Source organism: Weizmannia acidilactici (genome assembly GCF_008974225.1).
Taxonomy (GTDB): Bacteria; Bacillota; Bacilli; order Bacillales; family Bacillaceae_C; genus Weizmannia; species Weizmannia acidilactici.
The window spans coordinates 57672-115342 of record NZ_BKZR01000002.1 but is presented as its reverse complement, the minus strand read 5'-3'; the positions used below and the strand labels follow the sequence as shown (position 1 = coordinate 115342).

The window sequence follows — 57671 nt, the reverse complement described above, 5'->3', positions numbered from 1 at the left end:
CGCTCACTTTGAGCAGGACATCGCCCTCCATCATTTGCAGGTACTGGGCTAATTGTGCTTTAATTTCTTCATCTAATATCATATGATCAAGCTCCTCAAATCTTGCCAACAAGATCAAGGCTTGGTTTCAGTGTTTCAGCACCTTCCTGCCATTTTGCCGGGCAAACTTCGCCAGGATGTTGACGGACATATTGTGCCGCTTTCACTTTATTGATCCATGTGCTGGCATCGCGGCCGATACCGTCAGCATTAATTTCAACCGCTTGAACAACGCCGTCCGGATCGATGAGGAAAGTACCGCGGTCGGCAAGGCCGGCTTCTTCATTTAATATATCGAAAATGCGGCAAATTTTTTGCGAAGGGTCGCCGATCATAAAGTATTCAATTTTACCGACTGCTTCTGAATGGTCATGCCATGCTTTGTGTACATAATGAGTATCTGTTGAAACAGAATATACTTCAACACCAAGGTCTTTCAGAGCCGGATATTGTTCTTGGAGGTCTTCAAGTTCGGTTGGGCAAACAAATGAGAAGTCTGCAGGATAGAAGCATACGATGCTCCATTTACCTTTAAAGTTTTGTTCGGTAACTTCTACAAACTCACCGTTATGAAATGCTTGTGCTGTGAATGGTTCAACTTGTTTTCCGATAAGAGACATGTTTCATTCCTCCTATTAATGTTTTGATATATGATTTGCTTGCTTAGTATTCACATTAAAGTTTCTAAGCAAACAATAATCATTTTAATTCTATATAAATTATTATATGGAATTAATTTTTTGTCAAGCAATAACACCCGGTTTTCTCTTGAGCAATTTTATCGTTTCCGGAATCCGGCTGAAATAGTCATAAACCAACGATTTTTATATTTGTAATATTGCATTTTGGGCATTTTTGCTGACGTCTACTCTGTTGAATTGAAAAATAAGCCTGGTAATTGAAATTCTGGAAAAATGACCGCTTGTCTATCATTCTCCAATTGAAAATATTTTTCAATTGATAAACCATCATGTATTTGCTTTTTCCGCAATCATTGCAACTATCGGGATCCTTCCCTATAAAAAAGAGGCCCGGTAATTTCCCCAAATCCTTCAAGGCTGCTGCAATTTGCTTACAACTTTTTTGATGAATCCATCCGCTGAAAAACTTTCTGCATCAATGATTGGACAGGGTTCAGACGCATTTTCTATTCCCACTACATTGTCGTTTCCGCCGGTTCCGACATAACAGTCACACCTTGCGCATTTTCCTCATTCTGAAATGCTTTCTCGTCATAACCTTTTTCGTAGAGCTCATCCATTGCATTTGTTAGAGATTCTTCGACACCGATCAGAGACATTCTTTCCACCACCCTTGAAACGCTCCCTTTTTTTGTATGCTTTAAATACAATACGGCTTTTCCCTGCATATTTAGAAAAAGCTGATGGCCAAGGCCATCAGCTTTTCTTTTTCCGCCAGTGGAAAACGGCGGTGAAGATGAAAATGTGCAAAAACATTCCGCCACCCCCTGCAAATAGATTTAGCTAGGTGGAGTCTTTCTCTATCAAGATAAAGTGCAAGCGTTTTGTATACCAGGGCATGATTGCTGGAATCATAGGATCTTTCTCCTTTCTTGTGGAAGTTTTTCCATCCATTAGAAATTCCTGATTTGAAATTCGGCGCGTTTTGCACTTATTTCCTCGTACAGCCTGAAAACTTCTTCATCATGTTGCCTTTGTTCCCGAGTCTTTTTTATCCGCTTGATCGTGACAGTGACAAATATTAAATTCAACGTCAATTTCCCCACCTCCTTTAAGGCGCAAAAAAACCGCAGGAAGAAACGCGCCTGCGGTTTTCCGAAAAAAGCAAAAAGCCGCAGGAATCGTCAACATTGCTTCCTGCGGTTACGCGGCCGAGATTCAAATCATGTGCAAACCTAAACCGTTAAGGAGCGAATGTTGAACATGTTCAGCTGTAAAATAAGACATCAGCACTGGATAAATCATGTTCTACAACCTCCTTAAGAAATGAATTTGCTTACATAGGAAAGTATATCCAATTCCTGCCGGTTTGTAAACCGTATATTTGCAATAAAATAAAAAAGGCTGAAACCCTTGTATACAGGACGGCAATGTGCGATTTTTCACTTATAATGAGGGTAAATAGAAGAAAACTAGGAGGGGATGTACGGTGAAAAAGTTGCTCTTGTACACAGTGTACGTACCGACAATATCCGTCCAAATACAAAGGCACGGCCTTCTCCAACTTATTTGCGGTTGTATTTCCGATGGAGTAGTTGCATGCCTTCTTCGCTTTTCATCAGGCGCTGGTAATACATGCGCGAGATGGTGAAAAACAATGCAGAGATGGCAACGAGAGCGGCGGATGCGACCAATAAAATTTTTGTCCCGAGTTCGGATTTCCCTTCGATCGGCATCACGGCGCCCAAATATAAAAAGCCTGTCACAGCAAGCAGAATAATCCCAAACAACTTAAAATCCACCATTTTTCCGTACAAGGCCTTCGCTTTCTCCACTCGTCTTCATCCTTTCTATTAATCTGCTATACCTACTTTATCACAGATTAAACTTAAAAAAGACAAGTAATTGAAGGAAGGGAAGAAAAAACATGGATAATTACAGTTTCTCCACAATGCCCATGACAAGGTTTGCCGAGTTCACAGCCGCGGTTTCAAGATATTCTTCAAAAGAAATATTGGACTCCTGTCCGGCAATATCAGAAAGTGAACGGATGATAACAAAAGGCGTATTAAATTGATAGGCAACCTGCCCGACCGCAACGGCTTCCATCTCAACCGCCTGCACGTCTGGAAAAGCTTTTTTGACAGCTGCGACTTTTTCCGGGTCATCCATAAACGAATCGCCTGTTGCGATTAGCCCTGTTACGACTTGAATGCCGGAAAGTTTCTCCGCACACGCTTCCGCAACCTTTACCAAATTCCTGTCTGCCAAAAATGCAGGCGGCATTTGCGGCACCTGCCCGTATTCATACCCGAAAACGGTCGCATCCACATCATGGTGGCGCACTTCCGTCGAAATGACGACATCTCCGACACGCAGGGAAGGGTTGGAACCGCCCGCAGAGCCCGTGTTAATCACCACATCCGGCGCATACTTTTGCAGCAGGATGCCGGTGGACAGCGCGGCATTCACTTTTCCGATTCCTGAGCGGAGCAGGACGACATCTTTTCCTTTCATTTTCCCTGTTGTATATTCATAGCCGGCGATGGTTTCGGCGTGGCGCCCTTTAATCTGCCCCCTTAAAAGCGCCACTTCTTCTTCCATTGCCCCGATAATCCCAATCTTCATATGCCTACCTCTTTCGCAAAAATTTTCACTTCCCATTATAAAGCAAAAATCGGGATGTTTGTATGTGTAAAATTTTTCTCGGGGATTAAAGTGTGGGAAAAAATAGGGAAACACTTTATCATTGAAATGTACGCTGGTAGGCGAGTACATCTAGAGACAGGCCTTTCCATGGAAAATATTAACAGGGTATACAGCAGAGAGGTTCCAAACAGCTTTTCACAGTCGGAGTTTCCGGTACTCAACCAACTGGATGCATACCATGTCGCACAAGCCTTAGTGAGGACATTCAGGGGCGGAAAAAGTGAAATATAAAAGACCACGATTTAGAGAAGTTCACACTGTATTTAGACACCTATGAAAGCACATTGGTGGATGAGAAGCATCTCAAAAAAGTCAAGGAGTTCCGTACTTATATCCCAAAGAACTGGGACCGCATTTTTGACTGGAGAGAGAAAGTGGAAAATGTGCCGGTCGGTGCCAGAGGGCTGGGGGCGATAGAATCCAACCAAAGGCACATCTCATTCCGGATGAAAAAACGGGGGATGCATTGGAGCAAAGTAGGCGGAGAAGCCATGGTAAAAATTAAACAAGGAATGCTCAACCGGACATTAAGAAATGCTTATCTGAAACACCAAACAAGAAAGCAGCGTGAAATGAAACAAACTGTAAGATACGCCCAACTATTAAAACAGCCAACACGCCCATCAATCGGGGCAAAACAGGGATCTATAAGCCTGTATATGAGCATTCAATCAACAATAGGGAATTTAAGCAAGATTTTTAGGTTGTCATATCTTCACCTGGATAAGGGGCAGTCCTAACATCCTATAAAAAGCTGAGGATATATAATGATCGCTAATTTCTGAGACTCCTGCGGGAAAAGCGAGCAAGAAGAGACCCAGTGTGCTTGAGGAACGAGCAAGGAGGCTCGCGACGCTTGCGGAAAGCGAGTAAATTTCGCGATCATCAAAAAGGGGTACCCCATATGCACGGTTTAAAGGCTTTTTGGATTGCCCTTATCCAGGGAAACAAGCAAAGTGCGGTAGCCAAAAGCGTACAAAAAGTGTTCACCGGAGGAACAGCCTACGGGTTAGAAGGTCGGGCAAAAACCTGAGGACGCAGACTTTTTAAGTAGTCAAAGCTACAGAGTGTTCTCAACGTTAAACCAAATGATCCTAAGACCATTATCTAGGAACATCACGAAACGCCCAAGTCCCAAATTGATGTTTTCGGGGCTCGCCCCGAAAACATCAAAGATTCACTTGTCAAAGAACAATCATTCAATTGGAAATTGACTCATTTAATAGGATCGAAACTTATTATACGAGTGTGTCTGGAAATTACTGATTTTTAAACGATGTCGAGAAAAGCTTGACACATAGGGATGTTAATACGGGTTGCTAAAAAATTTCGTTCTGGTACGATGGATTTGGTGAAAGGAGTGTATTGAATATGGAATTCCAACTTGATATCATTGAGGATAAAATAGAATTTTTCGAATCGGACAGCCTCCGGGACCTGGAGAAAAAAGTAAATGAAAAAATCGAAGCCAATAAAGCTTTGATGCTGCGCGTATCATCCGCCTCGCACCAAATGCAGTTCGATGCGAACGGCAGGCCCCATTATTCGGCCGTTGTCCATTTTGCGCTGAAAAAATAAGCGGTGACAGATCCCGCTTATTTTTTATCATTCTCAATCAGTTCATATATTTTTACCGGTTTCCAGCCTTTGCCGTCCACCCATGTTAAATAAACGCGGTAGGTAGTCGGGCTGTTTTTCGCGGAAACAGTCCCGATCGCTTCATCCGTTGTCGCCCCGTGTTCCAAAAACCAGACCGTCATATTATCTTCCGGAATACCGGTTGCGTAAGACAATGCCTTTAATTTTTCTTTCCAATCAATCGAAGACGAGCTGCTTGAATAAACATGCCCGCCCGTTTGTTCCGTCCCGACCGGTTTCCAGCTTGAATCGGTAATGACTTCTTTTACATTCGGTTCACTGCTTTTTACCACTTTCCGGGTTGACTGTTTTTTATCTGATTTTTCCGCTGTTTTTTTCTTGGAAGAATCAGTTGATGATGTTTGTTTATGAGCCGAAGCAGCATTCGTTGTGGCCGCCTTTTTTTGATCGTTTGCCGGTTTGCTGTTGTCGCTCCCGGCGAAAAAAATGGAGTAGGCGACAATACAAATCAGCGCGATCACGATCACAATTAATGTGTTTAAAATCATATTGGTTTTGCGCCGCTTTGACTTTTGCATGGCAAGTTTCCGTTCTTCACGGCTGTAATATTCAGGCAAAGTCATCCCTCCATTTCATGACCTTATCATACCATGTCTTTTTGGAATCGAAAAGATTCACCTATTGAAAAACGGCGAAGCAATGCCCCGCCGCATAAAAATCCTTTATTTAATGGAAATGATTTTTACTCTCATATCCCCGCCGGGCGTCTGGACGGTGACTTCTTCCCCGACGCTTTTCCCGATTAAGCTTTTCGCAATTGGGGAATCATTTGAAATTTTTCCTTCAAACGGGTCGGCTTCCGCGCTCCCGACAATCGTATACGTTTCCTCTTCCCCGTCCGGCAGTTCCACAAATGTGACAGATTTTCCGAGAGATACGGTATCTGTGCCGTCATCTTCAATAATTTTTGCGTTGCGGATCATATTTTCGATCGTCGTGATACGGCCTTCCACAAAAGCCTGTTCTTCTTTTGCGGAATCGTACTCAGAGTTTTCAGAAAGGTCTCCGAAACTTCTTGCAATTTTAATCCGCTCCACGACTTCTTTCCGTTTTACCGTTTTCAAATATTCCAATTCCTGCTCTAATTTTTCTTTCCCAGCCTGTGTCATTGGATAAACTTTTTCCTGAGCCAAATCCCTTCACTCCTATATGTCTTATTTATCAATATGTGTATGCACGCGGCGATTCGCACAAAGCCCCGTCCTTTTCCATGTGGTTTAGCGCGCCGAAACCATTCCGGCGCGCTAAACTTGTATTCTAAATCATCGTATTACAAAAAAGACTTTTGTTCAAGAATGGATTGCAATTTTGTCACCACCAAATCGATTGCGACGCGGTTCTGTCCGCCTTCCGGGATGATGACATCCGCATACCTTTTTGTCGGCTCAATGAACTGGTTGTGCATCGGCCTGACAACGGTGATATACTGCTCAATAACAGATTGCAGCGTCCGCCCCCGCTCTTCGATATCGCGCTGCAGCCGCCGGATAATCCGCAAATCGGCGTCGGTATCGACATACAATTTGATATCCATTAAGTTGCGCAATCTTTCGTCTTCCAATACCAAAATGCCTTCCAAAATGATGACATCTTTTGGTTCGACATGGATCGTGCGGTTTGAACGCGTGTGCCTCGAATAATCATAAACAGGTTTTTCGATCGGCTCGTAGCGGAGCAGCTTATGCAAATGTTCGATCAACAAGTCATTGTCGAACGCAAACGGATGGTCATAATTCGTTTTCAATCTTTCTTCGAACGGGAGATGGCTTTGGTCCTTGTAGTAATAATCCTGTTCAAGCACCAAGATCGAATGTTCTTTTAAGCTTTCGTAAATCGCGCGGGTGACGCTCGTCTTTCCCGAACCGGAGCCCCCGGCAACACCGATCACGGCCGGTTTGCGTTCCATGCTTCCTTCACCTCTTTACACTGACTGCCAATCCATCTCCAACGGGGAAAATCGTGGTGATAAATTGTTCATGTTGCATTAACCATTCGTTGTACTGCCTGATTTTCCGGACAAGATTGTTAACCTGTTTCTTTTCGATGAACGTTTCCGCAACGAGGCCCTTAAAAAGCACATTATCGGTGTAAACACATCCGTTTTCGCGTAAGAACGGGGTGTACGTATCAAAAAATTTCCGGTACTGCCCTTTGGCCGCATCAATAAAAATGGCGCCATACGGACCGAGCGCCCGGACTTGTTCAATGATCTCCCCGTCAAGCGCATCCCCATTTAATAGGCGGATTCGCCCGGATAAAGGCGTACGGGAAAAATAATCAGAAGCTTGATCATACCGCCCTTTCTCCCGTTCAATCGTAATGATTTCCGCATCCGGCAGCGCATCCGCCATCCTGAGTGCCGAATATCCGATCGCCGTTCCGATTTCAAGGATTTTTCGCGGCTGCTGGATTCTTAACACTTGGCAAAGCGTTTCGATGCCAAGCGGCTCCATAATCGGAATATGCTGTTCTTTCGCGAATCGTTCCATTTCTTCAAAGAGTGCATTTTTTTTACGAAAAAGCGATTGAATGTATGCTTCGACCGGGCTGTTCATCCCTTGAACCCCCGGAAAAAATTCGTTCCTTCCATATCGTTCTCCTAACTGCCATGCAAAATTCCGCTTATTATCGTAGCATATTTTCCCTGGGAAAGCGAACCTTTTATGGTTTTGCCTTCGCAATATATTTTTCTTTCAAAGCATTATGTTCTTTGAGCGTTTTTGCAAAATAGACCTTTCCTGTTTTGATATTTGCCAAGAAATAGAGGTAATCGGTTTTTTCAGGATTCAACGCAGCTTTAATCGATTGTTCCCCGGGGCTTGCAATAGGGCCTGGCGGCAGCCCTTTATGCCTGTAAGTGTTATATGGTGAATTTACCCGCAAATCTTTATACGTAACTTTTTCTTTATGCCGGTTGAGCGCATACAACACAGTCGGATCCGTCTGAAGCGGCATGTTTTACTTTAATCGGTTGTAAAAAACGCTTGAAATTTTCTCCCTGTCCGCTTTTTCGGTCGCTTCTTCCTCGATGAGTGATGCCATGGTAAGAAGCCTGTGCGGGGTTAAATGCTTTTTTGCCGTTTGTTCCGCGTACTTGGCAAGAACTTCATTCGTTTTCGCCACCATGCTTTCCAATACCGCGTCAAGTGTCACATCTTGATTATAAAAAGAATAGGTTGCCGGAAAAAAATACCCTTCAAGCGGATGTTTGATTTGCTTGTTTAAAATATCCTTTGTCAAAAGACCCGGATATTTTTTCATCAATCTCTGGATAAATTTCGGGTCATCCGCTTTTTGTAAAACGGTTTTGGAACTGAAAGAACTATGTTTGCTGATGATGCCGGCAATCTGGTTCAGGTTGGCCCCCTCTGGCACTGTAAACCGGATTGCAGCGATCCCGCCTTTTTGCAGGCTGCGGATAATTTCATCCATCCCCATCGACGGGGCCATTTTGTATGTGCCCGCCTTGAAACCGGACTGATTATGGGATTTGGCATATATCGCGAACACATAGCCGTTTTGAATAATGCCGTGTTTTTTTAAGATTTGCCCGATATCTTTTACGTTAGAGCCCGGCGGGATGGTAACCAGCTTTGTTTTATGGTTTTGGGGATCTGCCGGTTTCAAAGCTGACTGGTAATAAAGGCCCGTCCCGCCGAACAAAAGAACGGCAATCAGCACAATACCTGCTGTAATGGATATTTTCGGTTTTTGCCTGATCTTTTGGATCAGCCATTGAAACGGATTTTTGTTTCCGTCCAAAACAGAACCTTCCTCTCATAAAGAAAAATCTGAAGTTTAGGTAGTCATTTTCGACTTTTTTCTTGTCCATTATACTACATTTTTCGTCAAGTTTTATTTCATTTTCTTTTCAAATGGCCGTTTCCAACTGCACGGGTTCACCCATTACAAACCAAAAAATGCACAGTGCATTATAATGGAAAAGGCGGTTTTTTTGCATTTTCTCTGTATATGACTCGTTGATGATCGCGAAATTCACGAGACTCCTGCGGGAAAAGCGAGCAAGAAGAGACCCAGTGTGCTTGAGGGACGAGCGAGGAGGCTCGCGACGCGTGCGGAAAGCGAGTGAATTTTTCGATCATCAACATTCTTGGATAACGGGATAACATTACCTTACATAAAAAAAGGGGGTGCCCCCTGGTCAATCTACCGACTTTTGGGACACCCCCATTTTTCAATCCAAATATTATTCTTCCTCTTCTTCGGCGAGGAAAGTATTAAGCATTTCCTCGATCATATCCCATTCTTCTTCGGTTTCGATTGGCTGGAGGTCGCCTTCCGTGCCGTCTTCCCTTTCAACATAAGCAGATGCGTGGATCTCGATGCTTTCGTCCTCATCTTCTTCCGCCCCGACTGGATAATACAGGACGTAAGATTTTCCGAACTCTTCGGATTCAAATGTGAAAAGTACCTCGTACAATTGCTCATTGCCGTCATCATCTACAACCGTAATATGCTGATGTCCTTCATGATCATGTTCATGGTTATGCGCCATTTCGTCACCTCATTATATTTTGGCTGTCAAGGAATCCTTGCAGAATTACGCTTGCTGCCATTTTATCGATTACTTTTTTCCTTTTCTTTCTGCTGACATCGGCTTCCAGTAATATTCTTTCCGCCGCCATTGTGCTTAAACGTTCGTCCCACAAAATAACAGGCAGGTTCAGCCGCTTTTTTAATTCTTCGGCATATGCTTTTGACGCCTCTGCCCTCGGGCCGATCGTATTGTTCATATTTTTCGGGAATCCGACGACAATTTTTTCAACGCCGTGGATGTTGGCCAGTTCCGCAACCCTGTCGAAACCAAACTTCCCTTTTTCTTCGTCAATGGTGATCGTCTCAATGCCCTGGGCCGTCCATCCCAGTTCATCGCTGACCGCCACACCGACAGTTTTGGAACCAACGTCAAGGCCCATGATTTTCAATTCGATCCCCCGCGATGCTGTTTCAAATAAGATTTCACCAATTCCTCAATAATTTCGTCCCGCTCCAGTTTACGGATCATATTGCGGGCATCCTGATGGCGCGGGATATAAGCCGGATCGCCTGACAATAAGTAGCCGACAATCTGGTTGATCGGGTTGTAGCCTTTTTCCTGCAATGCGTTGTATACATGCAGCAAAACTTCCTTTACCTCATGTTCCATCGGTTCTTCCGGGAAATTAAATCTCATCGTTTTATCGAATGAGCTCATCAAGCAGCACCTCTCTTATAGAGCTTGGCTTTGTTTGCATGAAAAAATGCGGTTTACACTAGTTTCGAAGGTGCATTTCCGTTTTCCGTCCAAAAACTTTTTTCGTGTAAACAACAGGCTTTTTTCCATTGTACACTACTTTTCGCGCGAATCAAACGGATTTTACCCATTCGTCTACAAATTGTAATGCAGCATCGATTTTTTCCGGCTGTTTTCCGCCCGCTTGCGCCATATCCGGACGGCCGCCGCCGCCCCCGCCGCAACGCGATGCCATTTCTTTGACAAGTTTCCCGGCATGGTAACCTTTCTCTACGAGATCTTTTGTCACGCCCGCAATGATATTCACTTTGCCTTCGTGGGCGGCAGCGAGAACGATAATGCCGCTTCCCAGCTTCTGTTTCAAATCATCGGCCATGTTCCGCAATTGGTTCATATCCCCATCCTGGACTTTCGCAGCCAGCACTTTGACTCCGTCCACTTCTTTCGCGCGATCCACCAGCGAACCCGCTTCAATGTTGGCGAGTTTTGTGGACAGAGATTCATTTTCACGCTGCAGTTCTTTCAGTTCATGCAGGAGCGTATCAATGCGTCCGCCCAGCTCAGCCGGTTTTACTTTCAATTTACCGCTTACTTCTTTTAAAAGATGGATCTGGCCCTGCATCAGCTCGTATGCAGCCTTCCCGGTGACCGCTTCAATCCGCCTTGTGCCGGCGCCGATCCCGGATTCGGACACGATTTTGAACAACCCGATTTGGGCTGTGTTGGAAACGTGGCAGCCGCCGCAAAGTTCAAGGCTGTAGCCGCCCATCGCAACAACGCGGACAATATCGCCGTATTTCTCGCCGAACAATGCCATTGCGCCCATTGCCTTTGCTTCGTCCAGCTTTTTCAATTCAGTTGTCACCGGCAGGCTTGCCCAAATTTTTTCATTCACAATTGTTTCGATTTTTTCCAGTTCTTCTTCCGTCACCTGGCCGAAATGTGAGAAGTCAAAACGCAGGCGCCCCGGTTCAACGAGCGATCCGGCCTGGTTGACATGCTTGCCGAGCACATCTTTTAATGCCTGGTGCAAAAGGTGCGTTGCGGAATGGTTCTTTTCCGTATTGCGCCGTTCCGCTTCATTTACTTGCGCAAATACTTCCTGGCCGGCTGTGATCGTTCCGGAGATGACAACACCTTGGTGCAGATTTTGCCCGTTCGGAGCTTTTTGCACATTTTTAACTTGGACTTCCAAGTCTTCAGCCGTTAAAATTCCTTCATCCGCAATCTGGCCCCCGCTTTCGGCATAAAACGGCGTTTTGTCCAAAATAAACTGGATTTCATCGCCTGCCTGTGCAGATTCAACGATTTCTCCGCCTTTCAGGAGCACAGCCACATGCGCCGTTCCCTGCAATTGGCCGTAACCGATAAATTCGCTTTCTACCTTGATATCGCCGAGCACGCCTCCCTGCACGGACATCGACTCTGCTTGTGAGCGGGCATTTCGTGCACGTTCGCGTTGCCGTTCCATTTCTCTTTCAAAACCTTCATGGTCGACTTCAAGGCCCTGATCCTGCGCATATTCTTCTGTCAGCTCAACCGGGAATCCATATGTGTCGTACAGGCGGAAAATGTCTTCGCCCGGAAGTTGTTTTAAGCCGTTTTTCTTCGCTTCCGCAAGGCGTTCTTCTAAAATAGCCAGGCCTTCGTTCAGCGTTTCCTGGAAGCGTTCTTCTTCGGAGCGGACCACCTTTTGCACAAAGTCGGCGTTTTTCTCGACTTCCGGATAATAGGAGTTCATGATGCGGCCGACCGTCGGCACAAGCTTGTACATAAATGCCCCGTGGATATCCAATTGGATAGCATAACGGACCGCCCGGCGCAAAAGCCTTCGCAACACATACCCGCGGCCTTCATTCGACGGCAGCGCCCCGTCCGCAACCGCAAACGCAACCGTGCGGATATGGTCGGCGATCACTTTAAAGGCCGTATCGTCCTGCTTGTTGCCGGCCCGGTATTTTTTGCCTGAAATTTTTTCGACTTTTTCGATAATCGGCATAAACAAGTCACTGTCATAGTTCGTGTCGACACCCTGAAGCACGCAAGCCATACGCTCAAGCCCCATACCGGTATCAATGTTTTTCTTCGGCAGTTCAGGATACTCGCTGCGCGGAATCCCAGGAATTGCATTGAACTGGGAAAGCACGATATTCCAAATTTCGATATACCGGTCATTCTCTATGTCTTCCTGCAGCAACCTGATGCCTACGTTTTCAGGATCGTATTTTTCCCCGCGGTCAAAGAAAATTTCCGTGTCCGGTCCGGATGGGCCTTCGCCGATTTCCCAGAAATTTCCTTCCAACGGAATAATATGGTCCGGAGATACCCCAACTTTGATCCAGCAGTCATACGAATCCTTGTCGTCCGGATATACGGTCACATACAGCTTTTCTTTCGGCATACCAAACCATTTTTCCGAGGTTAAAAGTTCCCACGCCCAGGTAATGGCTTCTTCTCGGAAATAATCCCCGATCGAAAAATTCCCGAGCATTTCAAAAAACGTATGGTGGCGCGCCGTTTTCCCGACATTTTCAATATCGTTTGTGCGGATTGCTTTTTGCGCGTTCACAATACGTGGATTTTCCGGGATGATCGTCCCGTCAAAATATTTTTTTAAGGTCGCCACGCCGCTGTTGATCCAAAGCAGTGACGGGTCATTGACAGGGATCAGGGAAGCGCTTGGTTCCACTTTATGCCCTTTTCCTTTAAAAAACTCCAAAAACATGCTGCGGATTTCAGCACTTGATCTTTTTTTCATGCAAAAACCTCCTTACAATGATGAAAACCGAAAACCGCCCGGACGCAAAAAAGCCCCCATCCCGGACAGGGACGAGAGGCTTGCTCGCGGTACCACCCTGATTAAAGGCAATAAACGCCTTTCTCTTTGGGTGCCGGTAACGGGGCAAAACGGCAGGGTTTGGCTGCACTCCAGATTAGCCTTCTGTTATCCTTCATTTGGAATTTCTTTCAGCCGCGGAAATTCCTCTCTGGGCCGCAAATAGCGGTTTAAAATGGACTATAACATACTCGATCTTTCTTCGATTTTCGATATTCAGCTATATCCGCATTATAAAAAAGATCATTCCAATTTGTCAACTTCGTTTGCGCTTTCGACCATAAGCAAATGTTTGCGGGCGTGGATGACGGCCACTTTCATGATCGCAAGCGCCGGCACCGCAAGGATCAGGCCGGCTATCCCGCCAATTTCTTCGCCGACGATTAAAGCAATAATGATAAAAAGCGGATGGAGGTGCAGCGATTTTCCGACGATAAAAGGCGACAAAATATTGCTTTCAATAAATTGAAGGACAAATACGATTACCAGCACATAGACCACATATTTCAGTGAAATGGTCGCTGCGATCACTGAAACGGGGATGGCGCCTAAAATCGGCCCGAAGTACGGAATCACATTTGTAACTCCGATGATGATGCCGAGTAAAATCGGATACTTAATCCCAAGGATGGCAAAGGCCACAAAAGAAAGAAAGCCGATGATCAGGCAGTCAAGCAGCTGCCCGCGGATATAGCCGCCGATCGACCGGTCGACATCGCGAAGAAAGCTGAGGGCGGATTGCCGCCATTTTTTCGGCGTCAAGGCCAACGCCGCTTTTTTCACATGTTCAAAATCTTTCAGCAGATAAAAGGAAATAAAAGGGATCACCGCAAGCGCGATCGCATAATTCAACAGTTTCATCAGCACATTGATGGCGTTGGAGACGTTTTCCGTAAGCCATAATTCAAACCGCTCGATCCGTTCGTCGATCTGGTCCTGGAGCCCGTCCGGCCAGTGTTTCATCGAAGTTTGCAAGTAAGCGACCCCGTCCCTGTACTGGTCGGCAAACTGTGGGATATGTTCGGACAGGTCGTTCATTTGCGCGATGACAAGCGGCAGCCCCCTGTAGACGCCGTAAGCGATGCCGCCGAAAAAAAGCAGATAAATGATCAAAATCGCCAACCCTCTTGGCAACCCGTTTTGATGCAGAAATTCGACGAGCGGATGGAGGATGTAGGCGATAAAACTGCCGATCAATAACGGCACGCATACGGTCGCGGCCACATGCAATACGGGCGCCCAGAAAGGCTTGAGCAAAAGCAGTACATACAAAATGATCAAGATCAATAACAGCCACAACAATTTATAAAGCCATTCCCTGCGGATCCGGTGCATAAAAAAACCTCCCTCTTTCAAGTTTTTGCGAAAGCGGGAAGTTTATGAACGCTTTTTCAGGAAAAGGCCGCCGGTTGATCAGCCGGCGGCCCAAAATTTTAGCGGAAAGCCTTGCGCATCCTTCTTGCTATTTTCCGCATTTGCCTGCCGTTCATCATGCCTCTTTTGGCCATCGAAGCGGTGGCTATGCCTGCGCCAAACCCGAGTACAGTCATCATCATTCTGTTCAATCTTTCCACACCCCTTCTGTTCAGCTTAGCTTGCGCGTTTCATCGTCAAACAAATCGTCCAAAGAACTCAAAGTGCCGTCTTCTTCCACCTGATGGGTATGAATCATGTTTTTCGCAACCGATAACTCTATAAAGCAGTTCCAGCAATAATACTGGTTGATGCCGATCTTTCCGATGTCTTTGCTTTGGCAATTCGGGCATTTCATGGTAAGCACCTCGCTTTTTCCATGGCGGCTTTAATCCGCCCTTTTTGCCTACCAATATGCCCATTTTTTCCAAAAAACATACATGCCGATTGTCACGGCATTTATAGTTTGCTTGTTCTGCCTTTAAACATGCGGGAAAACAATTTCCATCTGTTTTAGTATGCATATCTTTTCCGGCCGCACAAAAAATAGAAGAAACAAAAGCAGGAAGTGAAATACATGAAAAATGCAAAACCACTTGCCATTAAAATCGCCGGACATTTTATCCTTTTATATTTGGTGCTCGGCCTTGCATTCAGCATTTCCTTTGCCGGCGTACTGTGCACCGCGCTCATTCTTGGTTTGATTTCCTATTTTCTGGCCGACTTGGGCCTGCTTCCGCAAACCAATGAATGGTTTACACTTCTTAGCGACTTCGGCCTTGCTTTTTCTGTCATTTGGGGGCTGAGCCGGTTTTTTGCCCATAACAGTCTGCCCGGCCTGGCCGTTTCCATCGCTGCCGCTGTTGTCATCAGTGTCTTTGAACATTTTTACCACCAATATTTGGCCGACTATGTGCTTGTTAAACGAACGCCACGAAGGAGCGGAACGGCAAATCTCCAGTACGGGATGGAAAGCTCGGAAGAAATCAGCCCGGAAATGCGGAAAAAGAGATAAAAACAACAGGGATGATGAAAGCCGTTTTACATGTTCACATAAAAGCAGCGGGAACCGTTGAACAGATAATCCCGCCACTTTTTCTATTCAGCTGTCTCCGGTTCTGTCCCGCCTTCAGCAGCCAACACGTAAGGGGTAATGCCTTCCATACCGATCATCGGGTCCACTTTGCCCCAGTTCTCCTCCGTTAAGTAAAGGATTTCCCCCGCCGCTTCTGGATTTGTTACTGCCTGTTTGATTGTACCCAGTTTTTCGCACAGCGTTGTCTTCCGCTTTTGGTCGTCCTCCCTTTCCACGCCCATCCGGAAAGCCGATTCCTCTCCAAGCAAAATCAAAATCTTTTTGCTTCTCGTAATCGCGGTATAGAGCAGATTTCTGCGCAGCATCCGGTAATAACTGCGCACAACCGGCAAAATCACGACCGGAAACTCGCTCCCCTGTGATTTATGGATGGAACAACAGTAGGCAAGCGTGATCTGGTTGAGATCCGGCCTTGTATATGTCACTTCAATGCCATCAAAAGAGACAATCACCATGTCCTGTTTCTCGGTATTTTCTTTTGCCGTAAAAATTGAAACAATTTCACCGATGTCGCCGTTGTACACCTGATGCTCAGGCTTGTTCACAAGCTGCAGCACTTTATCGCCGATCCGGTATACGACATCGCCATACTTCAGTTCTTTACGGGCGCCATTTTCATTCGGGTTAAAAATATTTTGTAAAAGGCCGTTCAAACGGTCGATCCCGGCCGGCCCCCTGTACATTGGGGCGAGCACCTGGATGTCTTTCGCCGTGTAGCCTTTCCGTTTCGCGCTTTGCACCACTTTTTCAACCGCTTCCGGAATCTGGCCGGACGAGCAGCGGATAAACGAGCGGTCCGGCTGCATTTGCATGACATTCTCCGGCATTCGGCCATTTTTGACATGGTGGGCAAGTTCAATAATGGATGAGCCGTCTTTTTGCCGGTAAATGTCCGTAAGCCGCACCGTCGGGATGACGCCCGATATTAACAGATCTTTCAGCACCTGTCCCGGCCCGACAGACGGGAGCTGGTCTTCATCCCCAACCATAATCACCTGGATCTGGTCAGGCAGCGCTTTTAACAGCTGGTTCGCAAGCCATGTATCAACCATCGACATTTCATCGATGATCAAGAGTTTCCCTTCCACTTGCCGTTCTTCCCGATCATCCATATCCTCCTGGCCGGTCATGCCGAGCAAACGGTGGATCGTCATTGCTGGCAGCCCGGTCGACTCCGACATCCTTTTGGCGGCCCTTCCCGTCGGTGCCGCGAGCAAAATCGGGAAAACCTCGTCTTTTTTGTACGTTTTCGGGTCGAGCGAAATACCGTGGAGTTCCCCGTACAGCTCAACAATGCCTTTAATGACCGTCGTTTTCCCGGTGCCCGGCCCGCCGGTTAAAATCATCATCGGGCTCATCAGCGCTTTTTGGATCGCTTCTTTTTGTGACGGCGCATATTCGACGCCAATCCGTTCTTCCAGCTCGCCGAGGGCAAGCAGAAATTCGGATTCCGGAAATTGATCTTCGTACTCTGTTTGTGACATGATGCGCTCAATATTGGAGGCAATGCCTTTTTCTGAGAAATAAAGCGACGGAAGGTACACTTTATCGCCTTCAATGACGACCTTGCTTTCCTCCTCGAGTTTTAAGAGTTCAGTCTCAACGGAGTCAAGGGGGATCTCAACATTTTGATATTCTTCCAAAAGCGCTTTTACATCCCGTGCCAGTTCTTCTTTATTGACGTACACATGCCCGTTTTGCATGCTTTCCATTTCAAGCGTATAGCGGCAGCCGGCCTGGATGCGGTGCGGATGCGTTCCGCTGATACCAATCTGCCTGCCGAGTTCATCGGCGCGCCCGAACCCGATACCATCGATATCATCTACAAGCCGGTACGGATTTTGTGCAATGATCTCAAGCGCCTGATCCTGGTAAACCTGATAGATGCGCATCGCGATTTGCGGGCCGAAGCCGTACTGCGCCAGCCCGATCATAACACGCTCAAGCCCCTGGTTTTCGACTAATGTATCATGGATCAGCTGCGCTTTGTCCGCAGCGAGTTTTGGAACTTGATCGAGGACGGACGGATCTTCCAGAATTTTGCTGATCGCATTTTCCCCGAGCGCCTCGACAATCCGTTCCGCCGTTTTCTTGCCGATACCATTAAACAAATCGCTTGAAAGGTACTCGACGACGCCCTGCTTTGTATTAGGGATTTCTTTTTGGAAGCGGTCCGCATGGAACTGAAGGCCGAATTTCGGGTGTTCCTGCATTTTTCCGAAGAACGTGTATGTCTCCTGCTCGTGGATGCGCGGAAAATAACCGGTAATCACCGTTTCCTTTTCTTCCAGTTCAACGTTTGTCTCTTCAATCCGCACGCGAATGACCGAATACAAATTTTGCTCGTTGTGGAATATGGTGACGAGATGCTTCCCTTTTATAAATTTTTCCTGGTCCTGGAATAAATCCATCGCATGCTGTTTTTCCAATTCAACCACCTTACTGCGCACCAATTTCCTTTAATTTAGCGGCCATTTTGATGCCGTAACCGGCCAGCAGATGGTCCGGTTGAATGTCCACCGCTTTTTGGAAATAGCGGAGCGCTTCATCCAGCTGCCCGTAAAATTGCATATAAATGGCACCGGCATTGTATAAAGCATCCGTATGCTCAGGCTCTGCCTCGAGAACCTTTTGGAATTGTTCCAGCGCTTCGCCGGCAAGGTTGGATTTTACAAGGGAAAGCGCGTACTGGAACCTTGCTTCCGTGTCGTCTCCATCCAGTTCAACGCTCCTTTGCAGGTACGGTATCGCGAAGCGCGGGTTGTCCAGCATCATAAAACACATGCCGAGCATAAAGTGGGTATCTTTGTCTTGTAGGCCGTTCCTGAGCGCTTTTTCAAAATATCCGGCTGCCTCTTCGTAATGCCCCTGCTGGTAATGGATTGTGCCGAGGCTGTAGAATGGTGCTGGCATTTCTTTTAATTCGAGTGCTTTATGGTAAAAAATTTGCGCTTTTTCCCATTCACCGGCCGCGAGCAGCACATCGCCGAAATGGATGTAGCCGAGCGGATCATCCGGGTTTTCTTCAATTGCTTCATTAAACCATTTGAGCGCTGCTTCGAGTTTCTTTTCCTGCAATGCTTTCATGCCAAGTTGATGCTTGTCCATATTTGGGTACACTCCTGTTTGATGATACTTGCATTATAGCATAAAAAAGCAAAAACCTGTGTATGTATGAGAAATGGAGCGGTTACCGATTTCAATATTGCTAAAAGGATCTAAAGGCCATATCCCGTAAGCGGCATTAAAGCGGTCTATACAAATCTCATACGGACCAAAAGACTCTTCTTTTTAATCCCTTTGGCATTTATGCCCTCCTCAAAACGGGTACCCATACCATTTTCCTCCCCCAAAAAACAATGCACACAGAATCCAAAAATTCTGTGTGCATTGTGTGTTCAGCCAACATATTCCAGCTGTTCTTTGTTTTTATAAACTTTGTCGATTGTGGCACCTCCAAGGCATTCGTCGCCATTGTAGAAAACAACGGCCTGGCCGGGGGTGACGGCGCGCACCGGTTCGTCGTAAATGACCTTGACTTTATTGCCGCCGAGCACTTGGACCGTTACTTTCTGGTCCGGTTGGCGGTAACGGAACTTCGCCGTGCACTTGAATTCGGCAGGGAGCTTAGTATCCGACACCCAGCTGGCATTTACACCGATCATATAATCGGAATAAAGGGAAGGATGATGGAAGCCCTGTTCCACGTAAAGGACATTTTCTTTGAGGTTTTTGCCGACAACAAACCAAGGCTCTCCGGACCCGCCGATGCCGAGGCCGTGGCGCTGGCCGATCGTATAGTACATCAATCCTTCATGCTCGCCCATCACTTTGCCGCCCAGCGTTTTCATCAAGCCTTTTTGTGCTGGTAGGTAGTTGCTTAAAAATTCTTTGAAATTGCGTTCACCAATAAAACAGATGCCGGTGCTGTCTTTTTTGTTTGCCGTGGCCAGACCGGCTTCTTTCGCAATTTCGCGTACGCGCGGCTTTTCAAGGTCCCCGATCGGGAACATGACACGTTCCAATTGGTGCTGCTGTAGTTGGTTCAAGAAGTATGTCTGGTCTTTATTCCCGTCCACGCCGCGCAACATTTTATATTCGCCGTCCCGGTAAGCGACGCGTGCGTAATGCCCGGTCGCCAGAAAATCTGCGCCAAGGTTCAGGGCGTGTTCAAGAAATGCCTTAAACTTAATTTCTTTATTGCACATCACATCCGGGTTCGGCGTTCGCCCTGCCCTATATTCATCAAGGAAATACGTAAAAACTTTATCCCAATATTGTTTTTCAAAATTCACTGCATAATAAGGGATGCCGATCTGGTTGCAGACGCGGATGACATCATTATAGTCTTCCGTCGCTGTGCAGACGCCGTTTTCATCGGTATCGTCCCAGTTTTTCATAAAAATGCCGATCACATCATAGCCCTGCTGCTTGAGCAGGTAAGCGGCAACGGATGAGTCAACGCCGCCCGACATGCCGACAACAACCCTTGTATCTTTAGGTGCTTTTTTCATAATGCCTCCTCTTTTCTATTTTTGCTGGAACCTACGTACAATTTCCGCAGTTTTGCGGGCGGCCGTTTCCACCAGCTCCATCGTGTTTGCGATTCCGAAGCTGAAGCGGATCGAATTGTGGAGACGTTCCGAATTTTTCCCGAACATTGCAACGAGCACATGCGATGGTTCAATCGATCCGGCTGTACAGGCCGAACCGCTCGAGGCAGCGATCCCCGCCATATCGAGACTCACAAGCATCGACTCAACATCCGTCTTCGGAAAACTAAGATTGAGCACGTGCGGCAATGCCTCCTCCGCATTGCCATTCAGGAGAAATTCAACCTTTTCCTGCCGTAAAATTTCCATAAATTTAAATTTAAAAGCGTTATATTGCTGCTGCTTTTCAGGAAGCGAACGCTGCACAATTTTTACCGCTTCGGCGAATCCGGCAATTGACGCAATATTTTCCGTCCCCGGGCGCCGTTTCAGTTCCTGTTCGCCGCCGAAATTTCGGTTTTTCAGTTTCGTGCCGTTCCGCACATATAAAAATCCGATTCCCTTCGGCCCGCCGATTTTATGCGCCGAGACCGACAACATGTCCACGTTCAGGGCATTTACGTCTAATTTTACCAACCCGTATGCTTGGACCGCATCGGTGTGGAAATAAGCCTGGTGGTTTCTCAACATTTCGCCGATTTCCGCTATCGGCTGGATCGTCCCCACTTCATTATTTCCATACATGACGCTGACGAGAATTGTATCATCCCTGAGCGCTTTTTGCACGTCTTTTGCCCGGATCCTTCCTGTTTCATCCGGCTGCAAATATGTCACGTCGTATCCTTTTGACTCCAAATATTCCATTGTATGCAAAACTGCATGGTGCTCGATTGCTGTGGAAATAATATGCCTGCCTTTATCCGCAGCTGCTTCCGCCGTGCCGAGAATCGCATAGTTGTCCGCTTCCGTCCCGCCGCTTGTAAAAATAATTTCACTAAATTGCGCGCCGATGCTATCTGCAATCGTTTGGCGCGCTTCATCCAATATGCGGCGCGCTTCCCTGCCGAAAGCGTGGATGCTTGATGCATTCCCAAACGAAGTGGTGAGCACCTGCATCATTTTTTCCGCAGCCTGCGGATGGACAGGGGAAGTAGCCGCATGGTCCAAATAGATTTTTTCCACTCTTTACACCCCAAATAATTAAATATAATACATGTAAGCATCTGGTTCGGTATCTTCCCGGTATTTTGCCAAATCTTCAATCGTTGTACTGTCCAGGACGTCTTTGACCGCATCCCGGATCCGGATCCAAAGCTGGCGTTTGACCGGTTCTTCATCTTCTATGCCTTCTACAGGCGTGATCGGGCCCTCAAGGACGCGGATCACATCGCCGGCTGTGATTTGGGAAGGTTTTTTCGTTAAAACATAGCCGCCGTAAGCGCCGCGGATACTTTTTACAAACCCGGCATTGCGGAGTGGCGAAATCAGTTGCTCCAAATAATGCTCGGATAAATCCTGGCTATGGGCAATCGATTTTAAAGATGTCGGCCCTTCGCCGTATCTTTTCGCCAGTTCAATCATAATTGTTAACCCGTAGCGGCCTTTTGTTGAAATTTTCATCATGCACACCTCTTTCCGCTTATTACTTTTTCATCCAATTTCCCATAAGCCACCGCACTCCGGTAGGGCAAATCCGGCAACGTAGCGTTGGGCGGGGTGAAATGTTCACACCGTCCGTCATGAGGCGCAGTACGAAGCGCCCGCACCCAAAACGGATACGATCAATAAACGAGCAAGCAACCATAAAAATTGCCCAATAATTGTCAACATTCCCTTTGCGATTCACGTTTTATTCACACACACACTCGTTCTCAGCTTAACATATTATAGCATAGTAATCAGGATAATGTGAAACAGGCGAAACCCGAAATAAGGCTGCCCGCGGTTTCCCGACATTGATACGCTGCCGTACCCCCGCTTCACCAAACAAAAACACCATCCGGAAAATCGAATGGTGTTCCGCTTTTTATTGGGCTGTATATCCGCCGTCCACATGGAGATCTGTGCCGGTAATAAAAGATGCGTGATCACTTACAAGAAACAGGACGGCGTTGGCGATTTCTTCCGGCCTGCCAAGCCTGCCCATCGGATTATGATCAATCACTTCCTGAATTTGTTCTTTTGTGAAATATTTTAGTGCCGGCGAATCTGTCGTACCCGGAGAGACACTGTTCACGCGGATTCCCCGTTTTGCGTAAGTAACCGCTTCTGCACGCGTCAAGTTGACAACCGCAGCTTTTGCGGCGGAATAAGCCGCACTGTTGGTGATGCCGACGTGGGCCATAAACGAACCCATATTGACAATCGCGCCCGAGCCGTTTTTCAGCATATACGGAATGGCATATTTATTGGAAAGCATCACGCCGGTTAAGTTAATATCCAGCACTTTTTGCCAGTAGTCCTGATCCAGCTCATGGACAGGCCCGTGCTTTTCAGGAATGCCGGCACACGCTACCAAGATGTCAAGTTTTCCGTATGCATCCGTCGCCCTTTCCATCAGATGCCTCACGCTGTATTTATCGGACACGTCACAATGGACAAAAATTGCTTCCCCTCCGGCTTCCTTAATTTTATCCGCAACCGTGATTTTTGATTCCGCAACATCGCCAATCACCACTTTTGCACCTTCATTGGCAAAAAGCTTGGCGGTCGCCTCACCGATCCCGGAAGCGCCGCCTGTAATGACGGCAACTTTATTTTCCAGTAACATCGAACTCACCTTCCAATACTTCCATCTTTTCTAAGAGCCATAAACAGGCTGATCACAATGAAGTACTATCTTTGCCGGAATCCTTCTAAATTCCTTATGTAAAACCGTTCACGATACAGCCTCACAACCATTATAGCAAAAAACAACAAAGTACATGTTTAATTTACTAGAAAAAGCGTAAATGACCAAGCCATGCGCAATATTCGCAAAAAAAAAGATTTGCTTATTGCTGCACATTTTATCATCGCGGTCGGAAAAAACTTATGCCGGGTGAGATCTTCGCAATCAGCATTACAATCCCCCAAGCGGCATTGCTTTTCGCACGCCCGCAAAATCTGGTAAGATAATGGTACAAGAGACAGTTTGGAGAGATCGCTATGAAAGACCAGCCACTTGCTTACCGGATGCGGCCGAGGACGATCGAAGAAGTGATCGGGCAGCAGCACTTGGTCGGCAAAAACAAAATCATTTACCGGATGGTGAAAGCAAGGCAGCTTTCTTCCATGATTTTGTACGGTCCGCCCGGAGTCGGCAAAACCTCGATTGCAAGCGCCATTGCCGGCAGCACAAAATACGCTTTCCGCACGTTAAATGCGGTAACGAACAATAAAAAAGATATGGAAATCGTTGCGGCCGAGGCGAAAATGAGCGGGAAAGTCATCCTGCTTTTGGACGAAGTGCACCGTTTGGATAAAGCGAAGCAGGATTTTTTGCTCCCTTATTTAGAGTCCGGCATGATCGTCCTAATAGGGGCAACCACAAGCAACCCTTACCATGCCATTAACCCGGCGATCCGCAGCCGCTGCCAGATTTTTGAACTTTATCCGCTTTCGCTTGATGAAATGAAGCTGGCCTTAAAGCGCGCGTTGGATGATGCCGACAGGGGTCTTGGAAAATACAATGTAAAAATTGATGACGATGCATTCGACCATTTTGCACAAGCGAGCAACGGAGACGTGCGCAGTGCTTTAAACGCACTTGAACTGGCGGTGTTCTCCAGTGAGCCCGGCGATAGCGGCGCAATCCATATCACATTGGATATTGCCGAAGAATGCATGCAGAAAAAAAGCCTCGCCCATGATAAAGACGGCGATGCGCATTATGATGTGCTGAGCGCTTTTCAAAAATCGATCCGCGGCAGCGACGCCAATGCCGCCCTCCATTATTTGGGCAGACTCATTGAAGCAGGCGACCTGCCAAGCATTGCGAGAAGGCTGCTTGTGATAGCCTACGAAGATATCGGCCTCGCGAGCCCGCAGGCAGGCGCTCGCACGCTTGCCGCCGTACAGGCTGCGGAGAAACTCGGATTCCCGGAAGCACGCATTCCGCTCGCGGCCGCCGTGATCGAATTATGCCTGTCGCCAAAATCCAATTCCGCGATCATGGCAATTGACGCCGCGCTGGCTGACATCCGCGCCGGAAAAAGCGGGGAAGTGCCCGCCCATTTAAAAGACGCCCATTACAAAAGCGCCAAACTTTTGGGGCGGGGCGTCGGCTACAAATACCCGCATGATTTTGAAAACGGCTGGGTAAAACAGCAGTATTTACCGGACACGATCAAAAACGCCCATTATTACGAACCGAAAAAAACCGGAAAATTTGAAAGTGCGCTCGCAGCTGTTTACGAAAAAATCGAAAAGAGCAAAAAAGGCAGCTGACCCGCTTTTCACTTGAGCGGGCCGGCTTTTTTATTCCTCAATTCTTGCCTGCCCGGTTGCCGTGCATCAACGGCTCTACCAAAGGGCTGTTTTCCCCAAAAGATAGAAGTGGATTTTTAGTAGTTACTGGTAAAAAGACCAGTTCAAATCTCCCCCGGAACGTATCATATAACAAAGACGAATACTGCTGGAGTAGTATACCGAAAAGAATGGACGACAGAAATGGGGTGAAAAGATGGATCTTTTCACTGCTCTTGCCACAGTATTTACTTTTTTAGCAGCGATGGCGTTTATACTTTGGCGGCCGAACGGTTTAAATGAAGCGGTCCCTGCATTGATCGGCGGCTTGCTCATGTTTGCTATCGGAAGCGTCAATCTGTCCGACCTGGCGGATATCGCCGAACACGTATCGGGCGCTGCGATTACGATCATTGCAACCATGGTCATGGCCATCGCTCTGCAAAGTTTCGGCTTTTTCCACTGGATAACGGATAAACTGCAAAGCTATGCAAAAGGATCAGGCATCCGGCTGTTTTGGCTGATTAATTTCCTTTGCTTCCTGATGACGCTCTTTTTCAACAACGACGGCAGTATCTTAATCACCACCCCGATTCTCATTCTGCTATTCAAAAAAATCGGCTTAAAAAAACACGAGCAAATTCCTTATTTGATCAGCGGTGCCATTATCGCAACCGCATCAAGCGCCCCGATCGGCGTCAGCAATGTCGTCAATTTGATCGCGCTGCAAATGATCGGCCTCGATTTATACGCACAGACAGAAATGATGCTCATACCGTGCCTGGCAGGCTTGATTTTCCTAGCGCTTTTATTGTATGCAGTGCTTTATAAAAGAATCCCGAAAACATTGCCGGACCCGCATGCAAAATCTCCTTTGCATTATCGTGCCCATCCGCTCCGGGACAGGCATCATGAACCAAAAAAAATGCCGCCGGAACAGAAACGGCAGCGCATGATGATCAGCGTGCTTCTATTTGTCCTCGTGCTCAGGATCGGGCTGTTCGCCGCTTCGTTTTGGGGCATTCCAATATGGATTGTAGCCGCCACCGGTTCAGCAGCCATTTTAACATGGCGCTACCTGGTGTTAAAAAAATCCCCGCTTGATGTACTGAAAAAAACACCATGGCATATCTTCGTCTTTGCATTCAGCATGTATATGATGATCTACGGCCTCCATCATGCCGGGCTGACGCGACTGCTTGCAACAGGCTTACAACCGTTGCTTAGCGAAAACATGATGCACAGTACGATAGCGATGGGGGCGCTTGTGACAGTGCTATCAAACTTATTCAATAACCATCCTGCCTTAATGGTCAGTACCCTTACGATTACCCATATGGACCTTCAACCGGCTCACCTGCAGACAGCCTATATGGCAAGTATAATTGGCAGCGATATTGGCTCGCTGATTCTGCCTATCGGGACACTGGCTACTTTAATCTGGCTGCATATTCTGAAAATTAATCATATCAAATTCCACTGGAGAGAGTATATCCGCATCACTTTTGTCACCATTCTGCCCACTGTTTTGGCTACCTTGTTCTTATTATACGGATGGCTGCGCCTGTTCTATTAAAAAACCGGCCCGGCGCTTATTCGACAAGCGCCGGGTTTTTCCGGTCACGTTCCGGAGTTGGCTGCATAAGCGCATTTGATATGTGCGAGTTTTAAATAAACGGTTTCCCCATAAGCATTCGCCAGCTCTGCGATATTTTGGTCCAGTTTTTTCAGTACACCCGTTTTGTCGGACGAGGTATCGAGGTCAAATATAACCAGCGAGCCCTCATATTTTTTCAACTGTTCTTCAAATGACCGTGCAAAAGGCTGATTAATCGGCTTCACCGGCAAATCTTCATCGGACAGGCTGTATGGGGTTTGTCTAGCCGGATACGGCGTGAGCCATTTTACATGCTGCATCGATACCAAAATCGTTTTATAAACCGGCGAGTAAAAAACAAAATAATCATTCAGGACACTGGCAATATAGCCATATAAGATTTGATTTTCGGATAAAATAAGTTTGACAAACATCCCTTTTGCGTTCATCAAAATTTTGCGGTAGGAAACAGGTTCATTTTTCCCCAGTTCCTGTTCTGAAGGCGTTGTTTCTCCGAAGATATTTTTTTCTGTTTTTTCTTTCAGTTTATGAATATGGACAAAAGGAATATATAGGTATTCGTTTCCGTCATACAAAATCAGAAGATCCGCTCCGACATCGATAAGGTTCCCGGACAGTATTAAGTTGCCGGATAAAAGGATCTCGATTTCACTGCCAAGATGCTGCTCTATTCCCATTTGCCACCTCCTTTTTCTTCGAATTTGCCGTTATTTTGTTTTCCATACATAGTTTTTCGATTGTACAACAGTTTCCCGGATAGGGGAAAGGTTATTTGAATAAGCAGAAGATTCCCAGTCTGATGAGGATGAAGAGGATGATGATTCGCTGTAGGAGCCGCTTGATTCTGTATCCTCATAATAGTCATCGCTGCTAACGCTATTACGGTCGCCACTTGATTCTGTATCCCCGTAATAGGAGACGGATGAACTGGATGAACTCGATGAACTGGACGAACTGGATGAAGAGGATTCATCATCATCCTTGGTGCCGGAACTGCTCTCATTTTCTTTGTTTTGTTCCTGCTTACCAGCTCCCTTCGCACCGACGCTGATGCTTTTCACATGGAACGGATGAATCCGAAATAATTCTTCATTGTGGACAAGGGTATACAAGCCGCTGGAATTTTCAGTTAAAATTCCTTCAATCGCCTCAGGCCCGTTCCGGTTAATCGATACCCACTGGTGGTTAAAAATTTTAAACAAAGAAGAAAAGTGCGGCGCCAGGACGAAATCTACCTTCCCATTTTCCAAATATTTCGTCATTTCCCGTTCCGCTACGCTTTTAATATGTTCCAGATTGTAGTATACGGTGCCGTCTTCCTTTGTCCACAGCACAATATAATCTTCGCCGACAGCAAGCAATATGCCTAGCCTCGACTCTGGGCCGCCCTGATTCACTTGGATCGCCTGGTTTACCATCGTTTCGAGAAGCGAAAAAAAGTCCTGCGCACACCTGCACTCCTTTTCGCTATCCCGCTCCGTATTCATTTGCCCTGCGTTTCTTTTTGAATTTTCGCTGATGCTTTGGATATGTCGGGTTTGATAATAGATGATGTCTTTTTCGGTAGCGAGCGTTACATAATCGTCCTGGATATCAAGCAACACGCCTGTTTTCGATTCAGGCCCTCCCCTGTAGATTGTTACGGTCCTCCCCAACAAAGATGATGGAATGAAGTCTTTGCTCATGATGTTCCCCCTTAATAGATAGATTATCCTCCGGAATGTTTATCCTTGGAAGGTAGATACATCATAATCATACGTGGCACGGCTCTTTTTTGCATTGGCATTCTCCCTAGTTTCTCCAAAATCAGCAGTTACCTACTGTTTTACCAGCCGAGCTTGGCAAGCTGTTCGCGTATATACGCACTCCTTGCCGCAATATATTGATAAATCAGTTCCGGCTCCCCTAGCCATTCCGTTTTGTCTTTATACGGATCAAGCGCGATACAGCTGTACAGATCTTTGTACATGCCGTCTACTTTTGGCTTGATAAAATCAATGGTAAACTGGTGCTGTAAAATCTCGGATAATATGTCACGGTACTGTTTCTGAAAAGCCGTTACATTCAGAATACGGGCCGTTAAGGTATTATAACCCTCCAGCGGGACATAATCTTCTTCCATCCGTTTTCCATTCACATCACGACCCCAAGTTGCATCGTAATCCCACGGGATCATCTCGAAAAGGCCTGTATCACGATTTTGATAGAATGCATAATTGTGCACAAAACCGTCGTAGTTTTGGGTGAAAATAACACCCGCAAGCCAGCGGAGATACCGGTCTATATTTAAATATTTTCCGATTTCCTTCTCAAACTCCAGTTCCAGCATTGTGTTAATCTTATAAATAAATGTTTCGAGGTGGTTGCTGTCTTCTGCCGTTCCCGTCTTCCTTTCATAACCGGATAAAAGGGAAGATTTTACATCTTTATCAAGATCGCTCATCAGCGAGAAATTCGCATCACCATCAATCGCGTAATAAATGGGACCGTTTGGAAGTCCCCTTTTTGCCAAAAAATTTTCATCGACAGATTCCAGTTCCAGATAAATTCCTTCTGTTTTGCCATTTACTTTTAAAAAAACATGCCGTGAACGCGGGGAAAGAACGCCAATATCCGAAAAAAAATCGAGGGACAGTTTATTTCTAATTAATGAAGGATCTTTGTATTCCCCATTCAGATGGATTTCTTTCGCCCCCCGGAAAGTTTTTCTGCCGTAAAAAGAAACATAATAAGATTTTTTCGGAAAATCACGGATATGGGATCCACGGTACGCTATATCGATATCGTACCGTTTTTTTCCAACCGTCAGTTTTGCCGGAAGCGTTTCGTCATTCCAAACATCCTTTTTTAATTCCCGTAAATCCATTGGATGGATGTAAATTTGATAAACAGGTATTTTAATAGCTTTCATTGATCTCCCCCCGTTAAATTTTATGAGGGATAGACAATAATTGGCATGGGCTTTCGGGTAAAAACAGTTCTTTCCGCTCCTCCAATAACGATGAAGGTATTTATCTATTTTTTTCAATTTACATATTTGTCATATCGCACTGTTAAGAATTTCACGTAAGATAGTAAAGAAAAGAGTCAAGTTTTAATGGATTTGGCTCTAATGAAAAGGAGGGAAATCTATGAGCCGCTATTCACGTGAAGATATTCAGGCAGGGGTAGACGAAGTGACACAAAATGGTCTCGACGAGTATATGTATCAGGATCCGGGAAGGGACAGGAAACGGAAACGCTGCAAATGCACCTGCGAATGTGAATGCAGCAGCCATCACCGCAATACTTCACGCAACAGGAGCACTTCCAGGAACAGGAATACCTCTCGCAATAGGAGCTGCAATACTTCCAGAAAGCGTCATACTTCTAGCAGAAAACACAATACTTCTAGAAAACGCAATACTTCCAGAAAACGCAATACTTCTAGAAAACGCAATACTTCCAGAAAACGCAATACTTCTAGAAAACGCAATACTTCTAGAAAACGCTGCACTTCCAGAAAACACAATACTTCCAGAAAACGCAATACTTCCAGAAAACGCAATACTTCTAGAAAACGCAATACTTCTAGAAAATGTCATACTTCTAGAAAATGTCATACTTCAAGCAGAAAACGCCACACTTCCGGGAAACGCAGCAGTTGCGACCGTTACCAGATGGTAGAAGAACAGTGGAAAAACGGAAGCATGTGGTCTGTACGTTACCGCAGGAATGATTAAACCAACAAAGGGGAAGCAAATGAGTGCTTCCCCATACATAAATTTTATTATCGTCGGAATTTAACAGGCTTACATATTATTGTTTTACCGAGGTGCCTCTATTAACCCGCTTTTCCCGCAGAAATCCCAAGAATAGCGCGTCAATGTAAGATTGCTAACGGGACCTATTAAATTTAACAGAACCTTTTCAACAAAACCGCCATGGAAAGCGGTTTTTACGTTTACTTTTCGTCTTTCACCCGTTTGATCGGAATGTCTTTCAGAATATCACGGACGACATAGCTTGCCATAAAAAGGCCGGCTGTTGACGGGACAAATGCGTTTGACGAAGGCGGCATTTGCGCTTTCCGGATCTCCGCATTGTCATTCCCGACCACTTTGCGGACATCTTCGCGGATTACAATCGGGCTTTCATCGGAAAACACGACAGGAATTCCTTTCCGGATGCCTTCTTTCCGCAGTTTCAGCCGCACAACTCGGGCAATCGGATCAGTGTGCGTTTCGGAAATATCGGCAATCCTGAGCCGCGTCGGATCCATTTTATTGGCCGCCCCCATGCTGGAAATGATTTTTATGTTCCGTTTCAGGCATTCCTTCATTAAATGCACTTTGTAAATAATCGTATCAGAAGCATCCACGACATAATCGGGGTTGTATGCAAAAAACTGTTCATACGTTTCTTCCGTATAAAACATTTTTAAAGAAATGACTTCGCACTCCGGGTTAATATCGGCAATGCGTTTTTTCATCAGATCGGCTTTCGGCTGGCCGATGGTAGAAAGCAGCGACGGGATTTGGCGGTTGATATTTGTGATATCGACATCGTCTTTATCAACAAGGATCAGTTTTCCTATCGCCGATCTGGCAAGGGCTTCAACCGCAAACGATCCCACGCCCCCGACCCCGAGAACGGCGACGGTGCTGTTTTTCAGCTTTCGCAATCCTTCCTGCCCGATCGCCAGTTCATTCCGTGAAAACTGGTTCAGCATCTTCATCATCTCCAAACATACTTACTTCTTCCATAGATTATCCAAAAAAGGGCAGGAATGCAATATTTTACGGTAAAGTCTCACGTTCCAACGTTTTGTTTTCGCCTTCACGACGGTTGCTGTAAAACCGGGTAAGCAGCTGGCCATAAAAGGAAGCGAGCACCTGCTGAAACAGCATGCCCGAGATGACCGGCAGTACAACCTGGGCCGGAAAAAACGAAACAGCAATAACCGAGCCTGCGCTGATATTGCGCATCCCGCCGCTGTAAGTCAGCGTCACGATCATATCCCGATCCAGATGGAAAACGGCCCCGGTGATCCAGCTTAAAAAATAGCCGGATGCCGAGATGAACAAGACCGTTAAGATTATAAACAGTACATGGGCATTCAAGTGCTTGAGATACGGCGATACAACACCGCCGTTGATCATGACAACAAGAAACATCCCAATTTTGGAAAACGGGGAAAGGATTGAAGCAGCCTTTCGCTGTGTTTCCATCGATGTCCACTGGCTGAGCAGAATACCGAGCAGGGATGGAATAACAATCATTGTAAAAAGATCCTGCATCAGCGGCCAGGCATCAATATGCACGCTTTTACCGACAAACAGCAGCAAAGTCAGCGGCACAATGAGCGGAGAGAGCAGTGTATCCAATAAAATCACCGTTAAAACAAGCGGGATATTCCCTCTTTGCATCATGGCCCACACAAAGCTTGTCACGCCGGTCGGAATTGCTACCGAGAGTAAAAAACCGGTAATGGTTAATGGATGATGTTGAAAAAACAAATGGCCCACACCGTATGCATAAAGGGGCATAAGCACGTGCAGCACCGCCAATGCGAGCACGATCGGAAACGGACGGCGGACAACGGCCCCAAGCTGCTTAAACGTCGAACCGATGCTGCCGGTAAATGTCATAAAGGCAAACAGCCACGGCACCAAAAACAGGAAGCCTGTGATGCGATACCCGAAAACCATCCCGATGATCAGGCTTCCGGGTATGAAAACCGGCATCATTTTGCCGAGAAAGCGGTTGGCACGGTCAAAAATTGTAAGTTCCACGAAATTTCCTTCTTTTCCTGCTATATGGTCTCACATTGTTGCTGGGCGCGAAATCCGCTTCCCGGGTAAGCCCCGTCAATTTTGCGACCACCAGCGGTTTTTCCTGAAATAAAATAAAAAACCCTCTTCTTTCAAGAGGGGTAAAAGCGGAATGAGTCCCGAATGTGCCGTTGTTGCAATCCTTGGTTTTGATCCCGCTCTCAAGCAGGTGGGTGCCCTGCTTCAGGTTTTATACGTCCCCGGGAAAAGGCATGTACGCCGCCTGAAGACTCCGGCTCCCTGAAATGAAGTGTTCGGTCAAAACGATAAGGCTCATATACGAACACATCAGGACCCATTCAACTTGTATATATATTATCATTTTTCCCGCCGGTTTTCAAATGGAATTGTTTTCACCGTCACCGGACTTTTGTTTCATTTTTTCAAATTTAATTCCAATTGCAATGCATCCAGCTGCAAATCGCTGACCGGACCCGGCGCATCCGTCAGCAGGCAGCTTGCGCTGGCCGTCTTCGGAAATGCAATTGTATCGCGTAAGTTGGAGCGGCCGGCGAGCAACATAACGATCCGGTCCAGGCCCAATGCAATGCCCCCGTGCGGCGGTGTGCCGTAGTCAAATGCATCAAGCAAAAAGCCGAACTGGGCCTGGGCCTGTTCTTTTGAGAAGCCAAGCGCCTTGAACATTTTTTCCTGTACGTCACGCTCGTAAATTCTGAGCGATCCGCCGCCAAGTTCATACCCGTTTAACACAATGTCATAGGCTTGCGCTTTGACGCTTGCCGGATCGGTTTCAAGCTTATCGATATCTTCACGGAACGGCATTGTGAACGGATGGTGAGCCGCCGTATAGCGCCCTTCTTCTTCGTCGTACTCAAGAAGTGGCCAGTCCGTTACCCACAGGAAGTTAAATTTTGACTCGTCAATCAGGTCAAGTTCTTTGCCGAGTTTGTTCCGCAGCGCCCCGAGCGCGTTCGCGACAACTGATTTTTTGTCTGCTACAAACAGCAGGAGGTCTCCTGCTTTGGCTTCTGTAATGGCAGCAATCTGCGCCTGTTCTTCTTCCGTAAAAAATTTAGCGACTGGACCTTTAAGGCCTTCTTCTTCCATTTTCAGCCACGCCAAGCCTTTTGCGCCGTAACGGCCAGCGAATTCCGCGAGTGCATCGATGTCTTTTCTGGAATACTTGCCTGCCGCTCCTTTTGCATTGATGGCTTTCACCTGGCCGCCCGCGCTTACAGCAGAGGCAAACACTTTAAATTTGGAATTTTTGACGGTTTCCGAAAGATCAACCAGCTCCATCCCGAAGCGCGTATCCGGTTTATCAGTGCCGTAACGGTTCATCGCTTCTTCGTACGTCAGCCTCTGCAGCGGCGTTTCGATATCAATATTTTTCACTTCTTTCATGAGGCGTTTGATCATTCTTTCCGTCATCGCCAAAATATCTTCCTGGCTCATGAAACTCGTTTCGATATCGATCTGCGTGAATTCCGGCTGCCGGTCCGCGCGCAAGTCTTCATCGCGGAAGCAGCGGGCAATTTGGTAGTAGCGGTCGAAGCCGGATATCATCAGCAATTGCTTAAACAATTGCGGTGACTGCGGCAGCGCATAGAATTCCCCTGGATGCACCCGGCTCGGCACCAGGTAGTCGCGCGCGCCTTCCGGGGTGCTTTTCGTTAAAATCGGGGTTTCGACATCGATAAACCCTTCTTCATCCAAAAAGTTCCGTACCGACTTTGTGATGGCATGGCGCATTTTGAATGTTTCAAACATTACCGGGCGCCGCAAGTCAAGATAACGGTATTTCAGGCGCACATCTTCCGCAACATCCGTCTGGTTTTCAATCATAAACGGCGGGTTTTTCGCGCTGTTGATGATCACAAGCTGTTCCGCCTGGATTTCAATTTTGCCGGTTTTTAAGTTCGGATTGACCGTGTTTTCAGAACGTGCAACGACTTCCCCCCGTACTTCCAAAACATATTCATTCCGGACTTTTTCGGCCAGTTCAAACGCTTCTTTTGATACGGCCGTATTAAATACGATTTGGACAACGCCGGCCCGGTCGCGCAAATCGATAAAAATCAGGCCGCCCAAATCGCGCCTTCTCTGTACCCAGCCTTTCAATATCACTTTTTCTCCTATATGCTGTTCTGTTACATCGCCGCAGTAATATGAACGTCCTTCCATTATTCTTCCCCCATGTTTGCCATTTTTTTAAATTCGGAAATAAACCCGTCAATCGGCAATTCTTTCTGCTCGCCTGTCGCCATATTTCTGACATTGACTTTATTTTCCTTTAACTCATCTTCGCCGATAACCGCAACGAATTTTGCCTGCACCCGGTCGGCTGCTTTAAATTGCGCTTTTACTTTGCGCCCCATATAGTCTTTGTCAGCAGAGAAACCTTCGCTTCTTAAAGCATGCAGCAGTTTAAAAGCGGCCGTTTTCGTTTCATCGCCGATCGCCACGACATAACAATCCAGGCTGCGGGCAACCGGCAGTTCGATTCCTTCCGCCGCGAGCGCAGCAAGCAGCCGCTCGATGCTGAGCGCAAAGCCGATTCCCGGCGTTTCCGGCCCGCCCATTTCCTGTACAAGGCCGTTGTAACGTCCGCCGCCGCAAAGCGTTGTAATCGCGCCGAAGCCTTCCGCATTGCTCATAATTTCAAAGCAGGTATGGTAATAATAATCCAGCCCACGCACCAATGTCGAATCCACTTCATACGCAATGCCGAGCGCGTTTAAATAATCCAGCACCTGATCAAAATACGCTTTTGAATGTTCATTCAGATAATCTAAAATGGACGGCGCTGTTTTCATAAGCGGATGGTCATGGTCTTTTTTACAGTCAAGAATGCGCAGCGGGTTTTTTTCAAGCCGATTTTGGCAGTCAGTGCAAAATTCGCCGATATGCGGTTTAAAATGGCTGATTAGCGCTTCCCGGTGCTTCATCCTGCTCTCTTTATCCCCGAGGCTGTTGATCACAAGTTTTAAGTTTTTCAAGCCCAGTTGTTGATAGATTTCCATCGCCATCGAAATCACTTCCGCGTCAATGGCCGGGTCTTCACTCCCTAACGCTTCGACCCCGAACTGGACGAACTGTCGGAAGCGCCCCGCCTGCGGCCGTTCGTAACGAAACATCGGGCCGTTGTAATACAATTTGACCGGCTGGACAGCGTTTCCGAACATTTTATGTTCAATAAATGAACGCACGACCGGCGCCGTCCCTTCCGGCCTCAAGGTCAGGCTGCGATCCCCCCTGTCCCGGAACGTGTACATTTCTTTCTGGACGATATCCGTCGTATCGCCGACCCCTTTTTGGAAAAGCTCCGTATATTCGAAAATCGGTGTCCGAATTTCCCGGTACTGGTAATTTTCGCATATTTTTTTTGCCGTATTTTCAATATAATTCCATTTTTCCACTTCACCCGGCAGGATGTCCTGCGTACCCCGCGGAATCTGAATGGCCATATCGCGTCCTCCTTCTTGAGCTTATGTATGTATAATAAAAAACTCCCGTCCCTTGTTCGAAACAAGGGACGAGAGCTTATTTCCCGTGGTGCCACCCTAATTGAAGCATTGTGCTTCCACTTTTACAGTTAACGCCTGTAACGTCCGGCCCTACTGGAGCGTTGCCCGTTCAGGACGGAACCTACAAAGTGTTCGTTCATTAAGCCGCGGTGCGGAAATGTTTTCAGCCTGGGACATTTCCTCTCTTTTCACCCGTATCTTAATTACTTTGCTTTGTCATCGGTTTTTGCAATTTTGTCATCTATTTTTATTATGATACGCGCAGGTTCCTCCATTGTCAAGGCTACCGGCAAAATTCCCCCATCTTTTAGGTTACGACCGGCCCAGCTTTTTTTTCAGCAATTTCACGCCGCTTCTAGATAATCCAGATTCCGATGCCAATTCAAGATCGAGCGCTTCAATTTCCGCGCTTGCCGCATCACGGAAATTGACACCGTAAAATTGGTTGACCGCATTGTTTGCTGCCGCATTTTTATCCGCTGCTCTCATTGCTGGTCACTCCTTTGCATGTCTAAATCCGTTTCTCCAGGTTATTTTTCCCTATTTTCATTTTTTTCTTACCCGAAAAAAGGAGTTTTTTTACGGACCACGAATAATGAATAGTGCACAAATATTACCGTCAATTCAAACAGGGACGAGGGGTGGATATGTGAAGAAAAAAATCATGGCGATGGCGCTTTTCGTAATGCTTATTTTTCTTGTTGCACCGGCGGCTCTTAGGACCGTATCAGCAAAGGCAAACGAAACTGTTACCGTCACCCATGAAATCGTGTATATCCGGAGCGGCCCAGGGTTATCTTACCCGATCATCGGTGAAGCGCTTCAAAATGAAACATTTGCCGTCCTGCAAAAAGACGGGGACTGGCGCCAAATCCGCATGCCGTCGGGGGACGCGGGATGGATTGCCGGTTGGCTGGTGGAAGAAAGCAGCAATAAAACAACACAATCCGCCAAAATGGGGGTGGTCACCGCCGATATTTTACGCGTCAGGGAAAGTCCGGATCTTACCGCACCGGTTGTGAGTTCGCTTGCGAAAAACATTGAAGTAACTGTCACCGAAATGCATAACGGCTGGGCGCATATTGAAAGTGGCTCTGTATCGGGGTGGACAAGCAGCCAGTATGTGCACACCGGCAAAAACAAAAATACCGGGGAAGCAGCGGAAGGTGGGCTAAGCGCAGCAATCGTTGCTGCATCTAAGTTGAACATCCGAAAATCCCCTTCACTCCATGGCGAAACTGTTGCAACAGCTAGCTATGGAACAAGGCTGCAAATTACCGGCGCCGACCACGGTTGGTACGAAGTCGTACTGGATAATGGCACGCACGGATGGGTCGCAGGCTATTATGTGGAACACGAAAACCAGGTAGAAAAAGCAGAAAACGTGGAGAAAGTGAAGCTTCTTTACGATCACACAAACCTGCGCAGCCAGCCTTTATCCAGTGCTCCAGCCGTCGCCCGCGGCAATGCCGGGGAAAGTTACCCCGTGATCAAACAGGCTGGGGACTGGTATGAAATCCGGCTGAACAGCGGCGCTACCGCATATGTGGCTTCCTGGGTTGTCCAAACAAGCAGGCCGGCAGGGAAAAACCGCCCGGGATTAAAGGGGAAAACGATTGTAATTGATCCCGGGCACGGCGGGTTTGATAACGGAACAACAGGCGCAGGCGGCACCCTTGAAAAGCTCGTTACGCTTAAAACCGCCAATGCCCTGTATAAAAAGCTCGTAAACGCGGGCGCCAAAGTCATTTTAACCCGTGACAGCGATACTTATGTATCATTACCGCAAAGGGTGGCCGTATCAAACGCAAACCATGCTGATGCTTTTGTCAGCATCCATTTCGACAGTTCCGAAGATGAATCCATTTCCGGGCACACGACTTATTACTACCATCCGCGCGACTTCACTCTTGCAAGTATTGTAAGCAAAAATATAAGCAGGCTGATCGGCACAAATGACAGAGGGGTAAAGTTTGGGGATTTCCACGTGATCCGGGAAAATGAACAGCCGGCAATCTTGCTTGAGCTCGGGTATTTAAGCAACCCGAAAGAAGAAAAGCTCATTTTGGGTAAATCATTCCAAACGAAGGCGGTAACCGGGATCTATGACGGGCTGCAGCAGTATTTCCAGTAAGGAAAAAGCCGAAGGGCAAAAAGTAAAGGGCCCCTTCGGCTTTTTTAATACCAACTTTATTTCTTGATTGTCGGATCGGGCATCGCACGTTTGATAAAAAGTGACAAAATTAAAGCAAACACCGCAATTCCAGTTGCCACAAAGAATGCATCATTAATGCCGCTGATCGTCGCATTGACAACCGCTTTTTTATAAAGGGCGTATGTCCCGAGCACTTGGCCGTACTGCGCCGGCAGGCCTGCCGCATGGGCAAAGCCCTGCCCAATCGCAGAGATTTTAGCCGACACATATGGATTGATGCTTGAAAAAGCATTGACATAATTGGCCGTATGGAAATCGGACCGTGTCGACATTACCGTGACAAGAAATGCCGTCCCGAGGCTTCCGGCAACCGTACGGGCGGTATTGGCTGCAGCCGTCCCGTGGCTTGTTAAATGGATCGGCAGCTGGTTCATCCCTTCCGTCATGATCGTCATCATGATGAAGGACATGCCAAAACTCCGCAGCACATACAACATCAACATGTGGGTATAGGTAGTCGTCATCGATAACTTCGTAAATTCGTAAGTCGTCCAGACCGTAATGATCAGACCAACAACAGCGAGCGGCCTGGCACCCATTTTATCAAACAGCCAACCCGAAATCGGGGACATAATCCCCATCACAATCGCACCCGGCAGCATCAGCAAACCGGAATCAAGCGCCGTAAAGCCGCGGATATTTTGCAAATAAATCGGCAGCAAGATCATCCCTGCAAACATTGCCATATTGACGACCATGCTGACAACCGTCGTAAGCGCGAAAATATCATATTTAAATACGCGTAAATCGAGCATTGGTTTGTCTGTCGTCAACTCACGCCAAACGAATAAAATGAGCGAGATGGCAGCAATGATCAGGGAAATGACGACTTTTTTGCTGTCCCAGCTGTCATTCCCTGCTTCACTGAAGCCGTACAGCAGAAAACCGAAACCGAGTGTTGAGAAAATAATGCCCGGAATATCGATTTTCGGGTTTGTCGTTTTCATGACATCTTTCATCCAGATCAAGGAGACGAGTATATCAATCGCCCCGAACGGAATAACGATCCAGAACAGGATATGCCAATCGTAGTGTCCGATCAACCAACCTGATAATGTCGGCCCGATTGCCGGTGCGAAAATCATAGCTACCCCCATCATCCCCATCGCGGTGCCGCGTTTTTCAGGCGGGAAGATGGTCAAAAATACGGTCATCATAAGCGGCATGATGATTCCGGCACCTGCAGCCTGCACAATACGGCCGAGCATCAATATCGAAAAATTCGTCGAAATTGCACACAAAACGGAGCCGATTGTAAATAAAGAAATTGCCGTAATCAGCATTTTCCGCGTGCCCCATTTGCTGATCATAAATGCAGTAACCGGAACGAGAATTCCGTTTACAAGCATATAACCGGTCGACAGCCATTGCACCGTGTTCGCCGTCACATTCAAATCATTCATAATGTGCGGGATCGCCACATTTAAAAGCGTTTGGTTCAATATCGCCACAAACGCGCCAAGCATCATGGCAAAGATAATTTTTCCCCTGCCGTGCCCTTCTTCCAATTCCGCACGGCTTGCGGCAGAAGCCGGCATGGAAGCCTGCGCAGCCGGGGCCGCATCATTTAATAAATGATCCGGCCCATTTTTTTCCGGCCCGCTTGTTTCAGCCTTTTCAACTGTTACGGCCGGCACATCGTTTTCGGCTTTTTCAACCGGCTCAACCTGCGTTTCCGCCATTTGCTGCGGGCGTGCGGCAAACTGTGCTTCCGCAACGTCCGTTGCTTTCTTCCTGCCCCTGTTCCTTATGGCTAAATTAACAATAACAAGTAAAATAATAGACAAAAGAACATAACCTGCGATAAATTTTTCCATCGGATTCACCTACTTATGGATACGCACAGTCACATTCATGCCTGGAACCAAATCCAATCCGCCGTAGCTGTCAAGCTTCACTTTCACAGGAATTACCTGCGTTTCTTTCGTGTAGTTGCCGGAACTTCTGTCCGTCGGCATCAGGGAGAACGTGCTGGCAGCCGCTTTTCCAATTGAATCTACAGTTCCGGTAATTTTTGTATTTGGATAGGCATCCACATACACATCAACATCCTGGCCGGTTTTAACATCGTTGATATCCGTTTCTTTTACTTCAGCCGTTACATATAAAGCATCCAAGTTATAGCTTTGCGCAAGCGTGGTTCCCGCTGAAACATACGTATTCGTCACTGCGGAGTTTTTCACGATCGTGCCGTCAGCCGGCGCTTTCACGTCCATTTTTACAGTAGAAGTACCGTTTTGGACCTGGATCGTACCGATTTTTTCATTTTTTGAGAACTCCTTGCCTTCCTGCCCGTTCCATGATACGAGTTTGCCTGTTGCAGGGGAGGCAATCGTAACTTGCTGGCCGTCAATATACGCATTATCGGTTGTCACATAACTGACCGAGCGGTTGTAGAAGTAGTAGCCGGTAAAACCGCCGCCAACCAAAATGACGAGAATAATGATGTTTAATAAAATCATGCGTCTTGCGCTCATAGTATTCTTTATTCCTCCTCAGATGTTAATATCTTCAGCATATCTTCATGGAGCTTCAACATATTTTTCAATTCCGCCCCATATGCTTTTTCGATTGCATCCATTTTTTTTTTCAATAAAGAGTTGCCATTCATAAGCTCATCAAGCTTGTGTTCCCCCTTATCGGTCAAACAGAGGACAATGGCCCTCCGGTCATTCACAGACGGAATTCTGTTCACAAGCCCATGGTGAACCAGCCGGTCGACGATGCCGCTTACTGTACTGTTCGTTAAGCGAATACTTTCAGCCAGTTCGTTTAACCGCATGTTTGGGTGAAACTTGATGGCATTTAAGGCAAACATTTGCATTACTGTTAAGCCATGCTGTTCCGCATCTTTTGTGGCTACGCGGAGAATGGCTTTATTCAGCTTGGCAAGAGACCTCAACAATTCATTCGTACAGAGATCCATGTATCCCCCTTCCTTTGGCATATAAATTGTTTGGTACAAAATAATTCGCATACGAATTATTAACGAAATCTATCTTCGCATATTTGAATGATAGTTGTCAACTTATTTTTGTTAAAAAATAAGTTGTAAACAATTTTACTTCTTCATCTGCTGCCAGGGCAGTTTCCCCCGCTGGATAACCGGAAATTTTATGAAAATCAATTACGAATATAACATTTCCTTCTTGCATAAAAAACCCCGGCTTTGCCGGAGTTTCTGTATAAACGTTTATTTGCTTTCCAAAATGAGTGTGACCGGCCCGTCATTCGTCAGCCGGACATCCATCATTTCCCCGAATCTGCCGGTTTCGACATGGACGCCTTTTTCCGCGAGCAGCCGGTTAAACTCGTTATATATCTTTTCTGCATGACCAGGCTTGGCCGCTTCCATAAAATTCGGGCGCCGCCCTTTCCGGCAATCCCCGTACAGCGTAAACTGGGAAACCGAAAGAATCTCTCCACCCGTGTCAAGCAGCGACAAGTTCATTTTTCCCTGGCAATCTTCAAATACACGCAAATGGACAATTTTTTCAGCCAAATATGCCGCGTCTTTTTCCGTATCTTCATGGGTAACTCCGACGAGCAAGACAAAACCATTTTCGATCCTGCCTGCAATTTCCCCGTTTACGGTTACGCGCGCTTCTTTGCTGCGCTGCAGTACAACCCTCATCTTCTAAACTCCTTTAACTCATGATCCTTCTGACAGAATAAATATCCGGAATATGTTTAATCCTTTCCACCACTCGGTGAAGATGGCTGATGTTTTGAATGGAAATCGACATAATAATGGTTGCCATTTTGTTGCGGTCCGACCGCCCGCTGACCGCCGAAATATTCGTTTTCGTCTCATTAACGGCCTGGAGCACCTCATTCAACAGGCCGCGGCGGTCATAACCGGTAATTTCAATATCGACATTGTACTCTTTGCGGTCGGACGCATCCGTTTCCCACTCCACCGGGATCAGCCGGTTCCGCGCCTCTTCGTTCTGCACATTCGGGCAGTCTGCGCGGTGGACGGAAACACCGCGCCCTTTTGTAATAAACCCGACAATTTCGTCGCCCGGCACCGGATTGCAGCATTTGGAAAGGCGGATCAGCAAATTGTCGATCCCCTTAACTGTTACGCCCGTATCCCTTTTCCGGTGTTTTACAGGCTGCTTTTGTTCGGATACAATTTCTTTAATCGCCTCTTCGGAATCGCGCTGCTTACGCCATTTTTCCGTAAGCCGGTTGGCAATTTGGCTTGCAGTAATCCCATTGTACCCGACGGCGGCATACATATCGTCTTCGTTCGCAAAATTGAATTTTTCCGCGACCCGTTTTATATTTTCCGACGTAAGCACTTCTTTTACATCAAATTCCAGCGCCCGAATTTCTTTTTCGACCATTTCCCGGCCTTTTTCAATATTTTCTTCTTTCCGCTGCCGTTTGAAAAACTGGCGGATCTTATTTTTCGCCTGGGAAGTTTGCGCTAAATTAATCCAGTCAAGGCTCGGCCCGTAAGAATGCTTCGATGTTAAAATTTCGACAATATCCCCTGTTTTCAGCTGATAATCGAGCGTCACCATCTTGCCGTTGACCTTCGCGCCGATCGTTTTATTCCCGATTTCCGAGTGGATCCGGTAAGCGAAATCAATCGGAACAGACCCTGAAGGCAGTTCAATCACGTCCCCTTTTGGCGTAAACACAAACACCATATCCGAGAACAAGTCGATTTTCAGCGATTCCATAAATTCCTCGGCATTGGCCGACTCGTTTTGAAACTCCAAAATTTCGCGGAACCATGACAATTTTTTCTCAAAAGACGTTTTTTCATTGACCGTTTTGCCTTCTTTATACGCCCAATGCGCAGCCACCCCGTACTCAGCGATGCGGTGCATTTCGAATGTCCGGATCTGCACTTCAAGCGGTTCGCCTTTCGGGCCGATCACGGTCGTATGAAGCGATTGGTACATGTTCGGTTTCGGCATTGCAATATAATCTTTAAACCTTCCCGGCATCGGCTTCCAGCATGTATGGATGATTCCAAGCACCGCGTAACAGTCTTTAATGCTGTTGACAATAATCCTGACCGCGAGCAGATCGTAAATTTCGTTGAACTGCTTATGCTGCTGCACCATTTTCCGGTAAATCGAGTAAATATGTTTCGGCCTGCCGGAAATTTCAGCTTTGATATTGATATCCTGCAGCCGCTCTTTTACTTCTTCAATCACATTTTGCAAATATTGTTCGCGCTCGGCACGTTTCCTTTTCATTAAATTGACAATCCTGTAATATTGCTGGGGATTTAAATAACGGAGCGCGGTGTCTTCCAGTTCCCATTTGATGGTAGAAATGCCGAGACGGTGGGCAAGCGGCGCAAAAATTTCAAGGGTTTCATTCGCGATTCTCCGCTGCTTCTCAGGGGGAAGATGTTTTAACGTGCGCATATTATGCAGGCGGTCAGCCAGTTTGATTAAAATAACGCGGATGTCCTGCGCCATCGCGACAAACATTTTCCGGTGGTTTTCCGCCTGTTGCTCTTCGTGCGATTTATATTTGATTTTCCCGAGTTTTGTCACCCCGTCGACGAGCATCGCGACTTCATCATTAAATTCTTCCCTCAGCTGGTCAAGCGTCACATCCGTATCTTCCACTACGTCATGCAAAAAACCGGCTGCAACGGTTGAAGGATCCATCTCCAAATCCGCCAGTATCCCGGCCACCTGGATCGGATGAATAATATAAGGCTCACCCGATTTGCGCTTCTGGTCAATATGCGCTTCTCTGGCGAACTCGTAAGCATGCCGCACCAATTCCACATGCTCATCATTTAAGTATTTTTTCGTCCGTTCAATCACATCTTCGGCGGTCAAAATCCGATCATTCGCCATACAAAAATCACCTTTATAGAAATGGAATGTATATATGAATTGATTTATCGCAAAATCATATTGTAATTATTATCATGAAAAATGAAAAGATTGTAAAGTAAATGATCCATAAAGATAAAAAATAGAGGAAAATGCCGAATTTTATCCAAATTTGTATGAAACAGTCTTTCATATTTTTTACTATTCAGGCATTTTAAACCGGCTTATAAAAAAGGTTATGTTTGTGATCAAAGTTGATCATCGCGAAATCCGCCCGCTTTCCGCACCGTCGCGAGCTTCTTCGCCCGATACCTCAGCACGAGGATCTCTTCTTGCCCGCAATTCCCGCAGGAGTCTTAGAAATTAGCAATAATCAACAATAAAATGTAATAGAGCCATATAAATAAAGAAATCGACAAAATTGCCGATTTCCTTGCGATTATTCATTCTCGTATTTCATCAGGGTAAGTATATCATAACCCTGCAGTTTTTCGCGCCCGTGCAAATAATTGAGCTCAATTAAAAATGCAAGCCCGGCTACGACACCGCCCAGTTCTTCAACGAGTTTGATCGTTGCCTGCATCGTCCCACCTGTTGCAAGCAGGTCATCCGTAATAAGCACGCGCTGGCCCGGTTTGATCGCATCTTTGTGGATCGTAAGCACCGCTTTCCCGTATTCCAAATCATATTCTGCACGGATCGTTTCACGCGGCAGTTTCCCTTCTTTGCGGACCGGGGCAAATCCGACGCCGAGTTCGTATGCAACAGGGCACCCGATAATAAATCCGCGCGCTTCCGGGCCGACCACCAGATCAATATTTTTGTTTTTCGCATATTGGACAATTTGGTCTGTCGCGTATTTAAATGCCGCGCCGTCATTCATCAAAGGCGTGACATCTTTAAAGATAACGCCATCTTTCGGCCAGTTTGGGACGATGGCAATATACTGTTTTAAATCCATTGTGCTGTTTCCTCCTCATACTGTACAGCCGGTTTGATTAGATGGTCAAACCACATCTTCAGTTCATGGAAAGATGAGTACAGCAGATCCTTTTCCATTTGATATTGTGCTTGTTTCCTTTGGTAAGTAAAAGATTCCTGCAAATCGCGTTTTTGATTCACAGCTTTTAAAGAAATAAGCCCATCATTTATTGTAACAAAATCAAGTTCAAAAAACACCTGAGAAATGAAATCTATTGTATTTCTTGACCATCCGCGGTAGGCCGCCAGTTCATCCCCGTACCGTTTCAGATTGAAAGTTTTCCTTTTTGCCAAAAAAGCGTAAAACCATTTAAAATGGTCGCGCGTTGGAAACGTGCTGAAAAAATGGTCCTGTACATGGTAAAAATACGCATAAATTCTGCTTGGAACACCGCCATTGAGCAGGGCTTCCATCATCCCGGCATCGGGGGGAAGATCGAGAAAAACAATATTTTTATTCCCTGCATCGAACGCTTTTGCCTCTTCCATAGTTGATATTGGCACAAGGCGGACCGGGTAATCGCCGAGCGGCAATTTTTGCAGCGTTTCTTTCTGGAACACAATAAAAGCCTGGCCTTCTTCCGGCACATGCCGCACCCATTGTTTCAAAGGCTTACGTCCCCTGATGTCAAACAATTGCCAGCTGTCAATTTTTACATCCTTCACAATGATTTGCGGTTTGCGGATATTGTTCCACTCGTTAATCGACAATTCCCCGACAACGGAAGTTTTTGCGCCGGGGGAAATATGGGGGGCGAGATCCCCGAGACCGAAGCCGACTCCGTCAAGCGTATTCTTGCCGTCGGAAAAAAGCAGTTTTAAATGTTTCCCATCCGCGCCGATTTGGCGGGTTTGCGGGCATTCCACCCCGTCCAGCAAAAAAAGCGGCTTCGGGTTGGCCGTGCCAAAAGGTGAAAGCAGCGCCAATTCCCTGATCGCTTCCAGCCCTGCTTCACCGGCAGAAATTTCAGCCCCGATTTTTGTCACCGGCACAAAGATTTCTTCCGGCAATGCTTCAGCCTGTTGATTCAGCCGCTTCCGCAGTTCACCCACATCGGAAATGGAAAGTGTCATCCCAGCCGCCATCGGATGCCCGCCAAAATGCGGCAAAATATCGCAGCACTTCGACAATTCGTTAAACATATGGAACCCGTCGATGCTTCGAGCCGATCCCTTCGCCAACCCTTTTTCCGAGTCAAAGCTTAAAACGATTGCTGGCCTGTAAAATCGCTCCACGAGGCGGGATGCGACGATTCCGATTACGCCCGCATTCCATCCTTCTTTGCCAGCTACGAGGACGCGCGCCCCCGCCTCCGCTTCCTGACCGACCATTTCAATGGCTTCTTTCGTGATGTCATTTACGATTTTTTGGCGTTCTTTATTGAGCCCGTCGATGGCGGAAGCGAGCGTTTCAGCTTCTTTTTTGTCTTCCGTTAGCAAAAGATCTGCTGACAGGGCGGCATGTTCAAGGCGCCCGGCCACATTTAACCGCGGCGCCAGAGCAAAGGCGATTGTTTCTTCATTGATTTGCGCCTGGTTAATATCCGCGCATCGGCATATAGCCGCAAGCCCCGGACGTTTTGTTGTTCTGAGCCGTTTTATGCCTTTCACCGCAATCAAACGGTTTTCTCCCAACAGCGGCACCAAATCGGCAATTGTCCCGATACACGCCAGTTCCTCAAGATGTTCCGGCACTTTTCCGTATAAAGCATGGGCAACTTTGAAAGCAACACCTGCCCCTGACAATTCTCTGAACGGGTATGTACTTTTCGGATGCTTCGGATGGACGATCGCATACGCTTCCGGCAAAACCGGCCCGGGTTCATGGTGGTCCGTAATAATGAGCGTGATCCCGAGCTCCTGGGCGACTGCCGCTTCATGGACGGCGGCTATCCCGGTATCCACCGTAATGATGACTTGGAACCCTTCGGCAGCCGCCCGGCGGAAAGCAGCTTCATTCGGCCCGTAACCTTCTTTGAACCGATTCGGAATATAGAACTGTGCCTTTGCACCAAGTTCCTTTAAAACTGTCATCATGACGGCGGTACTCGTCACACCGTCCGCGTCATAGTCTCCGAAAACGAGAATCGGTTCTTCCCGTTCAATTGCTTTTTTAATACGTCTGACAGCTTTTTCCATATCGTGCATCAACAGCGGATCATGGTATCCCGCACCGTCATGGAATAAAAAAGACCGCGCTTCTTCTATATCCGTAATGCCGCGGTTTACCAATAATTTTGAAATAAGTGGCGAAATATTCAATTGATGCGAAAGCTTTTTGGCGGCTTCCGGATCTCCGTCCGGCACCAGCCATCTTGTTTTGGGCTGCAGCATGTCTCCACCTCTTTCACAATACTTTATTATAGCCTTTCGGCGGACAGCTGTCATTACAAAAAATGGCGAAAAAGCACAGGCATTTCGCCTGCGCCTTGAACATTATACTTGCGGCTCGTTTACACGGGGGCGCTGTGCTTTTTTGATCAAAATGGATCCGTGCTTTTTGAGCTGGCGCTTTTTCAACACAAACCAAAATTGCGCAGCAATAAAGATCGACGAATATGTGCCGGTAATCAAACCGACAATTAGCGCGATCGAGAAATTCCGGATCGATTCGCTTCCGAATATGGCAAGCGAAACGGCAGTCATGAGCACGGTCAACACCGTATTGACCGAGCGTCCCAGTGTTTGCTGGATCCCGGCGTTGACAATGTCATGGATTTCTTTTTCGCTTTTAATTTTTCGACGGCGTTTCAAATTATCGCGGATGCGGTCGAACGTCACGATCGAGTCATTGATCGAATATCCGACAATCGTCAGCACCGCTGCAATAAAGGTTACGTCCACTTCAAGCCTTGTGATGCTGAAAAAGGCAATCATGAAAAATGCATCATGGAAGAGCGCAACAATGGAGGCAACTCCCATCGCCCATTCAAACCGGAAGGCAACGTAAATGATGATGCCGATCGCTGCAAGAATAAGGGAATATACGGCGCTCTTCGCCAGTTCTTTTCCGACTGTCGGCGAAACAGAGCTGATGCTTGGGGTTTTTCCGTATTTATCCGTGAAATACGAAATGATTTGCGTACTCTTGTCTTTATCGCTGAACGCCCCTTTGACCCGTACAACCGCTTTATGATGGCTGGCCCCTTCCATCACAATATCTTCGGATTTCAAATTTAAATGGTTAAGGTCGCTCTCGATTTCCTGCTGCGTGAGCGCATGGTTTGAACTGATTTCGATCCGTGTTCCGCTCGAAAAGTCAATGCTGAGGTTCAGCTTGAAAAGGCCGAGAATGATAAAGCCCGAAATAATCAATACAGCGGACAATACGAAAAAGATGTTGCGGTGTTTAACAAAATCGTACCAGTCGAATTTTGTTTTCAAGTCATGCGTATCAACATTTTCCGCAATATCGTGGATTGCCGATTTTTTCACGCCAAACCAATGCGGCCGTTTTTTCAGGAAGTTGCTGTTCACCCAGAGACCGAGCAGCCACCTAGAGCCGTAAACTGCCGTCAGGAAACTCAATAAAATACTGATGATCAATGTCGTTGCAAAACCTCTGATCGAACTTGTCCCGAAATAGAACAATATAACAGCCGCCAAAATGGTTGTTAAGTTGGAGTCGAAAATAGCGATAAACGATGATTTATTCCCTGCTTTGAATGCAGATTTCACGCTTTTTCCGACGCGCAGCTCTTCTTTAATACGCTCGTACGTAATGATATTGGCGTCAACCGCCATCCCAACCCCAAGCACAAGCGCAGCAATCCCCGGCAAGGTCAGGACCGCGCCGATTAATCTGTATATGAGAAGAATCAGGAAGATATAGACTGCAAGCGTAATCGACGCAATGAATCCCGGGAAGCGGTAGTAGCTGATCATAAAAATAAAGATGGCCGCTACACCAATGATTCCGGCAAGAATTGTATCATGCAGCGCTTCCTGGCCGAAAGATGCGCCGACAGAAGTCGAATAAATTTCATGCAGTTTCACCGGTAGCGCACCCGCATTCAAAAGCGCGGCAAGGTTTTGCGCTTCTTTCACCGTAAAATTGCCGGTAATTTCAACCGAGTCCGTATTCAAGACGGAATTGACATTCGGATTGGACAAAAATTTCGGGTTTCTCTTGGTGACTTCTTTTTTATACGAATCTTTGCCTTCCTGGAAATCCATCCAAATTACGAGCTGGTTGTTAGGTGCCATGCTGAGAATTTTTTTCGTCACTTTTGCAAACTTTTGACGGCTCTTTAACTGCAGGACAACATCCGGTTTGCCGTTTTGGTCAAACGACTGTTTCGCTTTCCCCTGCACAAGGTCCGTCCCGTCCATCATCACTTTGTCATTCACGTCACGGAAAGTTAAGTTCGCCGTCGTGGACAGCATTTTCCGCGCTTCATTCTGGTCTTTTACCCCGGCAAGCTGGACGCGGATCCGGTTATTCCCTTCCACCTGGATCTGCGGCTCGCTCACGCCGAGCGCGTTAATGCGGCGGTCAAGTGCCTGTGCAGTGTCGGCAAGCGCTGCTTTGTCAATTTTCTGCCCTTTTTTCACCGGCTCCACTTTATATAGGACTTCAAACCCGCCCCGCAAATCAAGGCCGAGATTGATTTTTTTGACAATTTTATCCGTCGTTCCCCCTATTAATCCCGCAAACAACAGGATAATAAGAAAGAAAGCAACGATACGGCTTCTTTTCACCATTATGTATAGCCTCCTAGCAAATCAAACGTTTACGTACAAAAGAGTGCAAACCCGGTTGGCAATATCATTACTATTATGAAACAGCGAAAAAAGCGTGTCAATTTTTCTTCATTATTTCGCTTTATCCGGATTCAGCAACTCGTCGAGCTCGGCTTCGTCGAGGTCGGCAAACCAGTCCGGGGAACGGTAAGCTTCCACTGCCATAAAACTCATAAAATCACCGGGCTTGACCGATAAAATATCGGAAACAAGCGAATACATATGCACATCGTCCGGTTTTGCATTTTTCCATTTTTTCTTCATTAAATAATTCCACAAATCTTTCATTTCAACCGCCCCATACCCGATGACGGTAAACTCTTCCGCCTTGCTTTTTATGACAGGTTCGAGTTCCTCATAATACTTTTCGTAAGGATGACGGCCCTCCACAGGTTTTTCTCCTTTCATTCGATAGATGTACTTCTTGTCCCTTTTTGTGCATATACATCATTGTATAGGAAATTCGCGGATTTGAGAAGGTAGGTAAATCAGATGTCCAAGTTTTTGAGGGGAACGATCATTTTGCTTGCAGCAGGGTTTGTTACACGGGTGCTTGGATTCATTAACCGGGTTGTCATTGCCCGGTCGCTTGGCGAAACGGGCGTCGGCCTCCACCAAATGGCTTTTCCTACCTTAATGCTCGTCATTACGGTCACGCAGCTCGGCCTGCCGGTCGCCATTTCAAAATGCATTGCCGAGGCGGATGCGGTCGGGGATAAGGTGAAAATCAAAAAAATCCTTGTCATTTCTTTAACTGTTACCATTTCCCTGTCAGCTATCTTTACACCGGGGCTAATTTTTCTGGCTCCGTTCCTGGCCGAGAAACTGTTTACGGATGCACGCGTATATTATCCGCTTGTTGCGATTACGCCGATCATCCCGATTGTCGCCATTTCCGTCGTATTGCGCGGCTATTTCCAGGGCAAGCAAAATATGAAGCCGTTTGCCATTTCACAAGTCATTGAACAGAGTGTGCGCATCATGCTGATTGCCGTCTTTGCAAACTGGCTTTTGCCGTACGGGGTCGAATATGCTGCTGCCGGCGTCATGTTTGCATCCATTTTGGGCGAGTTTGCATCCCTTCTTTATATGTTTACGATGTTCAAGCTGAAAAAGCAAATACGGGTGAGGAAAAATTTTTTTAAAGCGGCTAAAGCCGGGAAAGATACGTTCTATGAATTAATGCGCGTTGCCATTCCGACAACCTGGAGCCGTTTGATCGGCAACCTCTCGTGGTTTCTTGAACCGATTGTCGTTTCCCACTGCCTGGCCATCGCCGGTGTTGCATCCCATATTGCCACACAACAGTACGGCTCTTTAACCGGATTCGCCATGCCGCTTTTGATGCTGCCATCCTTCGTGACGGTTTCACTTTCGACCGCGCTTGTGCCTGCCATCAGTGAAGCGAATTCACGGAAAAATTACAGGCTTGTTGAACACCGGCTCCAACAGGCTTTGCGTTTTTCGCTTTTGACCGGTGGCGTCTCGGTCGTAATCCTTTATGTGTTTGCTGAACCGTTGATGCAGCTGATGTACGGGACCGGAAACGGATCACAGTTTATCAAAATCATGGCGCCGTTTTTTATATTCCAGGCATGTCAGGCACCGCTCCAGGCAGCCCTGCAGGCACTGGATCTTGCTAAAGCCGCCATGATCAACAGCATCATCGGGGCCGCCCTCAAATTGTGCGTCATTTTTGTACTGGCTTCCCGCCCCGAGTTCGGCATAAACGGCGCCGCAATCGGCATTATGGCAGGCACCGTGCTTGTCACGTTCCTGCATTTTGCAACCTTGCTGAAAAAAATCCAGTTTACGCTTTATATTCATGAGTGGGCGAAACTTTTGGCGGTTTCCGTTGTTTCCGGTGCTTTCGGGCAACAATGGCTTTCCCGTTTTCTGGAAGAGGTGGAGTCCCCCTTCCGCCTGCTTGCCGGGATTTCTTTGACAGCCGCAGTTTATTTGCTGCTGCTTTTGCTGACGAAACTCATCCGCCGTTCGGATCTCATGCATATTCCGCTTCTGAAAAAACTGCTTTAAAAAAGCGCGTAACTTTTGTTAGATGACTGCATTGAATAAGCGCGAGATTTTTGGGGCTCCTGCGGAAACAGGCTCGCGGCATGTTTGGAAAGCGGGATCATTTCGCGCAGGTAAATCAGAGCATGAAAAAGCCCGGCTGCAAACAGCGGGGCTTATTTTTCATCATCCAGATCAATATAAAACTCGCCGTCCTGGTAGCTGCAAAAAGAGATTTGGCCAATATCCCCGTATCCCCTTTTTTCCAGTTCTCTTCGCAGCCACTCTTCGGTTTTATTGCTCTTTTTCAAATTATTTTTTTGGATTTGTCCGCCAACTATGAACGGTTCGGTATAGGTTGCAGGTTTATTTTTCTTTTTGCTTTTTTTCACAACCGACAATTCCCCCGATGTCTCCAGAATTGCAAATTCCACATCGGCAATGTTGTCAATGTCTTTGGTACGCAGCTGCATTAAGAGGTCGTCAAAATTATAGCGTTGCCTGCGCATCTCTTTTTCGTCGATTTTCCCTTTATTGATGATGATGCTCGGCTTGCCGTCAATCATTTTGCGGAAGTGGCTGCTGCGGAGCGAAATCAGCGCCAGCCCAATTTGAATGCCGAGCAAAACGGCCATTGGCAGCAATGAATTAAGAATCGGGTCACGGTGGTTTTCAATGGCGACAACTGCCATTTCCCCAATCATAATAAAGACGACCAAATCAAGGACATTCAGTTCCCCGATCTCCCTTTTCCCCATTAAGCGGAAAATCACCATAATCACAACATATAGCAGCAATGTACGAAAAAAAATAATAAGAAGATTCTCCAATACCGATCCCCCTGTTCCTTCTATGTTTGGGTACCCACTTAGTATGCGCAATCGGAGAAAAAATCCTGCTTGAAAAATCCATATGCGATTCTATATTCGATTTTCCGTGAATATGCTTGTACTGTGGGAAAAAGGATTGGACAAAGGAGGGACTGAAAATCGAAGCGCAAAGATTAAGCATCAGCCTTTTATACGGGCTGGGCGCCATTTTTGTACTACTTGCCGTATCAAGCCTGGTGATTTCGCTCATCCTGCGGTTTTCCGATCTGACGGAACAATCTTTGCATACAGTTGTGACGATGATTTCATTTTTCAGCCTGTTTATCGGCGGGCTGATCGGAGGAGGGAAAGGAAAAAAGAAAGGTTGGCTACTCGGCAGCATGACAGGGATGATATATACGGGGATTGTCTTTCTCGTTCAGTATTTGGGCTACGATGAACTGTTTACCCTTAAGCAGATGGTTTACCATATTTGCTATATCCTGGCAGCCGCAATGGGGGGCATTTTGGGGGTTAACTTGTTCTCAGGGCGGTCCCGGGAAGCTTAAAAATAAGCGCCGCGTCTAGCGGCGCTTATTTTATTTTGTTTTGGATTCTTCTGCAGCATTTTTTTCTGCCGCTTTTTTGTTTTCTTTCTTGCTTGCGGCTTCTGCTTTTTTCGCCGAGGCGGATTCCGCCACTTCGCGGATCGCTGAGCGGTCGAATGTCAACCTGGAACCGTCGCCGCATTTTAGCACGACTTTGTTTTCATCAATAGAATCCACAATCGCATGCAGCCCGCCAATCGTGACAATTTTGTCACCTTTCGCCAAATTGTTCTGCATCATTTGGATGTTTTTCTGCCTCTTTTGCTGCGGCCTGATCAACAAAAAGTAGAACAGGACGAATAAAATAATAAGGGGCAATAATTGGGCTAACGCTTGCATTTGTATCCTCCTTTCTTGACAAGTTCTATATTAGAAATTTTTCGCATCCGGACGGTTAAATCCGTATTGCTCAAAAAATTCTTCCCTGAAATCAAGAAGGCGGTCTTCGCGAATCGCCTGCCTTATATTTTTCATTAATTTTAACAAAAAATATAAATTATGGTAAGTAGTTAAACGAATTCCGAAAGTTTCGTCACATTTTATCAAATGCCGAATATACGCGCGTGAATAATTGCGGCAGGTGTAGCAGTCGCAATGTTCATCAAGCGGTCTGAAATCTCGGGCATACTGGGCATTTTTCACAACAAGCCGCCCTTTGCTTGTCATGACGGTGCCGTTTCTCGCTATCCGGGTCGGCAGCACGCAGTCAAACATGTCAATGCCTCTGATTGCCCCGTCAATCAAAGAATCCGGCGAACCGACCCCCATTAAATAACGCGGCTTATCGCTTGGAAGCAGCGGCGTCGTAAACTCAAGCATCCGGTTCATGACTTCCTTCTGCTCACCGACGGACAGGCCGCCGACCGCATAACCCGGAAAATCAAGTGAAACAAGATCGTTTGCGCTTTGGCGCCGCAAATCTTCATAAGCACCGCCTTGGACAATACCGAATAGCCCTTGCACATCAGGTCGCTTGTGCGCATGCAGGCAGCGCTCTGCCCACCGTGATGTCCTTTCGACCGATTCCTTCATATATTCATAGGTAGCAGGATAAGGGGGACATTCATCAAACGCCATCATAATATCGGAACCGAGCGCATTTTGGATTTCCATCGATTTTTCCGGGGACAAAAACAGTTTGTCTCCGTTTAAATGGTTCCGGAAATGGACGCCTTCTTCCGTAATGTCACGCATTTTGCTCAGGCTGAATACCTGGAACCCGCCCGAATCGGTCAGAATGGCTTGGTCCCAGTTCATAAACTGATGCAGTCCCCCGGCTTCTTTAACAATATTATGCCCGGGCCGCAGCCACAAATGATATGTATTACTTAGGATCGTGCCGGCCCCCATGCTTTTTAATTCTTCAGGGGACATCGTCTTTACCGTAGCAAGCGTCCCGACCGGCATAAACATCGGGGTATCGTACGTCCCGTGCGGCGTATGGAGTTTGCCAAGGCGAGCGCCTGTCTGTTTGTCCGTCTTGATCAATTCATAAGTAATTGCAGCCAAAAAACGTTGCTCCTTCCACTATTTAATGAACATCGCATCCCCGAAACTGAAGAAACGGTATTTTTCTTTTACTGCCGTTTCATAGGCATGCAGCACATTTTCCCTGCCTGCCAGCGCACTCACAAGCATAATGAGCGTTGACTTTGGCAGGTGGAAATTCGTAATCAAAGCGTCAATCGCCTTATATTCGAAACCCGGATAAATGAAGATATCCGTCCAGCCGCTTTCAGCGGCAATCTTTCCGCCATGGGCGGCGGCAATCGTTTCAAGCGTCCTGGTTGAAGTGGTGCCGACGGAAATCACGCGGCCGCCACTGTTTTTGACGTCCATAATCGTTTTCGCCGCTTCTTCAGAGACCTGGTAAAATTCCGCGTGCATATCGTGATTTTCAATATCTTCCACATCCACCGGGCGGAATGTTCCAAGCCCGACATGGAGCGTGATGAACACAATCTTGACACCCATGTTTTCAATTTCTTTCAGGAGCTCCTTTGTAAAATGGAGCCCGGCAGTCGGTGCGGCAGCCGATCCCGGTTCTTTTGCATATACCGTCTGGTAGCGGTCCTGGTCTTCCAGTTGTTCTTTTATGTACGGTGGCAGCGGCATTTTACCGAGTTCGTTGAGCACTTCATAAAAAATGCCATTGTATTGGAATTCCATGATACGGCCGCCGTGGTCAAGGTCCTTCACGCACGTTGCTTTCAGCTTCCCGTCGCCAAAATGCACGGTAGTCCCGGCTTTGACGCGCTTTGCCGGTTTGACAAGCGTTTCCCACTGGTCCCCTTCCAGCTGTTTCAACAGCAGCACTTCTATTTTGGCGCCGGTTTCGTCTTTAATACCGAACAGCCTTGCCGGCAGCACTTTCGTATCGTTCAACACAAGGCAGTCGCCCGGGCGCAAATAGTGCGTAATGTTTTTAAATACCGTATGTTCGATTGCCCCTGTTTTTTTATCAAGTACCATTAGCCGGCTGTCTGAACGGTTTTTTAACGGCGTTTGGGCAATCAATTCTTCCGGCAGGTCAAAATCAAATAAATCAAGTTTCATTTATGGTTCCCCTTCGTTTTGTATAGTTGAAACATAAGATGCACTTTAGGGCGGCAAATGATAACGCCCTCCGCTAGGAAGTCCGTACGCCGCTGAGCAAGGCGCTTCCGCTTTTCTATTTAAACCGCCCGATTATATATAATAACACACTCAGGACAATGCTTAAAATAATAGAGGTAGCAATTGGGAAGTAAAAAGTCGTATTGCCTTTTCTGATGAGGATATCCCCGGGCAGACGGCCAATTTTTGTTAACTGCATCGAAAGACCGATAACAAAAAGAATCACCGCAATCGTCATTAATACTTTTCCGAAACCGCTCACTTCGGCACCTCCATTTGAAAATGCTCGTAAACAAGCGGGGTTGCGACCCTGCCCCGCGGCGTCCGCTGCAAAAAGCCGATTTGCAGCAAATACGGCTCATACACGTCTTCAATCGTTTCCGCTTCTTCCCCGATGCTCGCGGCAATCGTATCCAACCCGACAGGCCCGCCTTTAAAGCGTTCAATGATCCCTTTTAACAGCTTATGGTCAATATGGTCAAGCCCAAGTTTATCGACCTGCAGCAGTTCAAGCGCATAATTGGCAACTTCAAGTGTAACCTTGCCGTCGCCTTTTACTTGGGCAAAATCCCGCACCCGTCTGAGCAGCCGATTGGCAATCCTCGGTGTGCCACGCGAGCGCCTTGCAATTTCCCTGGCACCCTCCGGTTCAATTTCCGTCTGCAAAATATCAGCCGTCCGCAATACAATCTCTGCCAGCTGATTTTCATCATAATATTCGAGCCTGCTGATGACGCCGAACCTGTCGCGCAATGGAGCCGAAACCGACCCTGCCCTAGTCGTCGCCCCGATTAACGTAAACGGGGGCAGGTCAAGCCGAATCGACCGGGCTCCCGTTCCTTTGCCGATGACGATATCCAGGCAATAATCTTCCATTGCCGGATACAGCACTTCTTCGATTGCTTTCGGCAGGCGATGGATCTCATCAATAAACAGTACTTCCCCCGGTTCAAGCGAGGTCAGCACCGCAGCCAGGTCGCCCGGCCGTTCGATCGCAGGGCCCGAAGTTGTCCGGATTTTTACGCCCATTTCGTTTGCAATGACCATTGCCAATGTCGTTTTTCCGAGTCCAGGCGGCCCGTACAGCAGCACATGGTCCAGTGTTTCATGCCGTTGCTTCGCCGCCTGGATAAAAACAGCTAAATTGTGCTTTACTTTTTCCTGCCCGATATACTGCGCCAAAGTTTGCGGGCGCAGGCTCATTTCAAAGGAAATTTCCTGTTCGTCCGCCTCGCCGGAAACAATGCGATCCTCCATGCTCTCCCCTCCTGGTTCCCATTATTTTACCATCGCTTTTAAAGCTAGTTTAATATACTCATCCGTGGACAGGTCCTCCTCCGGAAGCTGTGGGACCACTTTATGGATTTCTTTTTCCGAGTAGCCAAGCGCCTGCAATGCCAGTACGGCTTCTTCCAGATTGCGGCTGGCTGCGGACTTTTGGATCGTTTTTTCCTGGTTAAATAAATTCGGCATATCCGGCGCGATGTCCAAAAGTTTTCCTTTTAAATCGAGGATCATCTGCCTTGCCGTTTTTTTTCCGACGCCGGGGAATTTGACGAGAAACGATTCGTTTTCATTTTCAATCGCTTCGACCACCTGAGACGGCTGCCCGTACGCCAGAATGGCCAGCGCCCCCTTCGGACCGATGCCCGACACATTGAGCAGCTTTTTAAACAGCTCCCGTTCTTCTGCGGCTTCAAAACCGTACAATGCGATCATATCTTCGCGCACATGCTGGTAAGTATAAATTTTCCGCTCTTCCCCGATACTTTTCGAAAAGATATACGGGTTCGGTGTGATCAATTGGTATCCGATCCCCCCGTTGTCCACGACAACATAGTCCGGACTGACGGAGTCGATGATCCCTTTTATATATTCGTACAAACTTCCCACACACTCCTCAAAAACTTGCTATCAACCATTGTACCATAGATAGCTCTGATTTTGGGAACTGCGGTTTGCACATTCAATTTGCCCACCCGAATAAGGATTCAGCGTATGACGCAGCATTTCCGTTTTCCATTTTTTCCTGCCGCCGGCTCTCCAATTTTTTCAAATACAACTGGAAAAAGGGCTGGACAATGCCTTTTTTCCCCGATCCGCTTTGGAAAGTGATGCTGAAATAACCGTTTGCTTTTAAAAGCGGGGAGATATCGTGAATATGTTTCTGCAAAACAATCCGGGATCCGCCTATATCGGCGATTTGCCAGCCCGGATAGCTCCGTACAACCTCACATGGCGTTTTGTCCGTACGGATGAATTCCTCACTGACTTCCCCGTCCAGGTAAACGCGTTCCAAAATCACTGCCGTTTTCTTTCCAGCAGCCAACACATCCTTGCTTTGCAAAACGTCGGGAAATCCCGC

General features: G+C 46.9%; 59 protein-coding genes, 1 other RNA gene, 3 pseudogenes and 1 other annotated feature (2 of these 64 cut by a window edge). Of the genes and pseudogenes, 10 read left to right on the top strand and 53 right to left on the bottom strand.

Annotated elements, in window-relative coordinates:
• From ahpF to mtnN, 8 genes are all read right to left on the bottom strand, one after another.
• Window positions 1-82: the 5' portion of an alkyl hydroperoxide reductase subunit F gene (ahpF, locus tag GBH70_RS01355; RefSeq protein WP_151679344.1), read on the bottom strand. 1475 nt of this gene lie to the left of the window's left edge; the window shows 82 of its 1557 coding nt (coding positions 1-82); its start codon is at window positions 80-82; its stop codon lies beyond the left edge, outside the window.
• Between the two features lie 13 nt (window positions 83-95).
• The gene (gene ahpC, locus GBH70_RS01350; protein WP_151679343.1) at window positions 96-659 is read right to left on the bottom strand and encodes an alkyl hydroperoxide reductase subunit C; all 564 of its coding nucleotides are present in this window, start codon (window positions 657-659) and stop codon (window positions 96-98) included.
• 432 nt (window positions 660-1091) lie between these two features.
• A complete protein-coding gene (locus tag GBH70_RS17725) occupies window positions 1092-1196 on the bottom strand; it encodes a hypothetical protein (RefSeq protein ID WP_151705813.1) in 105 nt (34 codons plus the stop codon).
• The gene (locus GBH70_RS16600; RefSeq protein ID WP_172967430.1) at window positions 1196-1339 is read right to left on the bottom strand and encodes a hypothetical protein; all 144 of its coding nucleotides are present in this window, start codon (window positions 1337-1339) and stop codon (window positions 1196-1198) included. Before GBH70_RS16600 ends, GBH70_RS17725 begins: the two co-directional genes overlap by 1 nt.
• 71 nt (window positions 1340-1410) lie before the next feature.
• Window positions 1411-1671, bottom strand: a complete 261-nt coding sequence (locus tag GBH70_RS01340) for a hypothetical protein (RefSeq protein ID WP_151679342.1) — start codon at window positions 1669-1671, stop codon at window positions 1411-1413.
• Complete coding sequence (locus GBH70_RS01335) at window positions 1634-1786, bottom strand: YrzI family small protein (RefSeq protein WP_253693314.1); 153 nt, start codon at window positions 1784-1786, stop codon at window positions 1634-1636. The genes GBH70_RS01340 and GBH70_RS01335 overlap by 38 nt, the downstream gene beginning before the upstream one ends.
• 459 nt (window positions 1787-2245) lie before the next feature.
• A complete protein-coding gene (locus GBH70_RS01330) occupies window positions 2246-2515 on the bottom strand; it encodes a YrhC family protein (protein WP_151679340.1) in 270 nt (89 codons plus the stop codon).
• A gap of 100 nt (window positions 2516-2615) precedes the next feature.
• Window positions 2616-3308, bottom strand: a complete 693-nt coding sequence (mtnN, locus tag GBH70_RS01325) for a 5'-methylthioadenosine/S-adenosylhomocysteine nucleosidase (protein ID WP_151679339.1) — start codon at window positions 3306-3308, stop codon at window positions 2616-2618.
• 184 nt (window positions 3309-3492) lie between these two features.
• On the opposite strand from mtnN, the pseudogene GBH70_RS01320 reads away from it, so the two are divergent.
• Together GBH70_RS01320 and GBH70_RS01315 are read left to right on the top strand one after the other, a co-directional pair.
• Window positions 3493-4129 (top strand): annotated as a pseudogene (locus GBH70_RS01320) (UPF0236 family transposase-like protein); the annotation flags it as partial.
• A 631-nt stretch (window positions 4130-4760) separates the two neighbouring features.
• Window positions 4761-4967, top strand: a complete 207-nt coding sequence (locus tag GBH70_RS01315) for a YrzA family protein (RefSeq protein WP_151679338.1) — start codon at window positions 4761-4763, stop codon at window positions 4965-4967.
• Window positions 4968-4984: 17 nt separating this feature from the next.
• Here GBH70_RS01315 and GBH70_RS01310 read toward each other — a convergent pair whose 3' ends face one another.
• The 12 genes and pseudogenes from GBH70_RS01310 to GBH70_RS01255 all read right to left on the bottom strand — a co-directional run bounded on the left by GBH70_RS01310 (window position 4985) and on the right by GBH70_RS01255 (window position 14909).
• Window positions 4985-5611: a DUF1510 family protein gene (locus GBH70_RS01310; protein WP_253693311.1), complete on the bottom strand. Its 627-nt coding sequence runs from the start codon at window positions 5609-5611 to the stop codon at window positions 4985-4987.
• A gap of 99 nt (window positions 5612-5710) precedes the next feature.
• On the bottom strand, window positions 5711-6181 hold the full coding sequence (greA, locus tag GBH70_RS01305; protein ID WP_151679336.1) for a transcription elongation factor GreA: 471 nt from the start codon (window positions 6179-6181) through the stop codon (window positions 5711-5713).
• A gap of 137 nt (window positions 6182-6318) precedes the next feature.
• Window positions 6319-6954 (bottom strand): uridine kinase, encoded by a 636-nt coding sequence (gene udk / locus GBH70_RS01300; RefSeq protein ID WP_151679335.1) that lies wholly within the window; start codon window positions 6952-6954, stop codon window positions 6319-6321.
• A 7-nt stretch (window positions 6955-6961) separates the two neighbouring features.
• Window positions 6962-7603 (bottom strand): O-methyltransferase, encoded by a 642-nt coding sequence (locus GBH70_RS01295; protein ID WP_151679334.1) that lies wholly within the window; start codon window positions 7601-7603, stop codon window positions 6962-6964.
• Window positions 7604-7709: 106 nt separating this feature from the next.
• A pseudogene (gene mltG, locus GBH70_RS01290) lies at window positions 7710-8810 on the bottom strand (endolytic transglycosylase MltG).
• Window positions 8811-9255: 445 nt separating this feature from the next.
• Window positions 9256-9564, bottom strand: a complete 309-nt coding sequence (locus GBH70_RS01285) for a DUF1292 domain-containing protein (protein WP_151679333.1) — start codon at window positions 9562-9564, stop codon at window positions 9256-9258.
• Window positions 9565-9568: 4 nt separating this feature from the next.
• The gene (gene ruvX / locus GBH70_RS01280) at window positions 9569-9994 is read right to left on the bottom strand and encodes a Holliday junction resolvase RuvX (protein ID WP_151679332.1); all 426 of its coding nucleotides are present in this window, start codon (window positions 9992-9994) and stop codon (window positions 9569-9571) included.
• Window positions 9991-10263 carry an IreB family regulatory phosphoprotein gene (locus GBH70_RS01275; RefSeq protein WP_151679331.1) on the bottom strand — a complete coding sequence of 91 codons (273 nt, stop codon included), beginning with the start codon at window positions 10261-10263 and terminating at the stop codon, window positions 9991-9993. The genes ruvX and GBH70_RS01275 overlap by 4 nt, the downstream gene beginning before the upstream one ends.
• A 151-nt stretch (window positions 10264-10414) precedes the next feature.
• Window positions 10415-13060, bottom strand: a complete 2646-nt coding sequence (gene alaS, locus GBH70_RS01270; RefSeq protein WP_151679330.1) for an alanine--tRNA ligase — start codon at window positions 13058-13060, stop codon at window positions 10415-10417.
• 321 nt (window positions 13061-13381) lie between these two features.
• Entirely contained in the window at window positions 13382-14473 is a 1092-nt protein-coding gene (locus tag GBH70_RS01265; protein WP_151679329.1) for an AI-2E family transporter, read from the bottom strand.
• A 98-nt stretch (window positions 14474-14571) separates the two neighbouring features.
• The gene (locus tag GBH70_RS01260; protein ID WP_172967433.1) at window positions 14572-14694 is read right to left on the bottom strand and encodes a DUF3918 family protein; all 123 of its coding nucleotides are present in this window, start codon (window positions 14692-14694) and stop codon (window positions 14572-14574) included.
• A 29-nt stretch (window positions 14695-14723) separates the two neighbouring features.
• Window positions 14724-14909 (bottom strand): YrzR-like zinc ribbon domain, encoded by a 186-nt coding sequence (locus GBH70_RS01255; protein WP_151679327.1) that lies wholly within the window; start codon window positions 14907-14909, stop codon window positions 14724-14726.
• A gap of 219 nt (window positions 14910-15128) precedes the next feature.
• Here GBH70_RS01255 and GBH70_RS01250 point away from each other — a divergent pair, with 219 nt between their 5' ends.
• On the top strand, window positions 15129-15566 hold the full coding sequence (locus tag GBH70_RS01250) for a YndM family protein (protein WP_151679326.1): 438 nt from the start codon (window positions 15129-15131) through the stop codon (window positions 15564-15566).
• 83 nt (window positions 15567-15649) lie between these two features.
• Here GBH70_RS01250 and recD2 read toward each other — a convergent pair whose 3' ends face one another.
• The 6 genes from recD2 to GBH70_RS01220 all read right to left on the bottom strand — a co-directional run bounded on the left by recD2 (window position 15650) and on the right by GBH70_RS01220 (window position 22910).
• Window positions 15650-18076 (bottom strand): SF1B family DNA helicase RecD2, encoded by a 2427-nt coding sequence (recD2, locus tag GBH70_RS01245; protein WP_151679325.1) that lies wholly within the window; start codon window positions 18074-18076, stop codon window positions 15650-15652.
• Window positions 18077-18086: 10 nt separating this feature from the next.
• Window positions 18087-18755, bottom strand: a complete 669-nt coding sequence (locus GBH70_RS01240) for a tetratricopeptide repeat protein (RefSeq protein ID WP_151679324.1) — start codon at window positions 18753-18755, stop codon at window positions 18087-18089.
• 290 nt (window positions 18756-19045) lie between these two features.
• Complete coding sequence (gene mnmA / locus GBH70_RS01235) at window positions 19046-20161, bottom strand: tRNA 2-thiouridine(34) synthase MnmA (protein ID WP_151679323.1); 1116 nt, start codon at window positions 20159-20161, stop codon at window positions 19046-19048.
• A 15-nt stretch (window positions 20162-20176) separates the two neighbouring features.
• The gene (locus tag GBH70_RS01230) at window positions 20177-21322 is read right to left on the bottom strand and encodes a cysteine desulfurase family protein (protein WP_151679322.1); all 1146 of its coding nucleotides are present in this window, start codon (window positions 21320-21322) and stop codon (window positions 20177-20179) included.
• Window positions 21323-21340: 18 nt separating this feature from the next.
• Entirely contained in the window at window positions 21341-21760 is a 420-nt protein-coding gene (cymR, locus tag GBH70_RS01225) for a cysteine metabolism transcriptional regulator CymR (RefSeq protein WP_151679321.1), read from the bottom strand.
• A 406-nt stretch (window positions 21761-22166) separates the two neighbouring features.
• Window positions 22167-22910, bottom strand: coding sequence for an SDR family NAD(P)-dependent oxidoreductase (locus tag GBH70_RS01220; RefSeq protein ID WP_151679320.1), 744 nt, complete (start codon window positions 22908-22910; stop codon window positions 22167-22169).
• A 377-nt stretch (window positions 22911-23287) separates the two neighbouring features.
• Between GBH70_RS01220 and GBH70_RS01215 the strand changes: the two genes are divergently transcribed.
• Both GBH70_RS01215 and GBH70_RS01210 read left to right on the top strand, forming a co-directional pair.
• Window positions 23288-24568, top strand: coding sequence for a replication-associated recombination protein A (locus GBH70_RS01215; RefSeq protein ID WP_151679319.1), 1281 nt, complete (start codon window positions 23288-23290; stop codon window positions 24566-24568).
• A gap of 235 nt (window positions 24569-24803) precedes the next feature.
• Window positions 24804-26162 carry an arsenic transporter gene (locus tag GBH70_RS01210; RefSeq protein ID WP_151679318.1) on the top strand — a complete coding sequence of 453 codons (1359 nt, stop codon included), beginning with the start codon at window positions 24804-24806 and terminating at the stop codon, window positions 26160-26162.
• A gap of 44 nt (window positions 26163-26206) precedes the next feature.
• On the opposite strand, the gene GBH70_RS01205 is transcribed toward GBH70_RS01210, so the two are convergent.
• From GBH70_RS01205 to GBH70_RS01195, 3 genes are all read right to left on the bottom strand, one after another.
• Entirely contained in the window at window positions 26207-26881 is a 675-nt protein-coding gene (locus GBH70_RS01205; RefSeq protein ID WP_151679317.1) for a YwrJ family protein, read from the bottom strand.
• Window positions 26882-26911: 30 nt separating this feature from the next.
• Window positions 26912-27889, bottom strand: a complete 978-nt coding sequence (locus tag GBH70_RS01200) for a spore coat protein (RefSeq protein WP_151679316.1) — start codon at window positions 27887-27889, stop codon at window positions 26912-26914.
• A 140-nt stretch (window positions 27890-28029) separates the two neighbouring features.
• A complete protein-coding gene (locus GBH70_RS01195; RefSeq protein ID WP_151679315.1) occupies window positions 28030-29115 on the bottom strand; it encodes a CotH kinase family protein in 1086 nt (361 codons plus the stop codon).
• Window positions 29116-29335: 220 nt separating this feature from the next.
• Here GBH70_RS01195 and GBH70_RS17720 point away from each other — a divergent pair.
• Both GBH70_RS17720 and GBH70_RS01190 read left to right on the top strand, forming a co-directional pair.
• Window positions 29336-29386: pseudogene (locus GBH70_RS17720) on the top strand (hypothetical protein); the annotation flags it as partial.
• A gap of 4 nt (window positions 29387-29390) precedes the next feature.
• A complete protein-coding gene (locus GBH70_RS01190) occupies window positions 29391-29870 on the top strand; it encodes a hypothetical protein (RefSeq protein WP_151679314.1) in 480 nt (159 codons plus the stop codon).
• A 277-nt stretch (window positions 29871-30147) separates the two neighbouring features.
• Here the strand turns inward: GBH70_RS01190 and GBH70_RS01185 are convergent, their stop codons facing one another.
• The 6 genes from GBH70_RS01185 to GBH70_RS16595 form a co-directional block, all read right to left on the bottom strand.
• Window positions 30148-30915, bottom strand: a complete 768-nt coding sequence (locus GBH70_RS01185; RefSeq protein WP_151679358.1) for a tRNA threonylcarbamoyladenosine dehydratase — start codon at window positions 30913-30915, stop codon at window positions 30148-30150.
• Between the two features lie 67 nt (window positions 30916-30982).
• Entirely contained in the window at window positions 30983-31933 is a 951-nt protein-coding gene (locus GBH70_RS01180; protein WP_172967434.1) for a bile acid:sodium symporter family protein, read from the bottom strand.
• A 196-nt stretch (window positions 31934-32129) separates the two neighbouring features.
• A non-coding RNA gene (gene ssrS / locus GBH70_RS01175) (6S RNA) lies at window positions 32130-32315 on the bottom strand.
• A gap of 77 nt (window positions 32316-32392) precedes the next feature.
• Window positions 32393-34162 carry an aspartate--tRNA ligase gene (aspS, locus tag GBH70_RS01170; RefSeq protein WP_151679312.1) on the bottom strand — a complete coding sequence of 590 codons (1770 nt, stop codon included), beginning with the start codon at window positions 34160-34162 and terminating at the stop codon, window positions 32393-32395.
• Window positions 34162-35445, bottom strand: a complete 1284-nt coding sequence (gene hisS / locus GBH70_RS01165) for a histidine--tRNA ligase (protein WP_151679311.1) — start codon at window positions 35443-35445, stop codon at window positions 34162-34164. Before hisS ends, aspS begins: the two co-directional genes overlap by 1 nt.
• A 61-nt stretch (window positions 35446-35506) precedes the next feature.
• Window positions 35507-35734: a binding site (T-box leader), on the bottom strand.
• Between the two features lie 83 nt (window positions 35735-35817).
• Window positions 35818-35994: a hypothetical protein gene (locus GBH70_RS16595; protein ID WP_172967432.1), complete on the bottom strand. Its 177-nt coding sequence runs from the start codon at window positions 35992-35994 to the stop codon at window positions 35818-35820.
• Window positions 35995-36154: 160 nt separating this feature from the next.
• Here GBH70_RS16595 and GBH70_RS01160 point away from each other — a divergent pair, with 160 nt between their 5' ends.
• Window positions 36155-37639 (top strand): N-acetylmuramoyl-L-alanine amidase family protein, encoded by a 1485-nt coding sequence (locus GBH70_RS01160; RefSeq protein WP_253693308.1) that lies wholly within the window; start codon window positions 36155-36157, stop codon window positions 37637-37639.
• Between the two features lie 56 nt (window positions 37640-37695).
• On the opposite strand, the gene GBH70_RS01155 is transcribed toward GBH70_RS01160, so the two are convergent.
• The 10 genes from GBH70_RS01155 to GBH70_RS01115 form a co-directional block, all read right to left on the bottom strand.
• Window positions 37696-39537, bottom strand: coding sequence for a DHA2 family efflux MFS transporter permease subunit (locus tag GBH70_RS01155; RefSeq protein ID WP_151679310.1), 1842 nt, complete (start codon window positions 39535-39537; stop codon window positions 37696-37698).
• A 9-nt stretch (window positions 39538-39546) separates the two neighbouring features.
• Window positions 39547-40197 (bottom strand): beta-barrel domain-containing protein, encoded by a 651-nt coding sequence (locus tag GBH70_RS01150; RefSeq protein WP_151679309.1) that lies wholly within the window; start codon window positions 40195-40197, stop codon window positions 39547-39549.
• Between the two features lie 8 nt (window positions 40198-40205).
• A complete protein-coding gene (locus GBH70_RS01145; RefSeq protein WP_151679308.1) occupies window positions 40206-40646 on the bottom strand; it encodes a MarR family winged helix-turn-helix transcriptional regulator in 441 nt (146 codons plus the stop codon).
• Window positions 40647-40743: 97 nt separating this feature from the next.
• The gene (locus GBH70_RS17480) at window positions 40744-40875 is read right to left on the bottom strand and encodes a hypothetical protein (protein WP_259373258.1); all 132 of its coding nucleotides are present in this window, start codon (window positions 40873-40875) and stop codon (window positions 40744-40746) included.
• A gap of 38 nt (window positions 40876-40913) precedes the next feature.
• Window positions 40914-41354 (bottom strand): D-aminoacyl-tRNA deacylase, encoded by a 441-nt coding sequence (dtd, locus tag GBH70_RS01140; protein WP_151679307.1) that lies wholly within the window; start codon window positions 41352-41354, stop codon window positions 40914-40916.
• Window positions 41355-41367: 13 nt separating this feature from the next.
• Window positions 41368-43557, bottom strand: a complete 2190-nt coding sequence (locus GBH70_RS01135) for a RelA/SpoT family protein (protein WP_151679306.1) — start codon at window positions 43555-43557, stop codon at window positions 41368-41370.
• A 418-nt stretch (window positions 43558-43975) separates the two neighbouring features.
• Window positions 43976-44497: an adenine phosphoribosyltransferase gene (locus tag GBH70_RS01130; protein WP_151679305.1), complete on the bottom strand. Its 522-nt coding sequence runs from the start codon at window positions 44495-44497 to the stop codon at window positions 43976-43978.
• The gene (recJ, locus tag GBH70_RS01125; protein WP_151679304.1) at window positions 44488-46851 is read right to left on the bottom strand and encodes a single-stranded-DNA-specific exonuclease RecJ; all 2364 of its coding nucleotides are present in this window, start codon (window positions 46849-46851) and stop codon (window positions 44488-44490) included. Before recJ ends, GBH70_RS01130 begins: the two co-directional genes overlap by 10 nt.
• A 102-nt stretch (window positions 46852-46953) precedes the next feature.
• Window positions 46954-49221, bottom strand: coding sequence for a protein translocase subunit SecDF (gene secDF, locus GBH70_RS01120; protein ID WP_151679303.1), 2268 nt, complete (start codon window positions 49219-49221; stop codon window positions 46954-46956).
• A 111-nt stretch (window positions 49222-49332) separates the two neighbouring features.
• Window positions 49333-49668 carry a post-transcriptional regulator gene (locus GBH70_RS01115; protein ID WP_253693303.1) on the bottom strand — a complete coding sequence of 112 codons (336 nt, stop codon included), beginning with the start codon at window positions 49666-49668 and terminating at the stop codon, window positions 49333-49335.
• Window positions 49669-49752: 84 nt separating this feature from the next.
• Here GBH70_RS01115 and spoVB point away from each other — a divergent pair, with 84 nt between their 5' ends.
• Window positions 49753-51297 carry a stage V sporulation protein B gene (gene spoVB, locus GBH70_RS01110; protein ID WP_151679302.1) on the top strand — a complete coding sequence of 515 codons (1545 nt, stop codon included), beginning with the start codon at window positions 49753-49755 and terminating at the stop codon, window positions 51295-51297.
• A gap of 152 nt (window positions 51298-51449) precedes the next feature.
• Here the strand turns inward: spoVB and GBH70_RS01105 are convergent, their stop codons facing one another.
• Window positions 51450-52103: a DUF421 domain-containing protein gene (locus GBH70_RS01105; protein ID WP_151679301.1), complete on the bottom strand. Its 654-nt coding sequence runs from the start codon at window positions 52101-52103 to the stop codon at window positions 51450-51452.
• Between the two features lie 152 nt (window positions 52104-52255).
• On the opposite strand from GBH70_RS01105, the gene GBH70_RS01100 reads away from it, so the two are divergent.
• Window positions 52256-52651, top strand: coding sequence for a TIGR04086 family membrane protein (locus GBH70_RS01100; protein WP_151679355.1), 396 nt, complete (start codon window positions 52256-52258; stop codon window positions 52649-52651).
• Between the two features lie 30 nt (window positions 52652-52681).
• On the opposite strand, the gene yajC is transcribed toward GBH70_RS01100, so the two are convergent.
• The 7 genes from yajC to GBH70_RS01065 all read right to left on the bottom strand — a co-directional run.
• A complete protein-coding gene (gene yajC, locus GBH70_RS01095) occupies window positions 52682-53029 on the bottom strand; it encodes a preprotein translocase subunit YajC (RefSeq protein ID WP_151679300.1) in 348 nt (115 codons plus the stop codon).
• 30 nt (window positions 53030-53059) lie between these two features.
• The gene (gene tgt / locus GBH70_RS01090; protein WP_151679299.1) at window positions 53060-54199 is read right to left on the bottom strand and encodes a tRNA guanosine(34) transglycosylase Tgt; all 1140 of its coding nucleotides are present in this window, start codon (window positions 54197-54199) and stop codon (window positions 53060-53062) included.
• A gap of 18 nt (window positions 54200-54217) precedes the next feature.
• On the bottom strand, window positions 54218-55246 hold the full coding sequence (gene queA, locus GBH70_RS01085) for a tRNA preQ1(34) S-adenosylmethionine ribosyltransferase-isomerase QueA (RefSeq protein WP_151679298.1): 1029 nt from the start codon (window positions 55244-55246) through the stop codon (window positions 54218-54220).
• A gap of 115 nt (window positions 55247-55361) precedes the next feature.
• The gene (locus tag GBH70_RS01080) at window positions 55362-55568 is read right to left on the bottom strand and encodes a DUF2905 domain-containing protein (RefSeq protein ID WP_151679297.1); all 207 of its coding nucleotides are present in this window, start codon (window positions 55566-55568) and stop codon (window positions 55362-55364) included.
• A complete protein-coding gene (gene ruvB / locus GBH70_RS01075; protein ID WP_151679296.1) occupies window positions 55565-56563 on the bottom strand; it encodes a Holliday junction branch migration DNA helicase RuvB in 999 nt (332 codons plus the stop codon). Before ruvB ends, GBH70_RS01080 begins: the two co-directional genes overlap by 4 nt.
• Window positions 56564-56584: 21 nt before the next feature.
• Window positions 56585-57190, bottom strand: a complete 606-nt coding sequence (gene ruvA, locus GBH70_RS01070) for a Holliday junction branch migration protein RuvA (RefSeq protein ID WP_151679295.1) — start codon at window positions 57188-57190, stop codon at window positions 56585-56587.
• Between the two features lie 82 nt (window positions 57191-57272).
• Window positions 57273-57671 carry the 3' portion of a BofC C-terminal domain-containing protein gene (locus GBH70_RS01065; protein WP_151679294.1) on the bottom strand. Its footprint extends 54 nt past the window's final position, so the window shows 399 of its 453 coding nt (coding positions 55-453); its start codon lies beyond the right edge, outside the window; it ends in the stop codon at window positions 57273-57275.

Bases quoted from the DNA above. Each gene is read 5' to 3' on its own strand.
- ahpC (WP_151679343.1), bottom strand. From the start codon at position 659: ATGTCTCTTATCGGAAAACAAGTTGAACCATTCACAGCACAAGCATTT.
- GBH70_RS16600 (WP_172967430.1), bottom strand. From the start codon at position 1,339: ATGTCTCTGATCGGTGTCGAAGAATCTCTAACAAATGCAATGGATGAG.
- mtnN (WP_151679339.1), bottom strand. From the start codon at position 3,308: ATGAAGATTGGGATTATCGGGGCAATGGAAGAAGAAGTGGCGCTTTTA.
- GBH70_RS01315 (WP_151679338.1), top strand. From the start codon at position 4,761: ATGGAATTCCAACTTGATATCATTGAGGATAAAATAGAATTTTTCGAA.
- GBH70_RS01310 (WP_253693311.1), bottom strand. From the start codon at position 5,611: ATGACTTTGCCTGAATATTACAGCCGTGAAGAACGGAAACTTGCCATG.
- udk (WP_151679335.1), bottom strand. From the start codon at position 6,954: ATGGAACGCAAACCGGCCGTGATCGGTGTTGCCGGGGGCTCCGGTTCG.
- GBH70_RS01295 (WP_151679334.1), bottom strand. From the start codon at position 7,603: ATGAACAGCCCGGTCGAAGCATACATTCAATCGCTTTTTCGTAAAAAA.
- GBH70_RS01285 (WP_151679333.1), bottom strand. From the start codon at position 9,564: ATGGCGCATAACCATGAACATGATCATGAAGGACATCAGCATATTACG.
- GBH70_RS01275 (WP_151679331.1), bottom strand. From the start codon at position 10,263: ATGAGCTCATTCGATAAAACGATGAGATTTAATTTCCCGGAAGAACCG.
- alaS (WP_151679330.1), bottom strand. From the start codon at position 13,060: ATGAAAAAAAGATCAAGTGCTGAAATCCGCAGCATGTTTTTGGAGTTT.
- GBH70_RS01265 (WP_151679329.1), bottom strand. From the start codon at position 14,473: ATGCACCGGATCCGCAGGGAATGGCTTTATAAATTGTTGTGGCTGTTA.
- GBH70_RS01260 (WP_172967433.1), bottom strand. From the start codon at position 14,694: ATGATGATGACTGTACTCGGGTTTGGCGCAGGCATAGCCACCGCTTCG.
- GBH70_RS01255 (WP_151679327.1), bottom strand. From the start codon at position 14,909: ATGAAATGCCCGAATTGCCAAAGCAAAGACATCGGAAAGATCGGCATC.
- GBH70_RS01250 (WP_151679326.1), top strand. From the start codon at position 15,129: ATGAAAAATGCAAAACCACTTGCCATTAAAATCGCCGGACATTTTATC.
- GBH70_RS01240 (WP_151679324.1), bottom strand. From the start codon at position 18,755: ATGGACAAGCATCAACTTGGCATGAAAGCATTGCAGGAAAAGAAACTC.
- mnmA (WP_151679323.1), bottom strand. From the start codon at position 20,161: ATGAAAAAAGCACCTAAAGATACAAGGGTTGTTGTCGGCATGTCGGGC.
- cymR (WP_151679321.1), bottom strand. From the start codon at position 21,760: ATGAAAATTTCAACAAAAGGCCGCTACGGGTTAACAATTATGATTGAA.
- GBH70_RS01220 (WP_151679320.1), bottom strand. From the start codon at position 22,910: ATGTTACTGGAAAATAAAGTTGCCGTCATTACAGGCGGCGCTTCCGGG.
- GBH70_RS01215 (WP_151679319.1), top strand. From the start codon at position 23,288: ATGAAAGACCAGCCACTTGCTTACCGGATGCGGCCGAGGACGATCGAA.
- GBH70_RS01210 (WP_151679318.1), top strand. From the start codon at position 24,804: ATGGATCTTTTCACTGCTCTTGCCACAGTATTTACTTTTTTAGCAGCG.
- GBH70_RS01205 (WP_151679317.1), bottom strand. From the start codon at position 26,881: ATGGGAATAGAGCAGCATCTTGGCAGTGAAATCGAGATCCTTTTATCC.
- GBH70_RS01200 (WP_151679316.1), bottom strand. From the start codon at position 27,889: ATGAGCAAAGACTTCATTCCATCATCTTTGTTGGGGAGGACCGTAACA.
- GBH70_RS01195 (WP_151679315.1), bottom strand. From the start codon at position 29,115: ATGAAAGCTATTAAAATACCTGTTTATCAAATTTACATCCATCCAATG.
- GBH70_RS01190 (WP_151679314.1), top strand. From the start codon at position 29,391: ATGGTCTCGACGAGTATATGTATCAGGATCCGGGAAGGGACAGGAAAC.
- GBH70_RS01185 (WP_151679358.1), bottom strand. From the start codon at position 30,915: ATGCTGAACCAGTTTTCACGGAATGAACTGGCGATCGGGCAGGAAGGA.
- GBH70_RS01180 (WP_172967434.1), bottom strand. From the start codon at position 31,933: ATGATGCCGGTTTTCATACCCGGAAGCCTGATCATCGGGATGGTTTTC.
- aspS (WP_151679312.1), bottom strand. From the start codon at position 34,162: ATGGAAGGACGTTCATATTACTGCGGCGATGTAACAGAACAGCATATA.
- hisS (WP_151679311.1), bottom strand. From the start codon at position 35,445: ATGGCCATTCAGATTCCGCGGGGTACGCAGGACATCCTGCCGGGTGAA.
- GBH70_RS16595 (WP_172967432.1), bottom strand. From the start codon at position 35,994: ATGAGAGCAGCGGATAAAAATGCGGCAGCAAACAATGCGGTCAACCAA.
- GBH70_RS01155 (WP_151679310.1), bottom strand. From the start codon at position 39,537: ATGGAAAAATTTATCGCAGGTTATGTTCTTTTGTCTATTATTTTACTT.
- GBH70_RS01150 (WP_151679309.1), bottom strand. From the start codon at position 40,197: ATGAGCGCAAGACGCATGATTTTATTAAACATCATTATTCTCGTCATT.
- GBH70_RS01145 (WP_151679308.1), bottom strand. From the start codon at position 40,646: ATGGATCTCTGTACGAATGAATTGTTGAGGTCTCTTGCCAAGCTGAAT.
- GBH70_RS17480 (WP_259373258.1), bottom strand. From the start codon at position 40,875: ATGCAAGAAGGAAATGTTATATTCGTAATTGATTTTCATAAAATTTCC.
- dtd (WP_151679307.1), bottom strand. From the start codon at position 41,354: ATGAGGGTTGTACTGCAGCGCAGCAAAGAAGCGCGCGTAACCGTAAAC.
- GBH70_RS01135 (WP_151679306.1), bottom strand. From the start codon at position 43,557: ATGGCGAATGATCGGATTTTGACCGCCGAAGATGTGATTGAACGGACG.
- GBH70_RS01130 (WP_151679305.1), bottom strand. From the start codon at position 44,497: ATGGATTTAAAACAGTATATTGCCATCGTCCCAAACTGGCCGAAAGAT.
- recJ (WP_151679304.1), bottom strand. From the start codon at position 46,851: ATGCTGCAGCCCAAAACAAGATGGCTGGTGCCGGACGGAGATCCGGAA.
- secDF (WP_151679303.1), bottom strand. From the start codon at position 49,221: ATGGTGAAAAGAAGCCGTATCGTTGCTTTCTTTCTTATTATCCTGTTG.
- GBH70_RS01115 (WP_253693303.1), bottom strand. From the start codon at position 49,668: ATGAAAGGAGAAAAACCTGTGGAGGGCCGTCATCCTTACGAAAAGTAT.
- spoVB (WP_151679302.1), top strand. From the start codon at position 49,753: ATGTCCAAGTTTTTGAGGGGAACGATCATTTTGCTTGCAGCAGGGTTT.
- yajC (WP_151679300.1), bottom strand. From the start codon at position 53,029: ATGCAAGCGTTAGCCCAATTATTGCCCCTTATTATTTTATTCGTCCTG.
- queA (WP_151679298.1), bottom strand. From the start codon at position 55,246: ATGAAACTTGATTTATTTGATTTTGACCTGCCGGAAGAATTGATTGCC.
- ruvB (WP_151679296.1), bottom strand. From the start codon at position 56,563: ATGGAGGATCGCATTGTTTCCGGCGAGGCGGACGAACAGGAAATTTCC.